Below are 55,649 nucleotides of genomic sequence, written 5' to 3' on the forward strand. Positions count from 1 at the left end.
GCCCGATGCCCGCGAGCACGCCGGTGAGCAGGTCGAACACCACGACGCCGGCGAGGGTGAGCAGGTAGACGGGCAGGTCGCCGTGGGCGAGGACGGTCTTGATGTGGCCGGGGTTGACCAGCTTCGCGCCGACGTGCACCAGCAGCCCGGCCAGCGCCGCGAGCGGGATGCTCTGGATCAGCCCGGCGAGCAGCACGACGAACAGCAGCACCCAGACGCCGTGCAGCACCGCCGACGCGCGGGTCCTGGCCCCGGCGGTGACGTTGGTGGAGCTGCGGACGATGACGCCGGTGACCGGCAGGCCGCCCAGCGCTCCGGAGACCATGTTGGCCGCGCCCTGGCCGACCAGTTCGCGGTCGAGGTTGGCGCGCCGCCCGGTGTGCATCTTGTCCACCGCCACGGCCGAAAGCAGGCTTTCGACGCTGGCGATCAGCGCGATCGTCACGACGGCGAGCGCGAACGCGCCCCACCCGCCGTCCGGCAGCCGCGGGACGAGCCCGATGTCCAGCACGTCGCCGGGGAGTTCGACGCGCGGCAGCGTCATGCCGAAGGCGACCGAAACGACCGTGGCGGCGGCGATCGCGGCGAGCGGCCCCGGCACCTTGCGGACGGCGGCCGGGAGCTTCGGCCAGAGCAGCAGGATGGCGATGGTGAGCAGGCCGATTATCGCGGCCGAGTCGTGGTGGGCGACGATCTGGCCGGGCAGCTCGGCGATGTTCTGCACCGCCGAGCTCTGCGCCTTGCCGCCGAGGACGACGTGGAGCTGGCCGAGCACGATCGTGACGCCGATGCCGGCCAGCATGCCGTGCACGATCGCCGGCGAGATGGCCAGCGCGGCGCGCGCGATGCGGCTCAGCCCCAGCAGGATCTGGCACGCGCCGGCGGCGACGGTGATCGCGCAGGTGACGGCCCAGCCGAAGGTGTCGATGGTTTCGGCCATGACCACGGTCAGGCCGGCGGCGGGCCCGCTCACCTGCAGGGCGGAGCCGCCGAGCGCGCCGGCGACGACGCCACCGACGACGGCGGCGACGAGCCCGGCGGCGACCGGGGCGCCCGAAGCGAGGGCGATGCCCAGGGACAGGGGTACTGCGACGAGGAAGACGACCAGTGAGGCCGGCAGGTCGTGGCGGAGCACGGCGAGGGGTCTCATGATCACCATGCAACCGGAAAACGAGTGAAATGTCCGCTATGCACCACTCGATCGGGTGAACAAATCGCGGTAATTAGCTCGAATGTCACATACCGGACAAGTCGTTAACAAGCCGTTCACAAGCATGGCCTGTCAAGTGACAGTTGAATTCCGTACCACACAAGGGTTTCACTCGCCGGGACAAGCGCCCCAATGTGGCGTTGGTTGCGTCCAACGCACCCAATGTGGCGTTCGGTGCATCCAACGCACCGAACGCCACATTGGGGCGCTTCGGGTCAGTGCTCCAGCGCGCCGGCCGGGACGAAGCCGCGGGCCGCGTCGTCCAAAAGGGACACCTGCGCGGCGCCGACGTCGAAGTACATGCCGGTGAGCCGGAGCGCGCCCCGCTCGAGCGCGGCCGCCACCACCGGGTACGCGCGCAGGATCTCCAGCTGCTGCACCACGTTCTGCAGCGCGAGCTGGTCGGCCTCGGCGGCCGGGCGCGCGCCGCCGAGCAGCAGCGGCGCTTCGCGGGCGCGGCGCCGGAGCGTCGCTTCGCCGTGGCGCAGCCAGCTGCCGAGCTGGTCGAGCCCGTCCGGGGCCTGGCCGAGCAACGCCTTCATCGCGCCGCAGCCGGAGTGCCCGCACACCACGATCTCCGCCACGCCCAGGACGCCGACCGCGTACTCGATCGCCGCGCCGACCGACGAGTCTTCGCCGTCCGGCGGGGGCACGAGGTTGCCGATGTTCCGGACCGTGAACAGGTCGCCCGGCCCGCTGGTGGTGATCAGGTTGGGCACGATCCGCGCGTCGCCGCAGGTGATGAACAGCGTGTGCGGCTGCTGGCCGTGCGCCAGCCCGCTCCACGTGTCGCGCAGCAGCGGCGCGGTGCGGCGCTGGAACTCCGAGGCACCGCGGCAAAGCAGCGAGCTGGCCGTGCGCTGGGCGGGCAGCACGACGTGCTCGGCCTGCCACTGCGACCACGGCGCGAGCCACCGCGGCACGACGCGCGCGGCGACGCTGCGGCGCACGGTCGGCGCGCCCGAGCTCCCGCGTTCGAACCACGGGTGCCCGATCTCGTCGACCGTCACCGGCCCGGCGTGCGCCTGCTGCCAGCCGCGCAGGCAGTCGAACGCGGCGTGGTCGAGGTAGTCGACGAGCAGTTCGAGGGTGACCTCGGCGTGCGGCGGCACCGAGGCGAGGACCCGGGTCAGCCGCGGCACGGACAGGAACGTCAGCGCGCCTTCGATGACGACGCGGTGGCGCTCGCCGTCGGTCTCGACGTGGATCCCGGAAAAGATCATCCGCCGGAGCATCAGCGCGAGCGCGAGCAGGATCCCCGCCGCGACGCCGGTGAGCAGGTTGACGGCCACCGCGCCGGCGAGCGTGACGGCGTACACCGGCAGGTCGCCGTGGCGGCGGACTTCCTTGAGCCCGTTGAGGTTCACGAGCTTCGTGCCGACGTAGACGAGCAGGGCGGCCAGCGCGGCGAGCGGGATCAGCCGCAGCACGCCGGTCAGCAGCAGGCACGCGGCGAGGATCCAGGCGCAGTGCAGGATCGCCGACAGCCGCGTGCGCGCGCCCGCCTCGTAGTTGGTCATGCTGCGCACGATGACGCCGGTGACCGGGAACCCGCCGAGCGCGCCGGCGGCGACGTTCGCCGCGCCTTGGCCGATGAGCTCGCGGTCGAGGTCGGTGCGCGGGCGGCCGCGGAGCTTGTCGACCGAGACGGCCGACAGCAGGCTTTCCAGGCCGGCGATGAGCGCGATGGTGACCGCGGCGAGCGCGAACCCGCCCCAGCCGCCGTCCGGCAGCCGCGGCACGACGTGCAGCGCGGGCAGCCCGGCGGGCAGGTCGACGCGCGGCAGCGACATGCCGGTCGCGACGGACAGCCCGGTGGCCAGCGCGACGGCGGCCAGCGGCGCGGGCACCCGGCGGACGGCCTTCGGCAGCCGCGGCCAGGCGACCAGCACGGCCAGGGTGACGACCCCGATCAGCACGGCCTGGTCGTGGTGCGCGGCGATCTGCCGCGGCAGTGCGAGGACGTTGGCGAGCGCGGAGCCCTGCGCGCTACCGCCGAGCACGACGTGCAGCTGGCCGAGCACGAGCGTGACGCCGATGCCGGCGAGCAGCCCGTGCACGATGGCGGGCGACACGGCGAGTGCGGCGCGGGCGGCCTTGGTGAGGCCGAAGAGGATCTGCAGCAGGCCGGCGGCGACGGTGATCGCGCAGGTGACCGGCCAGCCGTGGGTGGCGATCGTGTCGGCCAGCACCACGGTGAGGGCGGCGGACGGCCCGCTGACTTGCAGCGGCGACCCGCCGAGGAGGCTCGCGACCAGCCCGCCGACGACGGCGGAGATCAGGCCCGAGAGCAACGGCGCCCCGGCGGCGAAGGCCACGCCGAGGGACAGGGGGACGGCGACGAGGAAGACGACTATCGACGCGAGGAGGTCGTGTTTGAGGTGCTGCTTCGGCGGGCCGGTGTCGTGTTCGCCACGAACGATCTCGATCATGGGGGCAGGATCGCGGAAACCGGGCGAAAAGTCCGCTACGCAAGCATTTCTCGCGTTTGGTCCGGTACGGGATCGGTTCGCTCACCCGGACCTTTCACACGGACCGCTCCCACCGTTCGCGTGGTGTCGATCTTGCTCCGGCACACAGCGCGACGATGAGGGACCTTCGGGTCTCGCTGTGGGCGTGGTCACACCCGATGTGCTGAAATCAAGCCTTTTCGGCGACCGCGAGCATCGCGCGGGTGATCAGGGCCGAGCGGAACGCCTCGCCCGGACCAGCCACCCACCACGAGGCCCGCGACACCCGGCGAGCGAGGCACCACCCGCCTCACGCCTTTCGGCAACCGCGAGCATCGCGCGGGTCATCAGAGCAGGCACGGGATCGCCTCGCCCGGACCGGCAACCCCCGCAAAGCCGCGACACCCGGCGAGCGAGGCACCACCCGCCTCGCCCGCCTTTACGCCTTTTCGGCGACCGCGAGCATCGCGCGGGTGATCACCGCGAGGTCGTCGTCCGTCGAAACGTACGGGGGCATCGCGTAGACGAGGTCGCGGAACGGGCGCAGCCAGGCGCCGTGCTCGGTGACCACCTCGGTCGCCACCGCCATGTCGACCGGGTGGTCCAGCTGGAGCACGCCGATGCCGCCGAGTACCCGGACGTCCACCACCGGGCCGAGGTCGCGAGCCGGCGCCAAGCCGTCCAGGAGGGCCTTCTCCAGGCGGGCGACGTCGTGGCGCCAGGTGCCGTCGGCGAGCAGGCCGAGCGAGGCGTTCGCGACCGCCGACGCCAGCGGGTTGCCCATGAACGTCGGGCCGTGCGCGAGGACCGGGAGCGCGCCGCGGGAGATGCCCGCCGCCACCTCCGGGGTGCACAGGGTCGCCGCCATGCTCAGGTAGCCGCCGGTCAGCGCCTTGCCGACGCACAGGACGTCCGGCGTCACGCCCGCGTGCTCCGCCGCGAACAGCGTGCCGGTGCGGCCGAAGCCGGTCGCGATCTCGTCGAAGATCAGCAGCACGTCGTGCGCTTCGGTCAGTTCCCGCAGCGCGCGCAGGTACGCCGGGTGGTGGAAGCGCATGCCGCCCGCGCCCTGCACCACCGGTTCGACGATCACCGCCGCGAGTTCCCCCGCGTGCCGGGAAATCGCCTCGGCCAGGATGTCCACATAGGACTGATCCGGCGGCGTGCCGAACCCGGACGGCGGCGCGGGCACGAAGACCTGCTCGGGCAGCACCCCGCGCCACAGCGAGTGCATGCCGCCGTCGGGGTCGCACACGCTCATCGGCGTGAAGGTGTCGCCGTGGTAGCCGCCGCGCCAGGTGAGCAGCCGGCGCTTCTCCGGCAACCCGCGCGAACGCTGGTACTGCAGGCACATCTTGGCGGCGACCTCGACCGACACCGAGCCGGAGTCGCAGAGGAAGACGTGCTCCAGCCCCTCGGGCGTCACGTCGACCAGGGTCTTCGCCAGCGTGATCGCGGGTTCGTGCGTCAGGCCGCCGAACATGACGTGGCTCATCCGCCCGGCCTGCGCGGTGAGCGCGGCGTCGAGCGCCGGGTGCCGGTAGCCGTGGATGGCCGACCACCACGACGACATCCCGTCGACGAGCTCCCGGCCGTCAGCGAGCTTCAGCCGGACGCCGCTCGCCTCGGTCACCAGCAGCGACGGCACCTTCGCCGGCATCGGCGCGTAGGGGTGCCACACGTGCTGAGCGTCCAAGGCGAGCAGGTCGGTCATCAGCCGACCCTACGACGTCACTTCAGCCGGACCGGCAACGCCTCCAATCCGTGCACCAGCGAACTCGGCCGGTAGGCCAGCTCGTCCGGCTTCGCGTCCAGCGCCAGCTCCGGGAACCGGGCGATCAGCCCGCCCAGCGCGATCTCCGCCTCCAGCCGGGCCAGCGGCGCACCGACGCAGTAGTGGATGCCGTGCCCGAAGGCCAGGTGCCCGCCCGCCGCGCGGGTGATGTCGAGCCGGTCCGGCTCCGGGTAGCGCTCGGCGTCCCGGTTCGCGCCCAGCAGCGAAACCAGCACGAACTCGCCTTCCGGGATCGTGATGCCGCCCACCTCGACCGGCTCGGCCGTGAACCGGATGGTGGCCAGGTGGATCGGGCCGTCGAAGCGGAGGAACTCCTCGACGGCGTTCGGCATCAGCTCCGGCTCCGCGCGCAAGCGGGCCAGCTGCGCCGGCTCGCGCAGCAGCGCCAGGACGCCGTTGGCGATCAGGTTGACCGTGGTCTCGTGCCCGGCGACCAGCAGCAGGAACGCCATCGAGACGAGCTCGGGCTCGGACAGCGAGTCCCCGTCGTCGGTCGCGTGCACCAGGTCCGACAGCAGGTCCTCGGCCGGCTCGGCGCGCTTGCGCGCGATCAGGTCCGTCAGGTACGCGAACATGCTCTTCGCCGCGGCCTGCATCTCCGCCGGTTCCGCGGAGCTGAGCAACGTCCTCGACCACGCGGAAAAGTCGGTGCGGTCCGCCGCGCGCACGCCGAGCAGCTCGCAGATCACCGTGATCGGCAGCGGCGCGGCGAACGACGGCAGCAGGTCGGCCCGCTCCTGCCCGGCCAGCGCGTCGAGCAGCTCCGCGGTGATCTCCTCCACCCGCGGCCGCAGCCGGGCGATGGTCCGCCCGGTGAACGCCTTGTTCACCAGCTTCCGCAGCCGCGTGTGGTCCGGCGGGTCGGAGTTGAGCATGTGGAAGCCCAGGTCCTGCCCCAGCCCGCCCTGCATGGCTTCGCCGGAGGGCAGCTTCGCCTCGAACAGCGCGCGGGCCCGCGCGCTGTTCTTGTGCAGCCGCGGATCCGCCAGCAGCGCCCGCGCCTGCGCGAAGTCCGTCACGATGTAGCAGTCCAGGCCGCGCGGCATCCGGGCCCGGCGCACCGGGCCGCCCGCGCGCAGCAGCTCCGAGAACAGGTGCGCGTCCTGCGCGAAGTCCTGGGCCACTTCGAAAGTCGTCATCCGCTCCCCCGTGCAGTCCGCTTCAGCGCTCGGCGAGTGCCGCCACCACGCGCTCGGTCACGTCCTGCCAGTATGCCCGTTGTTCCTCCCGTTCTTCCGCGTCCGCGAGCCATTCCTGGTGGAACCGCAACGTGGTCTTGGCGCCCGCGCCGCTCAGCCGCACCTGGACGGTCGAGTCGTGGTCCCAGTCGCTCGGCCGCCAGGTGAGCCGCACGCGGTCGTTCTCGACGTAGCTGCGGATCTCGCCGACCGTGCCGCTCGCCGTTTCGTACTCCGCGCCCGGCTCCCGCGGCAGCTCGACCCCGGGCCCGAGCCAGATCGCGACGCCGTCCCGGCCGACGAGGAACTCCCAAACCGTCTCGGGTGCGTACGGCAGGGTCCGCGAAACGCCGATGTTCCACCCGGCATCGGCCGTTTTCCCCACTGGTGAAGTCATGCCCGCATCTTCGCACCGGGGTACGACAAAACCGGGCGGCGGCCCGGCTGGGAGGATCGGTCCTCGTGCGCTACCGCCCCATTTCCCCGGCCGTGCTGGCCGAAGAACTGACCGACCGCATCGACGCGCTCACCGGGCGTCCCCGGTTCGCGGTCGCCGTCGACGGCGCGGCGGGTGCGACGGAAACCACAGAACTCGCGGACGCCCTGGTCGACCCGCTGCGCCTGCGCGGCCGCGCGACCCTGCGGGTGTCCGCGCACGACTTCCTGCGCCCCGCGTCGCTGCGCTACGAGCACGGCCGCACGAACCCCGACGCCCGCTACACCGACTGGCTCGACCTCGGCGCCCTGCGCCGCGAAGTGCTCGATCCGCTGGCCGACGGCGGTTCCGGCGAAGTCCTGCCGTCGCTGTGGGACGCCGGGCGCGACCGCGCGACCCGCGCCGAGCGGGTGCCCCTGCCCGAAGGCGGCGTCGTGCTGCTCGACGGCGAACTGCTGCTCGGCGCCGGGCTGGCCTTCGACCTGGCCGTGCACCTGTGGCTCTCCCCCGCCGCGCTGCGCCGCCGCGTGCCGGAGGAATGGGCGGTCCCGGCTTACGAGCGCTACGAAGAAGAAGTGGACCCCGGCTCGCTCGCCGACGTCGTCGTGCGCGTCGACGACCCGCGGCACCCGGCGCTCTACACGCCGTGAACCTCAGCGGACGACGGCCACCGGATCGCCGTCGAGCAGGCCGGACAGCCGCCCGGCCAGGGTGTCCCACCGCCAGTTCTCGGTGACCCAGGCACGGCCCGCCTGCCCCATCCGGCGCGCCCGCACCGGGTCGCCGAGGAGGCTGGCGAGGGTGTCTGCCAGCTGGCCGGTGTCGCGGCCGTCCACGACGTGGCCGGTGACCTCGTCGAGCACCGTTTCCGGGGCCCCGCCGGAGTTGCCCGCCACGACCGGGAGCCCGGTCGCCGACGCCTCCAGGTAGACGATGCCGAGCCCTTCGACGTCGAGCCCCTTGCCGCGGGTGCGGGCGGGCATCGCGAAGACGTCGCCCGCCGCGTAGTGGGCGGGCAGCTCGGCCCACGGCACCGAGCCGGTGAGCACGACGTCGCGCTCCAGGCCGAGCCCGGTGACCAGCTCGGCGAGCTTCTTGCGGTACGGCCCGCCGCCGACGATCAGCAGCGCGGCGTCCGGGACGCGCTCGCGGATCAGCGGCAGCGCGCGGATCAGCTGGTCCTGGCCCTTGCGCGGCACCAGCCGGGACACGCAGACGACGGTCGGCCGGTCGGAAAGCCCGTGCCGGGCCCGGATTTCCGCGCGGCCGGCGGGATCCGGTTTGTACAGTTCGGCGTCCACCCCGGACGGCAGCAGCTCCAGCCCGGCCATCGGGCCGAACGCGGCGGCGAACCGGCCGCGCGTGTAGCGGCTGACGTAGGTGACGGCGTCCACGGTGTCGCCGATGCGCCGCAGCGCCTGCCGCGAGGCCGGGAGCATGGACCAGCCGACTTCGTGGCCGTGCGTCGACGCCACGATTCGTCGCGCGCCGGCCTGGCGCAGGGAGTGCCCCAGCAGGGCCAGCGGTGCCGCGGCGCCGAACCAGACGGCTTCGCAGTCCCGCGCGCGCATGATCTGCTTCGCGCGGCGGAGCACGTCCGGCGTCGGCAGCATCAGCGACGTCGCGTGCCGGACGACCTCGAACGGCGCCGCGGCGTCGAACTCCTCGTGCGACCCCGTCCGCGACTCCCACGAAGGCGCGTAGACGACCAGGTCGTCCGCCGGCAGCCGGGTGGCGAGGGAGTTCAGGTAGTTCTGGATCCCCCCGGGCCGGGGCGGGAAGTCGTTGGTCACGAGCAGGGTCTTGAGCACGCCCCAGAGGCTAGCGGCCGGGCGGAACGACGGAGGGGCGGCACCGCGTGCGCGGTGCCGCCCCTCCGGGGTGCTGCGGGATCACGCCGTCGGGCGGCGCGCCCCCGAGTACTGGCTCTGCAGCGGCGAAATCTTCACCACGTCACCGGTGTCCGGTGCGTGCACCATCTTGCCGCCGCCGATGTACATGCCGACGTGCGAAACGGGCGAGTAGAAGAACACGAGGTCGCCCGGCTGGAGCTGGTCGCGCGGCACCGCGGCGCCGAAGGTGGACTGCTCGCGGCTGGACCGGGGCAGCTTGATCCCGGCCTTGCCGTACGCCCACAGCATCAGGCCCGAGCAGTCGAACGAGTTCGGCCCGGTGTCGCCCCAGCCGTACGGGGTGCCGAGCTTGCTCAGCGCCGCGTCGACCGCGGTCTGGGCCGCGGCGGTGGGGGCCGTGACGTTCGGCGCCGTGCCGCCCTTGTCGCCCTGCAGGGCCTTGTCGGCCGCGCTGAGGTTCTTGTTGGCGGCCTTGAGCTGCTCGATCTGGTCGTTGAGCGTCTTCTGCTTGGCCTGGATGTCCTGGGTCAGCTTCGCCGCGGCGTCGCGGGCGTCCGTCGCGCGCTTCGCGGCGTCGGACGCCTTGGCGGTGGCGTCGTTGGCCTGCTGGACGGCGCCGGTGAGGTTGCCCATCGCGCCGTTCTTCTCGGTCGCGATGACCTCGAGGGCCGAGGAGCGGTCCAGGAAGTCCTGCGTGGACGTGCCGGCCAGCAGCGCGGACAGCTTGTTCAGCTGGACCCCGCTGGTGAACGACGCGCCGGCGAACTTGTCGACCTCGGTCTGGTACTTCTTCTGGTTCTCGGTCGCCTGGGCGGCCTGGTCCTTCGCCGCGTTGACGTCGTTGGTGGCCTTGTCGAGCTCACCCTGCTTGGCCTTCAGGTCGTCCTGGGCCTTGAGCAGGTCTTCGTTGAGCTTTTCGGCCTGTGCCGCGAGGTCGCGGTACTGGGCGAGGGCGTCCGAGCCGGTGGGCGGGGCCTGGAGGACGGGGACGGGGGCGGCGGTGGCCGTCGGCTGGGCCACGGTGACGAGGGTGATCACCGCAGCCGCGGCGAGGGCACCCGACACCACGCGCCTGACTGGATGCGACTGCACGGTCGCGCGGGTCTCCTTTGGTCTCGGCCGCCGTCGGGGACCGGGGCACGAAGAGGCCGGGGAGTCCTCTTCGCCGCACGTCCCCACCGCTTCGGGGCTGCTTCTGCCGCAACAGGTGAAGCAAGCGGTGGTGGTTCCGGATCCCAGCTTCCCGACAAAGCCGTGCCCGGCGGCGATCTCGCGTCGCCGCCTCATCGACGGCCGGGGGCCACGAGATCTCGGACAGGTTACGAAAAGACCGCCACCACGTCCACCACCCCTCGGCCAAAAACTCTCCGTAGCGCCCGGAAACACCATCGGACCAGGAGTGGAGAAAACATGTGATGGGCGTTACACGCTGGGGATATTCCCGAGGCCTGTTCGGTCACCGACCGTTCACCTGATCCGATCGACCATTCGGCGCGCCGACACGAAACGGGCGTGTCAGGCGGTGCGCAACGCGGCTCCCTCCACCAAGCGCAGCCGCGGCACCATCCCCGCTTCGGCGAGCGCGTCGACGGCGCGGCGCTCGTCGGCGTCCCACACGACGGCGGGCGGCGCGCCGAGCAGCACGCTGATCACGCAGTCGTGGCAGGAGATGCCGCGCACGACGCAGCGGTCGCAGTCCACCACGATGCTTTCGATGTCCTCGACGGAAATGTGCGAGACGTCCACTTCGGACAGGTCGGTCGCGTCGTTCATGTGGTCCTCCTCACGTCGGAACTGACTCGAGGAGGACGGTAAGGGGCACCACCGACAATTTCCGGCGCCCGGGCTCCGGCAGCGGCGCGCGGGACGCCATGAACGCCCCTTTCACGGCGTCCGACGCCAGGGTCCCGGCAAAGTCGCGCCGGCGAGCGGGTGGTCGGCGGCAGAGTCGCTTGGCCGTGCGGTCTGCCCGGCGCGGCGGGGAGGTCAGGGTCCCGGCAAAGTCGCGGCGGCTTGCCCGGCGGCGGGCTTCGCCGACGTCCTGAATGACTCATTCAGGTCTTCGGAGGTCCTGAATGAGTCATTCAAGACACCGCAGGGCCGCCCGGCGACTTTGCCGGAGCCCTGGGCGGGGATGTCGTGAAAGGGTCGTTCATGTCGTCTGGTGAGGTGAACGACCCTTTCATGACATCGCGGACCGGGCGAACGGGCCGCGACCCCGGGCGATCAGACCCGCGACAGGCGGCTGACCAGCACCGAAGCCGGCGCCGGGTGCGCTCCCGCACCCCGGACCGAATCCGCCACCGCGCGATCCGACGTCGCCACCACCAGGGGCCGGCCCGCGGGCTCGGCCGCGACCAGGTTGCGGATCACGTCGTCGGCCAGCACCCCGCGGTCGGAGAACAGCACCCGCACGCCGCGCGGCACCGCGGCGGGCACCGACAGCACGCCGGCGCCGTCGAAGACCACCGTGACCTCGGCGGAGGTGCGCGCGGCCAGCGCCTGGAGCTGGTGGATCAGCCGGTCGCGCTGATCGGCGAGGGCGAGCTCGGGGTAGCCGGTCTTCGTGACGTTGTAGCCGTCGACGATCAGGTGCACCGTGGGTAGCGCCAGATAGCGGTCCAGCGTCGGCACGTCCGCGATCTTGCCGCCCTGCCCGGTGCCGGACCGGGTGCCGCGCACCATGTCCGCGGGGCGGGCGCCGCGGGCACCGACGGCGAGTTCGCGCCGCAGCCCGCTGACGGCGCCGTCGATCGTGTCGATGAGCAGCCCGAGCCGCACCTCGTCGGCCTGCCGGGCCTCCCGGGCGGACTGCCGGGCGACCTCGGCGTCGGCGGCGGCGCGGTCGGCGCGGGCGCGTTCCGCCGCGACGCGCTGGCGTTCGCGGTCGAGCTGCGCGGTCAGCGCGGCGATCTCGTCGGCGCGGGCGGCGGAGCCCCGTTCGGCCTCGGCGGACGCCGCTTCGGCCGCGTCACGGGCTTGGCGCAGCTGGACGCCTTGTTCGCGAAGCCGCTTCAGGAGCTTCTCGACTTCGCCTTCGCGCTCGCCGCGAGCGTTCTCCGCGGCCCGTTGCGCCTCCGCCAGTTCCGCGCGGAGCTGCCCGAGTTCGGCCTCGAGCCGCTGGTTGCGGGCCAGCGCGGCGTCGCGTTCGGCGCGGAGGACGTTCTCCTCGGCGTTCTTGGCGACCAGCCGCACGCGCCCGGCGGCCCCGGACTCCCCGAGCAGCACGGCGGCGGCCGCCGCGGCGACGGAATCGGCCGCGTTGGGGTCGAGCGCGTCGGTGCGGTGTTCGCGCAACCACTCGATGACGGCGGTGCGGAACTGCGACGACTCGCCCAGTGACGCCAGCAGCGCGGCGCCGCCGAGCTTGGCGCGCTTGGCGGGGGCGAACTTCGCGACCGGCCGCAGCTGGCGCGGCACGTCGGTGCCGGGCAGCTTGGCGACGGCGGCCGCGGCGAGCTCGGCGATGCGGTCCCGCACCGGCTCCGGCAACGCGGGCCAGGTGGCGGGTTCGGGCCGGTCAGCGGGCTCTTCAGCCGGCTCCGGGCGCGACGCGACACCCGAGGGACCATCGGGGTCCCCGGGCGGCTCCGGCACGAGCGGCTGCGGGTGCATTGGTCCAGGGTAGGCCCCGCCCCCGCATCCCGCGCCGCGCGGGACACGGACCGGCGGCGCGCGGAAACTGTCGGTGGTCGCCCCTACAGTCCGACCATGCGTTCGATCCAGGCACAACTCGCGTTCGACGAGCTCGGAACCCCGTTGCGGGAAACGACTTTCGTGGTCTTCGACCTGGAAACCACGGGAGCCGGGCCGGGCGCGTCCGAAATCACCGAGATCGGCGCGGTGAAGGTGCGCGCGGGCGAGGTGCTCGGCGAGTTCGCGACCCTGGTGAACCCGGGCAAGACCATCCCGCCCCAGATCGTCTCGCTGACGGGCATCACCCAGCTGATGGTGTACGACGCGCCGCCGATCGAGGAGGTGCTGCCGGCGTTCCTGGAGTTCATCGGCGGGTCGGTGCTGGTGGCGCACAACTCGGGGTTCGACACGTCGCACATGCGCGCCGCCTGCGAGGCCCACGGGTATGCGTGGCCGAAGCTGACGGTGGTGTGCACGGCGCGGCTGGCCCGCCGCGTCGTCCCGCGCGACGAGGTCGGGCGCTACAACCTGATGGCGCTGGCGCTGCTGTTCGGCGCGCGGACCCGGCCGACGCACCGCGCCCTCGACGACGCGCGCGCCACGGTCGACGTCCTGCACGGGCTGCTGGAGCGCGTCGGGAACCTGGGCGTCCACTCGCTCGAGGAGCTGATGGGCTACCTGCCGGAGGTGACGGTCGCCCAGCGGGCGAAGCGGCACCTGGCGGCGGACCTGCCTGCCGCGCCGGGCGTCTACCTGTTCAAGGGCCCGAAGGAAGAGGTCCTGTACGTCGGCACGGCGAAGGACCTGCGGCGGCGGGTCCGGACGTACTTCACCGGCTCGGAGAACCGCAGCCGGATCCGGGAGATGGTCGCGCTGGCCGAGCGCGTCGACCACGTCGTGTGCGCGCACGCGCTGGAGGCGGAGGTGCGGGAGCTGCGGCTGATCGCGGCGCACCGGCCCGCGTACAACCGCCGGTCGAAGAACCGCCACCAGGGCTGGTGGATCGGGCTGACGGACGAGGCGTTCCCGCGCCTGTCGGTGGTCCGCCTGCCGCGGCCGGGGGTGCTGGGCCCGTTCCGCAACCAGGCGGACGCCAAGGCGACGGCGGACACCCTGGCCGGCGCGTCGGGCCTGCGGACGTGCACGCAGCGGATCTCGCCCCGCTCCCCGAACGGCACCCCGTGCGTCCTGGCGGAGCTGGGCCGCTGCGGCGCGCCGTGCGCGGGACGGCAGAGCGTCGAGGCGTACGAGCCGCTGGTCGAGTCGGTGTCGGGCCTGATCGCGGGCCTGGACGGCCGCCCCCTGCACACGGCGGCGGCCCACGTCGAGCGCCTGGCGGCCGGCGAGCACTACGAGCAGGCGGCCCGCCACCGCGACGAGCTGGCGGCCCTGATCCGCGCCCTCGGCAGGGCCCACCGCCAGGGCGCGCTGGCCTCGATCGGCGAGCTGATCGCGGCGAGCCCGGACGGCGCGGGCGGCTGGGAACTGGCGGTGATCCGCTACGGCAGGCTCGCCTCGGCGGGTGTCGCCCGGCGCGGCGTGCCGCCGATGCCGGTGGTGGAGGCGCTGGTGGCGTCGGCGGAGACGGTGCTGCCGGAGCCGGGCCCGCTGCACGGAGCGCCGCCGGAGGAGGTCGGGGTCCTACTGCGCTGGCTGACCCGGCCGGGGGTCAGGCTGGTCCGCACGACGAGGCCGTGGGCTGAGCCGGCGGCGGTCGCGGGCTGGCGGGGGTGGCTGGACCTCGTGGCGGGGGCGCATTCGCTGGAGCACGTGGGGTGAGGAGGTGACAGGTGCGGGGCGGTAGAACGGCGGGTCAGCCCGGTCAGGGACACCACCGCGGGCGGCCACGCACGCTGCGGCGGCCAGCTCGGTCGGCGACCCCACGGCAGCCAGCCACGCACGCTGCGGCGCAGTGGTCGGCTGCGTCCGGCGCACGAACGGGCCACGCTGAGCGGCGGGCCCCCACAGGAGCCCCAACGGCCCCCAGCGCCCCACCCGGCCCTCGCCCCTCACCCGACCGATCCGGCCAGCGCATCGAGCAGCCAGGTGTGCGCAACACCCATCGGCGCGGCCTCCCCCGTGACCTCCCCCGCCAAATGCCAGTACCGCCGCAGCCGCGGCGACCGGTCCGCGGCCGTCCGCCGGTTCAACGCCCGCCGGAACTCCACGCTGTCCACCGCCCGATGGGCCGTCGCATGAGCCGCCACGAACCGGTCGAGCGCCGGGCCGGGTGCGGGCGGGAGGCCCGCCGACACCGCGCCGGCCGCCAGGACGCAGGCCTCGCCCACCGAGGCGTGCAACGCGCCCAGGTCCGTGATCCGCTCGTGGGCCACCAGCGTGCTCGCCCGCAGCCCCACCGCCAGCTCCCGGTCGGCCGCCAGCACCACCAGCTCCGCGTACGCGACCACCTGGGCGGTCGTCGGCGACTCCGGCGGCACCGGCGCGCCGATGTCCAGGAACATCCGCACCGTGTCCGGCGGGATCGGGCCCGTCGTCATCGGCTCCCACAGCCGCACCAGCGCCTCGCGCGCCGCCGGGCCGTCCTGCACCGCCGACAGCAGGTCGAGCCGGGACGGCGCTTCCTCCACCGCCCGCAGCACCGAACGCCGCCAGGACAGGGTCGCCAGCTCGCGGTCCAGCGCCGTGCGCTCGGCCGCCACCGCGTCGTCCAGGGAGCGCCGGCCGCCCAGGACGTCGGTGATCGAACGGAGGCCGAGCCCGAGGCCGCGCAGCCGGCGCACCAGCTCCAGGCGCTCCACCGCCGCCGCTTCGAAACGGCGGTGGCCGCCGACGCTGCGGGCGGGCTCCAGCAGGCCTTCGTCGCTGTAGAACCTGATCGTGCGGACCGGTACGCCCGTCCGCCGGGCCAGGTCGCCGATGCCCAGTGTGTCCTCGGTCACCTTCGGTCGAACCTCCAGCCGGGTGGAATTCCTACGGTACGGCCCATGGACACCACCAGACTCGCCGAAGGCCTCCACGACCACACCGCCGCGCTCGCCGGGGCGGTGACCGGCGCCGATCCCGAAGCGCACGTGCCGACCTGCCCCGACTGGCCGCTGCGGGTGCTCGTCGGGCACATCGGCCAGGCCCACCGCTGGGCCGCGAGCATCGTCGGCTCCGGGCCGTCCCCCGTCCCCGATCCGTTCGACGCCGACCCGGGCTCGCCCGAGAAGTGGTCCGACTGGCTGCTCCAGGGCGCCGCCGAACTCGAAGACGCCGTCCTGGCCGCCGGTGAGACGCCCGTGTGGACCTTCTTCGGCCCCCAGCCCGCGCAGTTCTGGCTGCGGCGGATGGCGCACGACACCACCGTCCACCACGCCGACGCCGCGTTCGCCACCGGCGCCGCGTTCGAGGTCGGCCCCGACCTCGCCGCCGACGCGATCAGCGAGTGGCTGGACATTCTCGCCGACCCCGCCACGGCGACCCTGAACCCCGCCTTCGCCCAGCTCCGCGGCACCGGCCAGACCCTGCGGCTCGCCCCCGAGGACGGCCCCGGCTGGCTCATCACCCGCACCCCGGACGGCGTCCGCTGGACGCACGCCACCAGCCCCGCCGACACGACCCTCGCCGGGCCCGTGCGGGACCTCCTGCTCGTCCTCACCCGCCGGCTCCCCGCGGACCGCGTGCGCGTCACCGGCGACCACACCCTCGCCGAGCACTGGCTGGCGCACACGGCGGCGTGACCACACGGCTCACTAGGATCACCGGCGACACCCGCAGACGAAGTCTTGGAGGACCCAGGTGATCACCGCGATCGTGTTGATCCAGGTTGAGGCGGACGCGATCCCGGACGCGGCGCAGGCGATCGCCGACATCGAGGGTGTCGGCGAGGTCTACTCGTGCGCCGGGGACGTCGACCTCATCGCCACCGTGAAGGTGTCCGCGCACGAGGAGCTGGCCGACCTCATCCCCGGCCGGATCGGGAAGGTGCCGGGCGTGCTGGACACCGTCACGCACATCGCGTTCCGGTCCTACTCCCGCGCCGACACCGAGTCGGCCTTCTCGATCGGCGTCGAGGACTGACGCTCAGGCCGGCTGCCAGAGCTCGACGCGGTTCCCCTCGGGATCGGTGACCCAGCCGAAGCGGCCGACGCCGGCCATGTCCTGGACGTCCTCGGCCACGTCGGCCCCCTGGGCGCGCAGCTGCGCCAGCATCGCGTCCAGGTCGCGGACCCGGAAGTTGAGCATCGTCTGCTGCGCGGGCGACCCGAAGTAGTCCGTCCCGGCCTCGAACGGCGCGAAGACGGTCGGCCCGGCCTCCTGCGGCCAGCTGCCGTGTTCGTCGGTGTCGAGGCCCAGGCAGTCCCGGTACCAGGCCCCCAGGGCCGCCGGGTCCGCCGCGCGGAAGAAGTACCCACCGATGCCGAGCACGCGTTCCATGCCGCGCATCGTGCCAGCCCGGGAACACCGAAGGCCACCTCCGGCGAACCGGAGGTGGCCTTCGCGCTTGCTGTACGGCTAGTGGTCCGACTGCTTCGCGGCCGAAGCCGCTTCGGCCGAGTCGAACTCGCCGTGCTCGCCGTTCTCCGTGCCGGAGTGCCCGTTGCCGTGGGCCCGCTGCAGCGCGGCGGTCTCCTCGGCCGGGTCCGGCGACCAGAGCGTGCCCGGGACCGCCTGCCCGGCCGAGCCCAGCTTGTTCATCTTCTTCGGCACGGACGCGCCCTGGTACTCGAGCGGGATCGCGTGGCCGTGGCTGTCCACGCCGCCGAGCGGCTGGTGGATCTCGATGAACTCACCGTGCGGCAGCCGCTTGATGATGCCGGTCTCGACGCCGTGCTCCAGCACCTCGCGGTCGGCCCGCTGCAGGCCCAGGCAGATCCGGTAGGTGAAGTAGTACGCCAGCGGCGGCACGAGGAGCACGCCGATGCGGCCCGCCCACGTCGTCGCGTTCAGCGAGATGTCGAACTGGTCGGCGATGATGTCGTTGAAGCCCGACAGCTCGATCACCATGAAGAAGCCCAGCGCCATCGCGCCCAGCGCCGTGCGGACCGGGACGTCCCGGGGCCGCTGGAGCAGGTTGTGGTGCGCGGTGTCCTTGGACAGCTTCCGCTCGAGGAACGGGTAGGTCAGGAACAGGCCGAACAGGATCGGCATGCCGATCGCGCCGGGGAAGAACACCGCCGGGATCGTGTAGTTCCCGAGGTAGACCTCCCACGCGGGCCAGATCCGGAGCATGCCGTCGGCCCAGGCCATGTACCAGTCGGGCTGCGAGCCCGCCGACACCTGCGCCGGGTTGTACGGGCCGAAGTTCCACACCGGGTTGATCTGGAACAGCCCCGACATCAGCGCCAGCACACCCACGACCAGGGTGAAGAACGCCCCGCCCTTGAGCGCGAAGTACGGCATGATCCGGACGCCGACGACGTTGGTCTCCTTGCGGCGCACCCCCGGGAACTGGGTGTGCTTCTGGTACCAGACCAGCGCCAGGTGCGCCCCGACCAGCGCGAGCATGATGCCCGGCAGCAGCAGGATGTGCAGCGTGTACAGGCGCGGGATGATCTGGTCGCCGGGGAACTCCCCGCCGAACAGCGCCCAGTGGATCCAGGTGCCCATCACCGGCACCGAGAGCACGATGCCCGACAGCGTCGCGCGGATACCGGTGCCCGAGAGCAGGTCGTCCGGGAGCGAGTAGCCGAAGAAGCCTTCGAAGCAGCCCAGGATCAGCAGCAGCCCGCCGATCACCCAGTTGGCCTCACGCGGGCGCCGGAACGCGCCGGTGAAGAAGATGCGCAGCATGTGCACGGCCATCGACGCCACGAAGATCAGCGCCGCCCAGTGGTGCAGCTGCCGCATGAACAGCCCGCCGCGGACGTCGAACGAGATGTCCAGCGTCGTGCGGAAGGCCTGCGACATCTCCAGGCCCTGCATGTTCTTGAAGCTGCCCTGGTAGACGACCTCCTGCATGGAGGGGTCGAAGAACAGCGTCAGGTACACGCCGGTGAGCAGCAGGATGATGAAGCTGTAGAGCGCGATCTCCCCGAGCAGGAACGACCAGTGCGTCGGGAAGACCTTGTTCATCTGGTGCCGCAGGCCCTTGGCCGCGTGGTACCGCTGGTCCGCGTTGTCCGCGGCCTCGCCCAAGTGCCGCTCCACGGCACTCGACCCCTTGGTCGGCGTGGTGAGTGAACTCATGACTTACGCTCCCAAAAGGCCGGACCGATGGCCTCGATGAAGTCGCCTCGCGCGATCAAGTATCCCTCTTCGTCCACCGTGATCGGTAGCTGGGCCAGCGGACGCGTCGCCGGGCCGAAAATCGGCTTGGCGTAGTGCAGCGCGTCGAACTGCGACTGGTGGCAGGGGCACAGGATGCGGTTGGTCCGCTGCTCGTACAGGGAGGTCGGGCAGCCGACGTGGCTGCAGATCTTCGTGTACGCGTAGTAGTCGCCGAAGTTGAAGTCCTCCTGGCCGGCCCGCTTGACCACCTTGGCGGCGTCGGTCGGGCGCAGGCGGATCAGCATGACCGGGTTGTCCACCCGGGTCAGCGCGGCGGCGAGCAGCTCCGGCTTGTCCTTCTCGGACTCGCGGTACGGGAAGACGGTTTCCATCGCGCCGGCGTCGAGGTCCTCGGCCTTGACCAGGCTGACCTCTTCGCCCTCCTCCAGCGGCTTGCCGGTGTTGCGGCGCAGGTAGACCTTCTCGCCCGGGAAGTTCGGCTGCCAGCCGGTGTGCCACAGCGACTCGCGGCTCTCGCTGTCCTTCCACGGGTTCTTGATGAAGGACGCGAGCGGCAGCGCGGCGGCGGCGAGGCCCAGCGTGCCGGCCCCGGCGATGGCCGAGCGCTTGATCAGCGACCGGCGCGCGATGGTGCTGCGGTTGCCGGCGTCGGCCAGGTGCGCGAGGAACGTCTGGCGGTCGACCTCGGCCGACCCCTTGCCCTCGCCGTCGTGGCGCTCCTGCACCGCGACCTCGGCGGGCACGAACTTCTTCGTGTACAGGATCACGCCGATGCCGAGGCCGAGGATGGCCAGGCCGAGCGTGATGCCGAGCATCGGGGTGTAGAGGCTGTACCAGAAGTGGCCGCTCTCGTTGTCCGGCGACTCGTACTTCCACGGCCACCAGATCAGCGAGACGACGAAGCCCAGCCCGGCCAGGGCGGACAGGGCGAACCAGAACGCCACCAGGCGCTCGGCACGGCGCTCCGCCCGGGTGCCCTCCACCGGCCACGGGGTCGGGTACTCGACGATCTCGACGCCGTCGAGCTGCCCGCCCAGCTTGACCAGCTGGTCCCGGTCCATCTCAGCCAGTTCCGCCTCCGTCGGCGGCTTCGGCCCCTCGGCACTCATGCCTTCGATCCAATCCACAACGTCACGCCGATCAGCGCGGCGATCCCGACGATAAAGGCGATCACGCCCTCCGAAGCGGGGCCGACCCCGCCGAGGCCGTTCCCACCCGGGTCATTGTTGCCGTCGGACACCGACTTCACGTAGGCGACGATGTCCTTCTTCTCCTCCGGCGACAGCTGCCGGTCGGAGAACTTCGGCATGTTCTGGGGGCCGGTGAGCATGGCCGTGTAGATCTGCTCTTCGCTGGCCGGGTCCAGGTTCGGCGCGTACTTGCCCGCCGACAGCGCACCGCCGCGGCCGGTGAAGTTGTGGCACGAAGCGCAGTTCAGGCGGAACAGCTCGCCACCGCGGGCCGGGTCGGACCCGCGCAGGGCCTCGCCCTTCTCCGCCGGGCGCTGGACGCCGCCGCCGTGCGCCTGGATGTAGGCGCCGACCGCGTCGATCTCGGCCTCGGTCAGCTTCGGCGGCTTCCGCTCGACCTGCGCCTCCTGGCGCGCGGCGGGCATGCGGCCCGAAGAAGTCTGGAAGTACACCGCGGCGTCGCCGATGCCGATCAGGCTCGGCCCGCGGTCCTGCACGCCTTCGAGGTTCGCGCCGTGGCACGCGATGCAGGTGTTGTTGTAGACCTGCTCGCCCAAGCGCAGCTGCGCCGGCGTGCCCTGGGCCTGCGCGGTCTGCGGCTCGGGGGCGAACACGGCGTACAGGGCGCCGGCGCCCACCAGCGCGATCCCGAGCGCGAGCAGGCCGGCGAACCGCCTCCGCAGCTTCGACCGCGCGCGGTAGCGGCGCTCCGACGATTTGGTGCTGGTGGTCATCTTGCGGCAACCCTTGCTGTCAGTTCAGGCCGATGGTGATGGTGGTGGCGGCTGGGCGGACCTACGGAAGGAGGTAGATCACACCGAACAGGCCGACCCACACGATGTCGACGAAGTGCCAGTAGTAGGACACGACGATCGCCGACGTGGCCTGGGCGGGCGTGAACTTGCTCAGCTTCGTGCGGATGAGCAGGTACACGAAGGCGATGAGCCCGCCGATGACGTGCAGGCCGTGGAACCCGGTGGCGAGGTAGAAGACCGTGCCGAACGGGCCGGACGGGATCGTCATCCCCTCTTCGACCAGGTTGTGGTACTCGTTGGCCTGGCCGCCGACGAAGATCGCGCCCATGATCAACGTGATGATGTACCAGCGGCGCAGCCCGTAGACGTCGCCGCGCTCGGCGGCGAACACCCCGAACTGGCAGGTCAGCGAGGACAGCACGAGGATCACCGTGAACGGGATCGCGTACGCCACGTTGAGGTGGAACTCCTCGCCGTGCAACGGCGGCGGCCACTGGCCGGAGGAGTTCTGCGCCTTGACGGTGAAGAACATCGCGAACAGCCCGGCGAAGAACATCAGTTCGCTGGACAGCCACACGATGGTGCCGACACTGACCATGTTCGGCCGGTTCAGCGAGTGGACCCGCTGACTGATGGTGGGAGCTGCCGTTGTCACGCGTCGCATTATGTCCTCTCGCACCACCGCTCCGCCGGGTGGGTCCACGGCGAGCCGCCTGCGTTGCCGATCACACGGGATGCCCGGGAAGGTGAGAACTACTCATGAGTTTGGTGAACCGCCTGCTCAACCTGGTCAAGGGGCGCGAAACGCCTGTTCTCGGGCCCGACGACCCCGGGCTGGAGATCGTCGCCGAGGCCTTCGACCCGGTCGTCGCGGACTCCGCCGTGCTGGCGGGTTCACCCGCTTGGGTCAGCACGGCACCGGCCGTCCTGCGGCACCACCTGCTGCTGCCGCCGGACCGGGTCGCCGAAGCGGCTTCGATCCTCGCGCAGGACGGCTACGACCTGCGGGAACAGTCCTCCGCGGACGGCCTGACGCGCGTGCTCGCGGTGCGCGTCCAGGTGCTCGACGCGCTCCACTGCGCCCAGGAACGGTCCCGGATGGCGGGCCTCGCGCAACGATTGGGCGGCGACGCGCTGGGCTGGGACGCGCTCCAGCCGGAGCCGACCGCGTGATGTCCGTCTCGGCCGATACGATCGCCCCAGACGTGCGGTGACGAGATGGAGGCGTGTCCAACATGGGCGAGTCGATGCGGGTCCTGGTGTTCAGCCACAAGGCGGAGGTGCGCGAGGCGATCGTGAACGCGGTCGGGCGCCGTCCGGCGGCGGACCTGGCGCGCGTGGACTACGTCGAGGCGGCCGGGATCGCGGACGTGCTGTCCGAGGTGGACGCGGGCAACGTCGACCTGGCGATCCTCGACGGCGAGGCGCAGCCGACCGGCGGCATCGGCCTCTGCCGCCAGCTCAAGGCCGAGATCGCGGACTGCCCGCCGATCGTGGTGTCGGTGCGGCGCAAGGACGACCGGTGGCTGGCGACCTGGTCGCAGGCGGACGCCGTGCTGGTGCACCCGCTCGACCCGCTGACCGCCGCGGAGACCGTCGCCGACGTGCTGCGGCGGGTCCCCGTCGTGAACGGCTGAGCCCGGTGACCACCCCGGTCCCCCGCACCTGGCCACCCCTGCTCAAGCAGCTCATCGCGGGCGTCGACCTCTCCGCGGAGGACACGGCGTGGGCGATGGACCAGATCATGAGCGGCGCCGCGAGCCCGGCCCGGATCGCCGGGTTCGCGGTCGCGCTGCGCGCCAAGGGCGAGACGCCCGAGGAGATCGCCGGCATGGCGGCCACGATGCTGGCGCACGCCCGGCGCGTCGAGCTGGACCGCCCGGCGGTCGACATCGTCGGCACCGGCGGCGACGGCTCCAACTCGGTGAACATCTCGACGATGGCGACGATCGTCACGGCGGCCGCCGGCGCCCCGGTGGCCAAGCACGGCAACCGCAGCGCGTCGTCGAAGTCCGGCGCGGCCGACGTCCTCGAGGCGCTCGGCGTGCGGATCAGCCTGCCGCCGGAGGACGTGCGCCGCAGCCTCGACGAGGTCGGGATCGGGTTCTTCCTGGCGTCGGCGTTCCACCCGGCCCTGCGGCACGCCGGCCCGGTGCGCAGCGAGCTCGGCATCCCGACGACGTTCAACCTGCTCGGCCCGCTGACCAACCCGGCCCAGCCGGGCGCCGCGGTCATCGGCTGCGCGTACGAGGACAAGACCCGGGTGCTGGCCGAGACGTTCGCCCGCCGCGGCACGACGGCCCTGGTCGTCCGCGGCGACGACGGCCTCGACGAGATCACCACCACGACGACGTCGACGGTCTGGGTGGTCTCGGGCGGCACGGTCACCGAGCGCTCCCTCGACCCGGCCGAGCTGGGCATCCCCCGCGCGACGGCGGACGACCTGCGCGGCGGCGACGCGGCGGCGAACGCCGAGGTGGTCCGCGAGCTGGTGGCCGGCAAGGCGGGCCCGGTCCGCGACGCCGTCCTGATCAACGCGGCCGCCGCGCTGGCGGCGTTCACGGGCTTCTCGGCGTCGCTGGAGGACGACCTGCGGGCGGGACTGGCCCGGGCGGCGGAGGCGATCGATTCCGGCGCCGCCGCGGCGATGCTGGACCGCTGGATCGCCTTCAGCTGACCTTCACGGGCTGAGCTTCGGTCCGGCGGCCGCGCTGCGGAGCCAGTGCGGCCGCCAGGACCGCGAGCATGCCCAGCCCCTCCGGCCAGCTCGGGCGGTGGCCGTAGAACGCGATGTCCACCAGCACCGCGACCACCGGGTACAGGTAGGACAGCAGGGCCACCGTCGTGGTCGGCAGCTTGCCGATGCTCGCGTACATCAGCACGTACATCAGTGCCGTGTGGACGGTCCCGAGCAGGACCAGCCACAGCAGCCCCGAAGTCGTCGTGGGCAGCGGCGTGACGAGCAGCAGGGGTGCCAGCACCAGCGCGCCCACCGTCGTCTGCACGGCGGCCAGGAGGTGCGGGCGGATGTGCTTCAGCTGCTTCGCGACGAAGGACGCTCCCGCGTACAGCACGGCCGCGCCGAGTGCGAGGCCGATGCCGGCCAGCTGCACGGGTTTGCCGTCCTCGCCGTGGGCGGAAAGCGAGATCACCGCCACTCCGCCGAACGCGATGGCGGCACGGGCCAGGTGGCTCTTCGCGACCTTCTCGCCGAGGAACGCGGCCGCCAGGCCGACCAGGATCAGCGGCTGCGTGTGGTAGACGACCGTGCTGACCGAGATCGACGACAGCGCGTACGAAGCGAACAGCAGCACCCAGTTGCCGACCAGGAAGAGCCCGCCCAGCACGGCCAGGCCGAGGTCGCGGCGGGACGGCCGCCAGGCCTGCAGCCAGCCGCGGGAGAGGCACCACAGGGCCAGCAACGCGCCCCCGACGAAGCAGCGGGCGAAGGCCACCGCCGGCGCGGCCGCGCCGCTCTCGAGGACGACGGCGCCGATCGTGCCGGACATGGCCATCGCCGCGGACCACTGGAGCAGCGGGCGGGTTTCCGAGTTCGTCATGAGGACCAGGTTCGTCTCGCCGGCGCCCGCCAACCAGTGTCAGAGATGACAACGGCCGCAAAACTTGTGACAGACTGGCCGGCATGGACGTCAACCGGGTCGCGGTGGTGCTCGCCGACCGCGTTTCGCCGTTCGAGCTGGGCGTCGCCTGCGAGGTCTTCGGCACCGACCGCAGCGCCGACGGCATCGAGGGCTGGGACTTCGGTGTCTGCTCGCCCGGCGGCGGCGCGGTCGCCAGCTGGTCCGGGTTCGGGCTCTCCGGCCTGCAGGACCTCGATTACGCGGCGACGGCGGACCTGCTCATCGTCCCGACGTGCGCACCCCGGACCGCGCCACCGCCCGAGCCTGTCCTGGACGTCCTGCGCGACGCGGCCGCACGCGGGGCGTGGGTCGCGGGGTTCTGCGCGGGCGTCTTCACGCTGGGCTACGCGGGCCTGCTGGACGGCCGCCGCTGCACGGTCCACTGGGTGTACGAGGCCGAGTTCCGCGCGCGCTTCCCCACCGCCGACGTCGACCCGCAGGCGCTGTACGCCGACGACGGCGGTGTCCTGACCAGCGCGGGCACGGTCGCGGCGGTCGACCTGTGCCTGCACCTGGTGCGCCGGCTGCGCGGTGTCGCGGCGGCCACGACGCTGGCGCGCCGGATGGTCGCCGCGCCGCACCGCGCGGGCGGGCAGGCCCAGTTCGTCCAGGCCCCGGTCCCGGCCACGGCGGCGGCCGACGACGCCGTGGTCGCGGAAGCCCTGGAATGGGTCGAACGGCGGCTGGACCAGCCGTTCACGGTGGCCGAGCTGGCCCGCCGCAGCGGGCTCGGGGAGCGGACGTTCCTGCGCCGCTTCTCGGCCGCCACGGGCACGACGCCGCACCGGTGGCTGACCGAGCGGCGCCTGGACCGCGCCCAGGCCCTCCTGGAAGCGGGCGGGCTGTCGGTGGAGGACATCGCGACGGCCTGCGGCTACGCGTCGGCGGCCGCGCTGCGGCACCAGTTCACGCGGCTGCGCGGGACCAGTCCGTCGTCGTACCGGACGGCCTTCCGGGGCTGAAAACGAAGCCGGCCGCCACGCGGGTGCGTGACGGCCGGCTTCGAAAACAGCGTCAGTCGTGCGACGGGCCCGTGTGGTACTCGAAGACCAGGCCGCCGATGGTGATGAGCAGCGCGACCAGCGCGATCACCAGCAGCCAGATGTGGAAGAACGCCAGCGCCAGCGCCGCGAGGGCCGCCGTGGCCGCCATCGCGACCGGCCAGTAGCTGCCCGGGCTGAAGAAGCCCAGCTCGCCCGCGCCGTCGCTGATCTCGGCGTCTTCGCGGTCTTCCGGCCGCGGTTCGATGCGCCGGGCGACGAACTGCATGTAGCTGCCCGCGAGGAACGCCAGGCCGCCGGTCAGGAACAGCGAGACGATGCCCACCGGCTCCGGACCGTGGGTCGCGGCCAGCGCGGTCCACACCCAGTACACGACCGCCATGAACACGGCGAAGATCGCCACGATGAAGAAGATGCGGGCTTCGGCCTTCATGGGTTCTTCCCTACTCCTGTTTCAGCCGGACGTCAGTTCGACGCGGTGCGGGCCGTGCGGTCGGTGTTGAACGGCTGCGTCGTGACCGCGTGCGGGGTGCACAGCTCGCCGCAGTTCATCTTCGCCAGCGCCTCGGCCGCGGTGAACGCCTGGCCGGTCGCCGGGTTCGTCTGCTTCCGCAGCGCGATGTACTGGTCGTACTTGTCCGCCGACAGCGCGCGGACCTCGAAGTTCATCACCGAGTGGTACGTGCCGCACAGCTCCGCGCACCGGCCGACGAAGGAGCCTTCGCGGTCGATCTTGTTCTGGAAGGAGCTGTCCTGGTTGTTCTTCTCCGGGTTCGGCATGACGTCCCGCTTGAAGTGGAACTCCGGGACCCAGAAGGAGTGGATGACGTCGGTGGAGACCAGGTCGTACTGGATGGTCTTGCCGACCGGGAGCACCAGGAGCGGGATCTCGCCGGAGGAGCCGACGGTGCTGACCTGCTGGCCGTCCGCCTTCTTCGCCGACTCGTCCTCGTACTTGAACTCCCAGTTCCACTGGAAGGCCACGACCTGGACCTTGACGTCCGGGTTCGGGATCTTGTCCAGGACCTTCGACTCCGTCGTCGCGGTGAAGAAGAACAGGACGCAGACCATGATCGTCGGGACGACGACCGTGAACAGCTCGAGCGGGATGTTGTACTGGAACTGCCGGGGCAGCTCCTCCGGCTCGCCGTCGGCCGTCTTCTTCTTGCGGTGGAACGTCGCGGTCCAGAAGATCAGGCCCCACACGATGACGCCGACGGCCAGCGCCGCGACCACGGTCCACGTCCAGAGGTTCCGCATCTGGTTCGCCTGCTCGGTCACGCCGACCGGCCAGCCGAACCGCAGGATCTCGTCGCCGGAGCAGCCCGTCGCGGTCAGCGCGACCAGCACCGCCAAAGCGGCCACGCGCACGGTCCGCTTCCCCAGGGTGCGCTTGGGTTGTCCCACTGCGCCTCGCCCTTTCACCCAGAGCCTCCTACGACCGATCTTTGTGACAGCCGGACTCTAGCCGAGTTGGCCCGTCCCGCTGACCAAGGGGTAACCATCGACGCGCGTGGTACTCGCCACGACCGGCCCGGCATACTGGGCCCTTCCCAGCCCCGCGAATACCCCTGAAGGTGTGTGAGTACCCGTGTGCGGCCTGCTTGGACTGATCTGCGCGACCGAGACCGGCGCGGCGAACGCGCGTGACGCCGTCGGCGCGGCCATGCGCTGCCAGCGCCACCGCGGCCCCGACGAACAGGACACGTGGGCCGACGCCGAGGTCGTCTACGGCTTCAACCGGCTCGCGTTCATCGACGTCGAGCACGCCCACCAGCCGCTGGTCTGGGGCCCGCCGGAGGCGCCCGGCCGGTACACGATGAACTTCAACGGCGAGATCTACAACTACCGTGAGCTGCGCGAAGAGCTCGCGGAGAAGTACGGCGCCAAGTTCGAGACCGAGGGCGACGGCGAGGCCATCGTCGCCGGCTTCCACTACCTCGGCGCCGAGTGGGTGAAGCGGCTGCGCGGCATGTTCGCCTTCATGATCTGGGACTCCCAGGAGAAGAAGGTCTTCGGCGCGCGCGACCCGTTCGGCATCAAGCCGCTGTTCTACTCGGCCGGCCCCGGCGGGGTGGCGTTCTCCAGCGAGAAGAAGAGCCTGCTGGAGCTCTCGGACGTCCTCGGCGTGGCCCAGGAGCTGGACCGGACGGCGCTGCAGCACTACCTGGTCCTGCAGTACGTGCCCGAGCCGGAGTCGCTGCACACCGCGATCCGCCGCGTCGAGTCCGGGACGTCGTTCGAGGTGGTCCCCGGCGGTGAGGTGAAGTTCACCCGCTACTTCCACCCGCAGTTCAGCGCCAAGCCGGTCAACTCGCAGGCCGAGGCCGAGGAGCTGCACCAGCGCATCGCCGATGTGATGCGCGACTCGGTCGGCAAGCACATGATCTCCGACCCGGACGTCACGGTCGGCGCGTTCCTCTCGGGCGGCATCGACTCCACGGCCACCGCGACGCTGGCCAAGGAGCACAACCCGAACCTGATCGCGTTCACCACCGGGTTCGAGCGCGAGGGCTACTCCGAGGTCGACGTCGCCGCCGAGTCGGCCGCCGCGATCGGGGTGAAGCACGTCGTCCGGACGGTGTCGGCGGACGAGATGATGGAGGTGCTGCCGCTCATCGTCTGGTACCTCGACGACCCGGTGGCCGACCCCGCGCTGGTCCCGCTGTGGTTCATCGCCCGCGAGGCCCGCAAGCACGTCAAGGCGGTGCTGTCCGGCGAGGGCGCGGACGAGCTGTTCGGCGGCTACACGATCTACAACGAGCCGATCTCGCTGGCGCCGTTCGAGAAGATCCCCGGCGGCATGCGCAAGCTCATCGGCAAGGTCTCGACGAAGATCCCCGAGGGCACCCGCGGCAAGGACCTGCTGCGCCGCGGCGCGCTGCCGCTGGAGGACCGCTACTACGGCAACGCCCGCAACTTCCGCGACGACCAGCTGCGGAACGTCCTTCGCACGTATCAGGAGGGCGTGGGCTTCAAGGACGTCACGGCGCCTTGGTACGACGTCTCGCGCGGCTGGGACCCGGTGGCCCGGATGCAGCACGTCGACCTCTACACGTGGCTGCGCGGCGACATCCTGGTCAAGGCCGACAAGGTCACCATGGCGAACTCCCTGGAGCTGCGGGTGCCGTTCCTGGACGCCGAGGTGTTCAAGGTCGCGGCGTCCATCCCGCTGGACCAGAAGCTCGCGCACGGCACCACGAAGTACGCGCTGCGGCAGGCACTGGCCAAGATCATCCCGGCGCACGTGCTCAACCGCCGCAAGCTGGGCTTCCCGGTCCCGATCCGGCTGTGGCTGCGCAACGAGATGTACGACTGGGCGCGCGGGATCATCAACGACTCGAAGACCGAAGAGCTGCTGGACAAGAAGGCGATCCTGGCGCTGCTGGAGGAGCACAAGGCGGGTCAGCTGGACCGCAGCCGCCAGCTGTGGGCGCTGATCGTGTTCATGCTGTGGCACGGCATCTTCGTCGAGCACCGCATCAAGCCCGAAATCCCCGAGCCGGTGTACCCGGTCAAGCTCTGACCCGCCGAAAAAGCCGTGAAGGCCTCCTTACCGGCATTTTTGCCCGGTAAGGAGGCCTTCACGGCTTTCGGGCGTTGGGTCAGGCGGCGGGGAGGACCGCGGCGATCTCGTCGGCCGCGTCCGGGCCGAAGGCCTCGCCGATGCGGGCCAGCGCGTCCGCGCGGTCGAACGTCCACTCCTGGGTGCCGACCGTCTCCAGCACCAGGACCGCGATCAGCGAGCCCAGCTGGGCGGCGCGCTCGACGTTCAGGCCGCCGTCGAGGCCGGCCAGGAAGCCCGCGCGGAAGCCGTCGCCGACACCCGTCGGGTCGGCCTTCGCGCGCTCGGGGACCGCGCCGATCTGCAGGGCCGTGCCGTCCTTGCCGACGATCTCGACGCCCTTCTCCCCCAGCGTCGTGATCCGCATGCCGACCTGCGCGAGGACGTCGGCCTCGGTCCAGCCGGTCTTCTGGAGCAGCAGCTCCCACTCGTAGTCGTTGCTGAACAGGTACTTCGCCCCGGCGACGAAGGAACGCGCCTGCTCGCCGCTCATCCGGGCCAGCTGCTGCGACGGGTCGACGGCGAAGGCGTACCCGCGCTGCCGGCACTCCTCGGCGTGGCGGACCATGCCCTCCGGGTCGTCCGGGCTGATCAGCACCAGGCTGAGCGCGCCGGCGCGTTCGGCGATCGGCTGCAGCTCGATGTTGCGGGACTCGGCCATCGCGCCCGCGTAGAACGTCGCGATCTGGCAGAGGTCCTCGTCGGTGGTGCAGACGAACCGCGCGGTGTGCGCGACCTCCGACACGTGCACGCCGGAGGTGTCGACACCGTGGCGCTCCAGCCAGGAGCGGTAGTCGGCGAAGTCGGCGCCGACGGCACCCACGAGGACCGGCTGGACGCCGAGCACCCCCAGCCCGAAGGCGATGTTGGCGCCGATGCCGCCGCGCCGGACCACGAGGTCGTCGGCGAGGAAGCTCAGGGATACCCGGTGCAGCTGCTCCGCGACCAGCTGCTCCGCGAACCTGCCCGGGAAGTGCATGAGGTGGTCGGTCGCGATACTGCCGGACACCGCGATCCTGGCCCTGTCTGCCACCGGCTGCTCCTTTGTGTTCGACCTCACGGCAAAAGGCGCGAAGTTACCCCCGGGTCATGACCCATCCGGGTAGTTCGCGCGCGCCCAGCCGACACTACCGGCTGGTACTCCTTCTCCAGTCGAATCGCGATCAATAGCGTTACGAATCGTGAACGCCGTCACCGAACCCGAGACCCTGTCCGAGCTGATCGCCGACTGCGCGCTCATCCCGGCGAACCTGCAGGCCGAGCGCCTGCCGCTGCCCCGCGTCACGGCCAAGCCGTGGCAGGTCGACGAGGCGTGCCACGCCCAGGTCGCGGAGCTCGACGCCTACGTGTAGGTCCGCAGAGACGAAGAAGGCCCCGCCTCCCTTACGGGGAGCGGGGCCCTTCTCACGCTGACTCAGTGGAACGAGTCGCCGCAGGCACAGGAGCCGGTGGCGTTCGGGTTGTCGATCGTGAAGCCCTGCTTCTCGATCGTGTCCACGAAGTCGATGACGGCTTCCGACACGTACGGCGCGCTCATCCGGTCCACGGCGACCTTGAGGCCGTCGAAGTCGCGGAACAGGTCGCCGTCGAGCGTGCGCTCGTCGAAGAACAGCTGGTAGCGCAGGCCCGCGCAGCCACCGGGCTGGACGGCGATGCGCAGGTGCATGTCGTCGCGGCCCTCCTGCTCGAGCAGGGCCTTCGCCTTGGAAGCCGCGGCGTCGGTCAACGTGACGCCGTGGGTCTCCTCGGCGGTCTCGGCCTGCGTCGCGCCGGCGTGCTCAGCGGTCGTCATGGCACTCCCTCAAAGTTCGAACTCGCTGCGGATACTCCTCGTGCTGACGTCTTCAACACCCGGAGCGTCCGATCTGTTCCCCCACCATGGTCGCACATCGATCGACCTGGTGAACGGCGGCGTGACGCCTGCAATACCCTGGTGAGGTGAGGTTCCTGCGCCGAAGCACCACAGACACCGCCGCCGAAGAGCCGGAGACGACGGACGCCGTCGACGTCGCGGGCAAGGCGTTCACGCCCGGTAAGGGCAAGGCTACGCCGAAGCGCCGCGACGCGGAGGCGAAGAAGCGCGGCCCGGTGGCGCCGCCGCCCACCACCATGCGTGAGGCGATGAAGCGCAACAAGGAACTGCGCAAGGCGAACCCGCAGACGAAGGAAGACCGCCGCGCGGCCGCCAAGCTCCGCCGCGACCGCATGATGGCGGGCGACGACAAGTACCTCCTCCCCCGCGACCGCGGCCCGGTGAAGGCGTACGTCCGCGACCTGGTCGACACCCGGCGCAACCTGCTCGGCCTGTTCATGCCGCTGGCGATCGTGGTGTTCCTGGCGCTGCTGGTCCCGCTGCCCCAGGTCCAGTCGTACATCACGCTGCTGTGCACGGCGATGCTGCTGGTGATGGCGATCGAGGGCTTCGTGAACGGCCGGAAGATCGCGAAGCTGGTGCGGGAGAAGTTCCCGAAGGAGACGGTGAACGGCCGGTCGATCGGGTGGTACGCGTTCGTGCGGGCGTCCCAGATCCGGCGGCTGCGGGTGCCGAAGCCGCGGTTGAAGCCGGGCGACCCGATCCCGAACTGAGCTGGTTCCGAGAAGCCGGGTCGAGCGATGCTCGACCCGGCTTCTTGCTGTCCACGACCGGCCGGCGCGCCCGCTGCCGCAAAGGTCTTGAATGAGTCATTCAGGACCTCCGAAGACCTGAATGACTCATTCAAGACACGCGGCGCGCAGGGACCTGGCTCCGCCCGGGGAGCCGGAGCGAGGCTGGAGTCACTCCAGGGTCGTTAGCAAAGCAAACGATTTCCGCCTAAGCTCACCCCATGGAGTTTCGTCGTCTCGGCCGCAGCGGCCTCAACGTCAGTGAGATCTCGTACGGGAACTGGCTCACCCACGGTTCCCAGGTCGAGGAGGACCAGGCCCACGCCTGCATCAAGGCCGCACTCGACGCCGGCATCACCACCTTCGACACCGCCGACGTCTACGCCAACACCGCCGCCGAATCGGTGCTCGGCCGTGGCCTGAAGGGGCAGCGGCGGGAGAGCCTGGAGATCTTCACCAAGGTCTTCTGGCCCACCGGTCCCAAGGGCCCCAACGACAAGGGCCTGTCCCGCAAGCACATCATGGAGTCGGCCAACGCCTCCCTGCAGCGCCTCGGCACCGACTACGTCGACCTCTACCAGGCGCACCGGTTCGACCGGACCGTCCCGCTCGAAGAGACCATGCTCGCCTTCGCCGACCTCGTCCGCCAGGGCAAGGTGCTCTACGTCGGCGTCTCCGAGTGGACCGCCGAGCAGATCTCCCGCGGCGCCGCCCTCGCCCGTGAGCTGAAGATCCCGTTCGTCTCCAACCAGCCGCAGTACAACATGCTCTGGCGCGTCATCGAGGACCAGGTCATCCCCGCCTCCGAGCGCGAAGGCCTCAGCCAGATCGTCTGGTCGCCGATCGCGCAGGGCGTCCTGACCGGCAAGTACAAGCCCGGCCAGGAGTACCCCGCCGGCTCGCGCGCCACCGACGAGAAGGGCGGCGCCAACATGGTCGCCCGCTTCCTCGACGAGAACGTCCTCAAGCGCGTCGCCGAGCTGGAGCCGCTCGCCAAGCAGGCCGACCTCAGCCTGGCTCAGCTGGCCGTCGCGTGGGTGCTCCAGAACCCGAACGTCGCCTCCGCGATCATCGGGGCCTCGCGGCCGGAGCAGGTGCACGAGAACGTCAAGGCGGCCGGGAAGAAGCTCGACGCCGACCTGCTCCAGGCCATCGACGACGTCCTCGGTGACGTCGTGGAGCGCGACGCGAGCCTGACCAAGAGCCCCTAGTCCTGGTTGATCCGGCCCTGGAACGGCACCCCGAAGCCGAACGCGTCTTCGGGGGCCATCCGGGGCTCCAGGCCGAACCCGCGCAGGAGGCGGCTGGCGCCCGCCAGCCGGTCGCCTCCTCGCCCGGGGATCCGCGACGGCGCGAGGCCGTGCGAAACCAGCAGCGTCTCGACCTCGTCGATCAGCCGGTACGGGTCGAACTCACCCACGGACCCAGGTCTTCCCGGTGATCCGTTCGTAGACCTCGGTGTAGCGCTGCCGCGTCTGCTCGACGATGTCCGCGGGGATCTCCGGCCCGGGTGGGGTCTGGTCCCAGCCCGTCGACCGCGACCAGTCGCGGACGAACTGCTTGTCGAACGCGTGCTGCGGCCGGCCCGGCTCCCACTCGTCGGCGGGCCAGAAGCGCGACGAGTCCGACGTCAGGACCTCGTCGCCGAGGGTCAGCGTGCCGTCTGCGTCGAAGCCGAACTCCAGCTTCGTGTCGGCGATGATGACGCCCTGCTTCGCCGCGTGCTCCGCGCCCTTGGTGTAGATCTCCAGCGTCAGCTCGCGAAGCCGCTTCGCGGTGTCCTCGCCGATGTCGTTCAGGACCTCGTCGAAGGTCATGAACTCGTCGTGCCCGGTGTCGGACTCCTTGGTCGTCGGCGTGAAGATCGGCTCGGGCAGCTTGTCGCCCTCGCGCAGGCCCGGCGGCAGCGCGACGCCGGAGATCTTGCCGTCGCGCTGGTACTCCCGCAGGCCGAGGCCGGCGAGGTAGCCGCGGGCGATGCACTCGACCTTGACCATCTTCAGCGGCTTGCACCGCATCGCGCGCCCGGCGAACTCCGCCGGCACGTCGGTGGTCGACACGACGTGGTTCGGCACGACCCCGGCCATCCGGTCGAACCACCACGCGGAGAGCTGGTTGAGCAGCGCGCCCTTGTCCGGGATCAGCGTCGGCAGCGCCACGTCGTAGACCGAGACCCGGTCGGACGCGACCAGCAGGATGTCCCCGCCGTCGAGCTCGTACAGGTCGCGGACCTTGCCCGCGTGGATCTTCTTCATTCGCCGTCCTCAGTCGTGTACTCGTAGAAAACCCAGTGGTCGGGCAAGGCGGCGGATTCACCGTACTCGACGACCGTCCCGTCGGCCGCCAGGAAGGTGCTCCGGCCGAGCAGCACCGGCGCCCCTTCGGGCAGCCCCAGTTCGCTCGCCTCCTCGCCGCTCGCGCGGCCCGCCGCGTGCCGTTCCTGCGTCGTCACGATCCTGGTGCCCAGCCGTGCGGCCGCGTGGGCCGAGGTGCCTTCGACGATCCGCTCCGCGACCAGCAGCGCCGGCGCCTTGGCCGAGAGCGCGCCGTCGAACCACGAGGTCGACGTCGACAGCGGCCGCGAGTCCGGCCCGTACGTGGTGCGCTGCCGCCGGACCGCCGGGGCGCCCTCTTCGAGGCCCAGCGCGGCGGCGGCGCGCTCCGACGCCGGCTCGAGCCCGGCCGAGCGGATCACCGCGTAGTGACCGGGCGGGTAGATCCGCCCCGTGCGCGCCGACGCGGCCGACCGGTCGCGGGCCGTGCGGTGCAGGCCGCCCCGGTCGACGACCGTGCCGACCCCGCGCACGGGCCGCACCAGGCCCTGCGACCGCAGGGTGGCCAGCACCTTGGTGGCCGTCGCCATGGCGACGGCCCACGTGCGCGCGATTTCGCGGGCGGAGGGCACGGTGTCGCCCTCCTGCAGCCGGCCGGACAGGATGTCGTCGCGGATCCGGCCCGCGATCTGCAGGTACGGCGGCTCTGGACGGTCGAGGGTGGGCACGGCGGCTCCTCACGAGGACGGACGCACAAGTGTTCTAGCACGCCAGGGTGTCGGTGACAAAGCCCTGATCAGAACCACCCAGGTGTACTAGTACACGAGCTGGACTGCGCTCTAGTACGCAAGTTACCCTCGAAAGTGTGTCCCCGCCCACACCTCACACCGGATCCAGCGGCCAGGGCCTCGAGGAACTCCTCGAGGAGCTCCGGCGCCGCAAATGGGTGCTGCACCTGTTCGGCGGCCGCGAGGCCCCGGAGGTCTACGCGGCGGTGCACCGGTGGCCCACGTGCGCGGACGTCATCATCCTCCGCGACGAGCACCGGGCCAGCGCCTACCGCGTCCCGACCTTCCCGGGCACGGACGTGTTCAGCCCGCGGGTCGTCACCTGGCAGTACCACGCCACCCCGGTGTGGACGCTGCGCGCGGTGCTCACCCTCGCCGAGCCCGGCACCCCGGGCGCGCCGCTGCAGGCGCTGCGCCCGCAGCCGGACTGCGGGGTCCCGGCGGCCCTGCGGCAGGACGTCACCATCCGGCCCACGAGCACGACGGAAGGGGACGACGGCGGCCCGCCCGCCTGCGCTTAGCGGGCGAGCAGCCGCTCCGCGACCACCAGGTCGTGGGGATACGTGATCTTGAGGTTCTCGGGAGCACCCGGGACCCACCGGATCGGCAGGGAGGAGAACCGCTCCATGCACGAGGAAGTGTCCGTACCCAGGAAGCCTTCGCGCTCGGCCTGTTCGTAGGCCTCGAGCAGCGGTCCGGCCCGGAAGCCTTGAGGCGTCTGGACGCGGATCGCGCCGGGCACCTGGGCGACCAGGTGCCCGGCATCCACCCCGACGACGTCGTCCGCGGCCAGGCCCGGCACAGCCCCCCCGTCCTCGCGTGTCCGGGTCAGCACCGCATCGACCAGCTGTGGGTGGACCAGCGGCCGGGCCGCGTCGTGCAGCAGCACGGCGTCGACCCGGCCGCCCGCAATCCTCGGAGCGAGGTGGCGCAGCGCGTTGAGCTCGGACGCCTGGCGCGTGTCCCCGCCGTGGACGAGTTCGACGTCGCCGCCGAACTCCGCGAGCACCTCGTCGGCCAGTTCCCGGTCCTGCGGCCGGATCACCAGCACCAGCACGCCGATGCCGGGCACGCGCGCGAACGCGTCCAGCGACCAGGCCACCACCCGGCGCCCGGCCAGCGGCAGGTAGACCTTGTTCAGCTTCGCGCCGACGCGGGTGCCCGCGCCACTGGCCAGCACCACCGCGGCCGCCGTCGTCTCCACGAGCCGCGAGATTACCGGGGACGGCTTCCCGGTAGGTTGGCGCCAGCGTTGCCGTGGACGAGAAAGGGCCTGGTGTGGAGCCGGAAAACATCGAGTTCCCCGAGATCACCCCGCCCGACGACCACGCCCGGTCCGACGCGATCGCCCTGCACGGCAAGCTGGTCAAGCCGGCCGGTTCGCTGGGCAGGCTCGAAGAGCTGGGCGTGTGGATCGCCGCGTGCCAGGGGCAGTCGCCGCCGCGGCCGTTCACACGGCCGCGCGTCGTCGTGTTCGCCGGTGACCACGGCATCGCCGCGAAGGGCGTCTCGGCCTACCCCGCCGAAGTCACCGCGCAGCTGCTCGGCACCATGCTGACCGGCGGCGCCGCGATCAACGTGCTGGCCGCCGCCGCGGGCGCGAGCGTCCGCGTGGTCGACCTGGCCGTGGACACCGAGGCGCCGGCGACCCGGTCGATCGGCGAGTTCAAGGTCCGCCGCGGCTCCGGCTCGATCGACGTCGAGGACGCGCTGACCGACGCCGAGGCCAAGGCGGCGGTCCGCGCCGGGATCGCGATCGCCGACGCGGAGGTCGACGGCGGCGCCGACCTGCTCGTCGCCGGCGACCTCGGGATCGGCAACAGCACGCCGGCGTCGGTGCTCGTCGCGGCGCTGACCGGCAGCGAGCCGGTCGCCGTCGTCGGACGCGGCTCCGGCATCGACGACAACGCCTGGATGCGCAAGGCGACCGCGGTCCGCGACGCGCTGCGCCGCGCCCGCGTGGTCCTCGCCAACCCCCTGGACCTGCTGCGCACGACGGCGGGCGCGGACATCGCGGCGATGGCGGGCTTCCTGGCCCAGGCCGCGGTCCGGCGGACGCCGGTGGTCCTCGACGGCTTGGTGGCGTGCGCGGCGGCGCTCGTCGCCGAAGACCTCGCCCCGGGCGCGCGCCGCTGGTGGGTGGCCGGGCAGCGGACGGCCGAGCCCGCGCACGCCCTCGCGCTGGAGCACCTGGACCTCGGACCCCTGCTGGAGCTGGACGTCCGCCTCGGCGAAGGCACCGGCGCGGTGACCGCGCTCCCGCTGCTGATGATGGCCGCCCGCGTCCTGGCCGAAACGGCCACCCACGACCAAGCCGGCGTCTCCGGCCCCCTCATCACGGCCTCCGCCTCCTGAACCCGAAAAGCCGTGAAGGCCTCCTTACCGGCATTTTTGCCCGGCAAGGAGGCCTTCACGGCACTTGGGGGCACTCAGGCGAGCTTGACCATCCAGTGGTCGGGGTCGGGGCGGGTGCCCTCCTGGATGCCGGTCAGCTCCTCGCGCAGCTTCATCGTGAGGGTGCCGGGCTGGCCGTCGGCGATGGTGAACTCGCCGCCCGCGTGCTTCACGTGGCCGACCGGCGTGATCACCGCCGCCGTGCCGCAGGCGAACGTCTCGGTGAGCTCGCCGGACGCCGCCGCCTTCTCCCACTCGTCGGTGGAGATCCGGCGCTCCTCGACCTTGTGGCCGAGCCGGGAAGCCAGCTGCAGCAACGACTTCCGCGTGACGCCGGGCAGCAGCGAGCCGGTCAGCTCCGGCGTGACCAGCCGGGCGTTCTCGCCCGAGCCGAAGACGAAGAACAGGTTCATCCCGCCCATCTCCTCGACCCAGCGCCGCTCCACCGCGTCGAGCCAGACCACCTGGTCGCAGCCCTTCTCGACGGCCTGCGCCTGCGCGACGAACGAAGCCGCGTAGTTGCCCGCGCACTTGGCCGCGCCGGTGCCACCGGGGGCCGCGCGCACGTACTCCGTCGACAGCCAAACGCTCACCGGCTTCACGCCGCCGGAGAAGTACGAGCCGGCCGGGGACGCGATGACCGTGTACACGTAGTCGGCGGCCGGGCTGTTGACGCCCAGGCCGGTCGACGTCGAGATCATGAACGGCCGCAGGTACAGCGAGTCGCCCTGCCGGGTCGGCACCCACCGGGCGTCGACGGCGATGAGCTCGCGCAGCGAGTCGACGAAGACGTCTTCGGGCAGCTGCGGCATCGCGAGCCGCTCGGCCGACTGGCGGAACCGCGCCGCGTTGGCGTCCGGGCGGAACGACGCGATCGAGCCGTCCGGCTGGCGGTAGGCCTTGAGGCCTTCGAAGATCGCCTGGCCGTAGTGCAGCACCGACGTCGCCGGGTCGAGCGTGAACGGGGCGTACGGGCCGACCTGGGCGTCGTGCCAGCCCTCGGCCTTCGACCACTTCAGGGTGACCATGTGGTCGGTGAAGTACGTACCGAATCCAGGGGCTTCCAGTACCTCCGCGACACGGTCCGCGCTCGCAGGACTCGGGTGCGGGACAGGGGCGAACTGCGTCGTGGTCGTCATGACTAGACGATACCCTTTGGTCGGACGCACGTTAGTCGGATGTCCTCGTGTTCCGGGTCTCCCGCGCCCGCGCCGTGACCGCTCTACTATGACGCTGTGACCTACCACTCCACGCAGCCGGTGCCCCGGCCCAAGACCGGCGGGGCCGACGTCAAGACGTTCGCCGCCGCGGTGCTCCTGACGTTCGGCGTCGGACTGCTCGGCATGGTCGGCTGGGCGGTGCTCAGCAGCGGCTTCGGCGGGTTCCTCGGCCTCGTCGCGGGCGTCTTCGGCATCGTCTGGTGGCGGAGCATCCACGGCAAGACCGTGTTCCCGAAGGTGATCCCGACGAAGTCGGTGGTCATCCTCGCGGTGATCAACGCGGTGCTGGCGCTGGTCCTGTTCCTGACCGCGGGCTGAGTCCGGCCAGCAGGCCCGGGGGCAGCTGCGGCGCCGGCCACGCCGGGTCCGGGCGGAAGTCGGTGTCCGTGCCGTCGAACGGGTAGGCCCCGCGTTCGGCCAGCGCGCCGATCCGCTCGCCCTCCGCTCGCAGCCGGTCGAGCTGCTCCCGCGTCAGCCGGCCGGCGTCGATCGCGACCTCGGCTTCGTCTTCGTCGTCCCAGCGCCAGGTGCCGTCGCGGTCGACGACGACGTCGAGCACGCCGTCGATGCGGTCGACGCCCAGCGCGTTCCGGCCGAGCGGGACCTCGAGGTTGACGTACCAGTTCGTGAAGCGGCCCTTTGCGTCGAAGAACCACCAGACCGACGACCATTCGTCGTCGGCGATGCGGCGCAGCGTGGACGTGCGGTGCCAGAAGTCCGGCACCGGCACGCGCGGGATGCGGAACCGCTGGTCCAGGGGCGCTTCCGCCATCGAGCGCCCGTCCACGAGCCTGCTGCCGACGATCGGCGTGCCCGCCGGCAGCCAGGCGAGCAGCACGCGGCCGTCGTCTGCCAGCACGCGCAGCGGGTGGACCTGGCCGATCGAGCCGTCCGGGCGGTGGAACCGTTCGACCACCGTCTGCCCCGGCCGCCAGCGTCGATCAGTCACGCACCCCACTGTACCTGCGCGCGCGTACACCCAGTAGCAGCTCGGTCACGGTCGTCAGCCCCGCGGCGACGAGCACCGGCAGCACCGGCAGGAAGTACGCGGCCACCGCGGCGACGGCCAGCCCGGCAAGCCCCGGCACCCCCGCCCGGGTCCGGACCTCCCCGCCCGCGGCGAGTGCCGGGACGACGGTGGCGAGGACCGCGACGGCGGTCAGCAGCGGCTGCAGCGCGTCCGCGTCGGCGGCGGAGAGCAGGTCGCGCAGCGACGTGAGCGACAGCCCGAGCCGGACCGCGCCGAGCTGGTAGAGCGCGGCGAAGGCGGCCAAGACGGCGACCGCGCCGAGCAGCAGCACGCGCGGGCCCGCGTGCTCCCGGCCGCCCGGGCGCAGGAACGGCAGCGCGAGCACGGCGGCGACGAGGACACCCGCGAAGTCCGGCGGCCGCAAGCCGTCCGCCGTCCCCACCGGCGGCACGGCGACGCACACCACGACGAGCACCAGCCCCGCCGCGAGCAGCAGCCCGCCCGCGATCCGTACGACGATCGTCGGGACCTTGAGCCCGGCGAACCCCGCGCCGGCGGCCACCACGACGAAGGCCACCGCGGCGAGTTCGCGGTGCGCCGGGAAGACGTAGGCCCCGAACGCGATCGCGTAGACCGTCACCTCGGCGAGCCGCGCGAGCGCCACCACGACCCGGTCGACCAGGGCGTCCCCCGGTTCCGGCACCCGTGCGGACGCGCCGGCGGCGACCGCCGCGAGCACCAGCCCGGCGAGCAGCCACCAGCCCGCGCCCGCCGCTCCCGCCGCCAGCAGCACCAGCAGCCCGCCACCCAGCCGCACGCGGTCCTCCCTCTCCCTCTGTTCACCCCGGCTTCCGTCGTCATTAGCATGGCTCACGATCCCGGCCGGGCCGGTGCCCGGTACCACCGAGAACGCGCGAGGAGCCAGAAGTGACCGTGCCTAAGCTCGCCCTGTCCGACAACACCGGGGAGGCACTGGCCAAGACGCGCGCCGACGTCATCGTCATCGGCACCCTGCAGGGTGAGGACGGCCCGGCGCTCGCCGCCGGTGCCGCCGCCGTCGACGCCGCCTTCGACGGCCGCCTCGCCGACCTGCTGGCCACGCTCGGCGCGAGCGGCAAGGCCGAAGAGGTCGTCAAGGTCCCGACGCTGGGCAAGCTCCCGGCCGGCGTGGTCCTCGCCGTCGGCCTGGGCAAGCCGGGCGACGCCGTCACCCCCGAGCAGGTCCGCCGCGCCGCGGGCGCCGCCGGCCGCGCGCTGGCCGGCACCGACCGCGCCCTCGTGACGCTGTCCGAGCTCGACCTGCAGGCCGCCGTCGAGGGCACGGTCATGGGCTCCTACGTCTTCACCGCCTACCGCAGCGAGAAGGGTGACGCCCCGGTCGCGAAGGTCGACTTCGCGAGCCCGGCCGACGGCACCGCCCGCGAGCACAAGGCGACGCTCAAGGCCGCGACGTCCATCGCCGAGGCGGTGCTGACCGCCCGCGACCTGATCAACACCCCGCCGAACGACCTGTACCCGGCCTCCTTCGCCGACCGCGCGAAGAAGCTGGCCGAGGACAACGGCCTCGAGTTCGAGGTCCTCGACGAGAAGGCCCTCAAGCGCAAGGGCTTCGGCGGCATCCTCGGCGTCGGCGGCGGCTCGTCCCGCCAGCCGCGCCTGGTGCGCATCGGCTACAAGCCGGCCAAGGCCGCCAAGAAGGTCGCGCTGGTCGGCAAGGGCATCACGTTCGACTCGGGCGGCATCTCCCTCAAGCCCGCCGCGAACATGGACCACATGACCTCGGACATGTCCGGCGCGGCCGGCGTGCTCGCGTCGGTCGTCCTGGCCGCGAAGCTGAAGTACCCGCTGGAGGTCGTCGCGCACATCCCGCTGGCGGAGAACCTGCCGTCGGGGACGTCGTACCGCCCGGGCGACGTCCTGACCATGTACGGCGGCAAGACCGTCGAGGTCCTCAACACCGACGCCGAGGGCCGGCTCGTGCTCGTCGACGCGATGGTCCGCGCGGCCGAGGAAAACCCGGACTACCTCATCGAGACCTCGACGCTGACCGGCGCCCAGGTCGTCGCGCTCGGCAACCGCACCGCGGGCGTCATGGGCTCGGACGACTTCCGCGACCGCGTCGCCGCGATCATGCAAGCCACCGGCGAGAACGGCTGGGCCATGCCGCTGCCGGAGGAGCTGCGCGCCGACCTCGACTCGCGCCTGGCCGACCTGGCCAACGTGACCGGCCACCGCTGGGGCGGCATGCTCGCGGCGGGCATCTTCCTGCGCGAGTTCGTCGCCGACGGCCTCGACTGGGTCCACATCGACATCGCGGGCCCGTCGTTCAACACCGGTTCCCCGTGGGGCTACACCGGCAAGGGCGGCACGGGCGTCCCGGTCCGCACGATCGCCGCGGTCCTGGCGGACATCGCCGCCAACGGCTGACCCCGCCGCGGCGGCTCCCGAGCGTCCCAAGGCGGCCTTGGTTGCGTCACACGCAACCAAGGCCACATTGGGTTTTCTCAGTAGCCGCGCTGATTGCCACGTTGCGGCCCGGTCAGGCCCGCGTTGCCTCGCGACCGGTCGCCCCCATCGGCGGGATCGCGGTCGGTGGTGACGTCTTGAATGAGTCATTCAGGACCTCCGAAGACCTGAATGACTCATTCAAGACGCGAGCGTAGCCGCAGCCGACCGGGCCACCGGCACGAACGCGCTCACCCAGCCGCTACTGAGAAAACCCGATTGGGGCGCTTGGGGCGGATGATCCCTTTGCCGCTTTCGATGTGATCCGCGACACCGTACGGTGGCCGGATGACCACTGGGCCGGTCGAAGAGGACACGCCTGCCGCGATCGCCGCCGAGCACGACGAAGAACGCCCGGCGCGCATGCTCTCCCGGGTCCCGGACCGCGTCGTCTACTTCGTCGCGCTGGCCGTCGCCGTGCTGGTGCTCAAGCAGGTGTTCTTCCCCTTCGCCAAGGGCAACCAGTTCTACCTCGTGCTCTTCCTCGGCGTGACGCTGCCGCTGGTCTTCCTCTGCTACCGCCCGCGGCTGCGCGGCCGCGACGACCCCGGCTGGACCGACTGGGCCCTGGCGGTCACCGCACTCGCCGTCGGCCTCTACCCCGTGCTCGCCGGGTACGACGACTTCCTGAACCGCCAGGGCATCCTGTCCCCGCTGGACGTCGTCGCCGGCGCGCTGCTGCTGGTGCTGATCCTCGAAGCCACCCGCCGCACCACCGGGCTGGTGCTGCCGATCGTCTGCCTGCTCTTCCTGGCCTACGCCTACTACGGCGGCTTCCTCCCGCAGAACTGGGGCATCGCGCACGCCGGCATCGACTTCAGCCAGATCGTCAACGCGCTCTACAACGACGCGAGCGGGTTCTACGGCACCCCGCTCGACGTCGCGGGCAGCTACATCGTGCTGTTCACCCTCTACGGCGCCGTGCTCAACGCGTCCGGCGCCGGGCAGTTCTTCGTGGACATCTCGTTCGCCGCGTTCCGGAAGTCGCGGACGGCACCGGGCCGCACCACCGTCCTGTCGGGATTCCTGCTCGGCACGGTGTCGGGTTCGGGCACCGCGACCGCCGTCAGCCTCGGCTCGATCACCTGGCCGATCCTCAAGAAAGCCCGCTACCCCAAGGAAAACGCGGGCGGGCTGCTCGCCGCGTCCGGGATCGGGGCCATCCTCTCGCCGCCGACGCTGGGCGCCGCCGCGTTCATCATCGCCGAGTACCTGCAGACGTCGTACCTGAAGGTACTGGTCTGGGCGACCGTGCCGACGCTGCTGTACTACCTCGGCATCGTGTTCGCGATGGAGGCCGACGCCCGGCGTTTCCAGGCCGAAGCCGTCGACGTCCCGCACGGCAACCCCGGGAAACTGCTGCTGCGCGGCGGTTACCACTTCCTGTCGCTGGCGATCATCGTCGTGTTCCTCGCCCTCGACATCCCGCCGTTCGCCGCGGTCGTCTACGCCACCGGCGTCGCCGCGCTCTTCGCGCTGATCGCCCGGCGCCACGAGCCGAAAGCCTGGGCGAAGGACATGGTCGACGCGCTTTCGGCGGGCGTGCGCGGGGCGCTGCCGGTGATCGCGGTGTGCGCGGCGGCCGGCGTGATCACGTCGACCATCACCAAGACCGGCCTCGGCCTCGAACTCGCGGACGCACTGGTCGAGCTGGCCGGCGCGCTCACCGACAACGGCACGCTCATCCTCATCCTGACCGTGCTGCTCTCGGCGGTCGCCGTCGGCGTGCTCGGCCTCGCCGTGCCGGTCACCGCGAGCTTCATCATCGCCTGGGTCGTGATCGGCCCCGCGCTGGAGACGCTGGGCGTCGCCGACGCCGAGCGCGCGATGTTCATCTTCTACTACGCCGTGCTCTCGGAGGTCACGCCGCCGACCGCGCTCGCCGCCGTCGCGTCGGCGGCGATCACGGGCGGCTCGGTGCTGGGAACCATGTGGCAGTGCTGGAAGTACACGCTCCCGGCGTTCCTGGTGCCGATCGCCTTCGTGCTCACCGACAACGGCGCCGCGCTGCTGCTGGAGTCGGACGCGCTGACCGTCGTCTGGGTGGCGGCGGTCTCGGCGCTGGCCGTCGCCGCGCTGGCGGTGGTGACCGGGGGCTGGCTGTTCGGGCCGGTCAGCCTGCCGGTGCGGCTGTTGTTCGTCCCGGCCGCCTTGTGCCTGCTCTACCTGGAGCCGGTGCCGATCGCGATCGGCGCCGCGTGCGGTGCCGCCGCGCTGCTCGCCCACGCCGTGATCAAGAGGAGGACAGCATGAAACGCGCACTCGTCACCGCCGCGGTGCTCGCCTTGGCCGTCACCGGCTGCGGCGGCAAGCAGCAGACGGACTCGGCCGCGCCAGGCGGTTCGCAGTCCTGCGAAGCCGGCGAAGGCCGGATCACCATCGCCACCGGCAACAGCGGCGGCGTCTACTACGTGCTGGGCGGCGGGCTGGCCCAGCTGATCAGCACCGCCACCAAGCTGCGGGCCACGGCCGCGGAGACCGGCGCGTCGGTGCAGAACATCCAGCAGCTGGTGGCGGGCAACTACGACGTCGCGTTCTCGCTGGCCGACACCGCGGCGGACGCGGTGAACGGCAAGGGGTCCTTCGACGGCAAGCCGCAGAAGGTCCAGGCACTCGCGCGGATCTACCCGAACTCGACGCAGGTGCTGGTCCGCGCCGACGCGGGCATCAACTCGGTGGCGGACATGAAGGGCAAGCGGATCTCGACGGGCTCGCCGAAGTCGGGCACCGAGGTGATCGCGAACCGCCTGCTGCGGGCGGCCGGGCTGACGGACACCGACGTCCAGGCGCAGCGGCTCGACCTCGCGAAGACCGCCGACGGCATGAAGGCGGGCACGCTCGACGGCCTCGTCTGGTCCGGCGGCCTGCCGACCGCGCAGATCACCGACATCACGACCGCGTTGAAGGACAAGGTGAAGTTCCTCGACATCACCCCGTTGCTGCCGAAGCTGAAGGAGGTCAACCCGGTCTACGACCAGGCCGTGATCCCGAAGGCGACGTACGCGCAGCCGTCCGACGTGCCGACGGTGGTGGTGCCGAACCTGCTGCTGGTGCGCGAGGACTTCCCGGCGGGCAACGCGTGCGCGATCACGAAGCTGCTCTTCGACAAGCAGGCCGAGCTGGCGAAGGTGCACCCGGCGGCGAAGGAGATCACGAAGCAGCTGGCCACGCGGACCGAACCGGTTCCGCTGCACCCGGGGGCGAAGCAAGCACTCGGCTAGGGTCCGCGGGGTGGAGGACTACCTCGAACGAGCGGTCCGCGACGTTCTGACGGCGCCTGAGGCGGGCCTCGACGACCAGATCGGGTACGCCGCTTTGCTGCTCGCGGTCGCCGGCGCCTTCGACGAAGCCGACCGGCTGGTGACGCAGTGGCTGGCCCGGACCGAACGGCCGGTGACCGCGCTGGCCGCCGACCCGGTGCGGGCGCGCGCCTGGGCGATGCTCTTCGAGGCCCGCGGTGGGCGTCCGGACTGGGCCGAGGGCCTGCCCCCGCTGGACCTGGACGCCGAAGAGCGCACGCACACGGCGTCGTTGCGGCGTCCGGTCTCCGACCTCGACGGCGTGCTGCCACCGGGCCCGGTCGCGGAGGTGGTCAAGCACGTGGCGCCGGCGCGCCCGGACCGCGTGCGCACGGCCCTGCTCGACGGCGACCTCGCACGGTGGGCTTCCCTGGCCGGGCCCCACCCCGACGTCGCGACCCTCGCGGCGACACGGGCCCTGGCCCCGGCACTGGTGGCGGGCGCGGACCCGCTCGGGTTGCGCGACTGGGCCCCGGCCGGCGCGGGCGCGCTGGTCGCGGCCCTGCACGAGCGCTACCCGCCCGACCTCGGAGGCTGGCCGGAGCTGATCGCGGAGATCCAGCGCCTGCGCGGCGGCTCGACCGCCCCTCCCCCGGCGTCGGAAGCGGCGATCCGTTCGGCGGAGCTGCGGCTGGGCGTCGAGCTGCCCCCGGACCACCGCGAGTTCCTGCGCACCTGCGACGGCCTCCCCGCGGACGTGGTCTTCCCCCGCCTGCTCGGCACCGCGGGCCTGCGCGCCGAGAACGGCGTGGTGATCCTGGCGGACCCGGCGGTGCTGCTGCTGTCGGCGGGTCACGTCGTCGAGGTCGACCCAGTCCTCGGCACCACGGTGCACCCGTCCTTCCGCGCGGCACTGGTCAAGCACGCCACCCTGCTCACCCAAGCCGGCTAGGAGATCCTGGCCGACCCGGCAACCCCGCCGCTCTCAACCGGCCGCATCGTCGAAGTCGACCCGGTCCTCGGCACCACCATCCACCCGACCTTCCACGCCGCACTGGTCAAGCACGCCACCCTGCTCACCCAAGCCAGCTAAGTTGGTCCCGGTGACCCTCACCGCGGAGAAGATCACCCCGGCCAACGTCGCCGCCGCTTGTCAGCTGGCCGTCGAGCCGCACCAGAAGGACTTCGTCGCGCCCGTCGCCGTCTCGCTCGCCGAGGCCTACACGCAGCCGGATGTCGCCTGGCCGCGGTTGATCCTCGACGACGGTGAGCCGGTCGCCTTCGTGATGGGCGGCTTCGACCCGCACGCCGAGCTGGACTTCTTCCGCTGCGGGATCTGGCGGCTCAACGTCGGTGCCGGCGTCCAGGGCCGCGGCTACGGCCGCTTCGCCGTCGAAACCGTCCTGGAAGAAGCGCGGCGACGGGGCAACACCACCGCCACCGTGCTGTGGATCCCGGCCGCGGGCGGCCCGGAGGACTTCTACCTCAAGCTCGGCTTCCGCCCGACCGGCCAGACCTTCCGCGGCGAGGTCGTCGGCCGGATCGAGCTCTAGACCTGCCCGCGCTTCTTGCGCTCGGTGTACTCGCGCATCCGCTTCGGGTAGCCGACGCGCGCGACCTCGTACACCGGGATCGACCGGCGGTGGCCGAACTGCTGCGCGGCCTCCAGGCTGCCGATGCGGCGCCGGGTCCACTCGCCGTCGTGGGCGATCAACACCACAGTGGTCTCGGTGACATTGGTCCGAGGCTCCACATAGGCCTCCACCCCGTGCCTCGAGGCCACCCACTCCTCGAGGTGCCGGGTGTCTTCCGAGCTGGCTTTCCGCAGCGTGCCGGCCCGTTGCCCACCCTTGGCCCGCCTGCGCAGCGAGTCGAAGAGCCCCACCACGACCACCTCTCCTCCCGAGACCTGGACCACTCATTATCCCGATGTCCGCGTGTGGTCGGCGTCGCACACCCGGCTAGGTCGCAGCCCCGTCCGGCGTAGTGACAAGATGGCGGGTGTCGCGCGCGCGGTTATACCGCGCGCGGGCGACGACAGAGCACCACCCCACTGCTTGCCGAGGAGTTATACAAGTGACCGACACCTCCGCCGACCTCGTGATCCTGGGAGGCGGATCGGGCGGCTACGCCGCGGCGTTCCGCGCGGCCGAGCTGGGCCTTTCCGTCACGTTGATCGAGAAGGACAAGCTGGGCGGGACGTGCCTCCACCGGGGCTGCATCCCGACCAAGGCCCTGCTGCACGCCGCCGAGGTCGCCGACGAGACCCGCGAAGCCGAGGCGGTCGGCGTCAAGGCCGCCTTCGAGGGCATCGACATCGCCGGGGTCAACAAGTACAAGGACGGGATCGTCGCCCGCCTGTACAAGGGCCTGCAGGGCCTGGCCAAGGCGCACAAGGTGAACCTCGTCGAGGGCGCCGGCACGTTCGTCGGCGGCACGACCGTCGAGGTGGACGGCACCCGCTACACCGGCAAGAACGTCATCCTCGCCACCGGCTCGTACTCGCGCACGCTGCCCGGCCTGGAGCTCGGCGGCCGCATCATCGCCAGCGAGCAGGCCCTCGCGCTGGACTACGTCCCCAAGAAGGTCGTGGTGCTCGGCGGCGGCGTCATCGGCGTCGAGTTCGCCAGCGTCTGGGCCTCCTTCGGCGTCGACGTCACCATCGTCGAGGCCCTGCCGCGGCTGGTCCCGAACGAGGACGAGTTCGCGTCCAAGCAGCTCGAGCGCGCCTTCCGCCGCCGCAAGATCGCCTTCAAGACCGGCGTGAAGTTCACCGGCGCGAAGCAGGACGACAACGGCGTGAGCGTGTCGCTGGAGTCCGGCGAGACCCTCGAAGCCGACCTGCTGCTGGTCGCCGTCGGCCGCGGGCCGAACTCGGCGGGCCACGGCTACGAGGAGGCCGGCGTCAAGATCGACCGCGGCTTCGTCATCACGGACGAGCGGCTGCGCACCAACCTGCCGAACGTCTACGCCGTCGGCGACATCGTCCCGGGCCTGCAGCTCGCGCACCGCGGCTTCCAGCAGGGCATCTTCGTCGCCGAGGAGATCGCCGGGCTGAACCCGCGCGTGATCGACGAAAGCGGTATCCCGCGGGTCACCTACTCGCACCCCGAGGTCGCGTCGGTCGGGCTGACCGAGTCGCAGGCCAAGGACAAGTACGGCGCCGACGTCACGACGTTCACCTACGACCTCGGCGGCAACGGCAAGAGCCAGATCCTCAAGACCTCGGGCGGCGTCAAGCTCGTCAAGGCGCCGGACGGCCCGGTCGTCGGCGTGCACATGGTGGGCGACCGCGTCGGCGAGCTGATCGGCGAAGCGCAGCTGATCTACAGCTGGGAGGCCTTCCCGGAGGACGTCGCACCCCTCATCCACGCCCACCCGACCCAGACCGAGGCCCTCGGTGAAGCGTTCCTCGCCCTCGCGGGGAAGCCGCTGCACGTGCACAGCTGACGTCCCACCAGCAGAATCCAGACCACGCAGAACTTGGAAGAGGAGTCAGCGAACGATGGCCTACTCCGTCACATTGCCGGAGCTCGGGGAGAGCGTCACCGAAGGCACCGTAACCCGGTGGCTGAAGCAGGAGGGCGACACCGTCGAGGTCGACGAGCCGTTGCTCGAGATCTCGACCGACAAGGTCGACACCGAGGTGCCGTCCCCGGTGGCCGGCACGGTCGTGAAGATCAGCGCCCAGGAGGACGAGACCGTCGAGGTCGGCGGGGAACTCGCCGTCATCGACGACGGGTCCGGGGGTGTCCCCGAGTCCTCCGCCCCCGCGCAGGAGGAGCAGAAGCCCGAGCCGGAGCCGGCGCCTGAGCCGCAGGCCCAGGACAGCGCCCCGAGCAAGCCGGACACCGCGCCGGCCGCCGGTGGTGAAGGCACCGAGGTGAAGCTGCCCGAGCTGGGCGAGAGCGTCACCGAAGGCACCGTCACGCGCTGGCTGAAGGCGGTCGGCGACTCGGTCGAGGTCGACGAGCCGCTGCTCGAGATCTCCACCGACAAGGTCGACACCGAGGTCCCGTCGCCGGTGGCCGGCACGGTGCTGGAGATCCGCGCGGGCGAGGACGAGACCGTCGAGGTCGGCGGTGTCCTGGCGGTGATCGGCGACGCGAACGCGGCGCCGAAGGCCGAGGCCAAGCCGGAGCCCAAGCCCGAGCCGAAGCCGGAACCCCAGCCGGAGCCGAAGCCCGAGCCGGTCCAGGAGACCAAGCCCGAGCCCAAGCCGGAACCGAAGCCCCAGCCGGCTCCGCAGGCTGCCCCGGCGGCCGCCGCCACGCAGTCGGCCCCGGCCGCCGCGGCGAAGGACGGCTCGGCGGACGGCCCGTACGTCACGCCGCTGGTCCGCAAGCTGGCGACCGAGCACGGCATCGACCTCGCGTCGCTGACCGGCAGCGGCGTCGGCGGCCGGATCCGCAAGCAGGACGTCCTGGCCGCGGCCGAGGAGAAGCAGAAGGCGGCCGCCCCGGCGCCCGCCGCTGCCGCTCCGGCCGCCGCTGCCGCCCCGTCGGCGCCCGCCGCGCGTCCCGCAGCCCCGGTGTCGCCGGAGCTGGCCGCGCTGCGCGGCACGGTCCAGAAGGCCAGCCGGATCCGCCAGATCACGGCCACCAAGACCCGCGAGTCGCTGCAGATCGCCGCGCAGCTCACGCAGGTCCAGGAGGTCGACGTCACGAAGATCGCCAAGCTGCGCTCGCGCGCGAAGGCGGCCTTCAAGGAGCGCGAGGGCGTCAACCTGACGTTCCTGCCGTTCTTCGCGAAGGCCACGGTCGAAGCGCTCAAGCAGCACCCGAACGTCAACGCGTCCTACAACGAGGACACGAAGGAGATCACCTACCACGGCGCCGTGCACCTGGGCATCGCGGTGGACACCGAGCGCGGGCTGCTCTCGGTCGTGATCCACGACGCGGGCGAGCTGAGCCTGGCCGGGCTCGCGCACCGGATCGCCGACCTGGCGGGCCGCGCGCGGTCGGGCCAGATCAAGCCGGACGAGCTGTCGGGCGGCACGTTCTCGATCACGAACATCGGCAGCGTCGGCGCGCTGTTCGACACGCCGATCATCGTGCAGCCGCAGTCGGGCATCCTCGGCACCGGCGCGGTCGTCAAGCGCCCGGTGGTCATCGCGGACGCCGACGGCAACGACACGATCGCCGTCCGGTCGATGGCGTACCTGCCGCTGACCTACGACCACCGCCTGGTGGACGGGGCCGACGCGGGCCGCTTCCTGACGACGATCAAGCAGCGCCTGGAAGAGGGCAACTTCGAGGGCGAACTCGGCCTCTGAGTTTCCGTAGTCCGTGAAGGCCTCCTTACCGGTCATAAACGCCGGTAAGGAGGCCTTCACGGCTTTCCGGGCCCGGTGAGCGAGTCCGGGTGTGCGGTCGCGCAGCGGATGCGCAACGATCGAGGCATGCGAGTACTGATCGCCGGCGCGAGCGGCTTGATCGGGTCGGCGCTGGGCGACCGCCTGCTGCGCGACGGGCACGAGGTCCGCCGTCTGGTGCGGCGGGAAGCGCGTGGTGGCGGCGAATTCCGCTGGGACCCGCCGTCCGGCACCATCGCCGCCGGTGCCTTAGAGGGCGTGGACGCCGTCGTCAACCTGGGCGGGAAGCCCTTGTTTCCCGGCCGGTGGAGCGCCATGCGCAAGCAGGAGCTGACCGACAGCCGCGTCGAGCCGACCGAGGTGCTCGCCGAAGCCGTCGCCGAACACGGGATCGGCGTGTTCGTCAACGCTTCCGCCGTCGGCTACTACGGCAACCCCGGAGCGTCCACTGTGGACGAAACCGCGCCGCGCGGGCAGGGGTTCCTGGCCGAACTCTGCGAAGCCTGGGAAGCGGCGACGGCGAGCGCCGGCGACGCGCGGGTGGTGAACATCCGCACCGGGCTGGTGCTTTCGGCGAAGGGTGGCCTCTACGGCACCCTGCGCCCGCTCTTCCAGCTCTGCTTGGGCGGCCGGCTCGGCGACGGGCGCCAGTACATGCCGTGGATCGCCCTCGACGACGAGGTCGGCGCGATCGTGCACGTCCTGACGCACGACGTCTCGGGCCCGGTGAACCTGACCGGGCCGGAACCGGTGACCAACGCCGAGTTCACCCGCGCGGTCGGCCGCGCGCTGCACCGCCCGGCGCCGTGGTGGGTGCCCGGGTTCGCGCTCAAGGCCGTGCTCGGCCAGGCCGGCGAAGAGATGGCGCTGTTCGGGCAGCGGGCCGTCCCCGCCGTGCTGGAGCGCTCCGGCTACGCGTTCCGGCACCCGACGCTGGACAGCGCGCTCGCCGCGGCATGACGGTCCCGCTCAAGCGCTGGCTCGTCGTCGGTCTCGCGCTGGCGGCGGCGTTCGTCGCGCTCGGGCTCGGCGTGGCGCGGCACCCGCTGACCCTGGATTCCCAGGTGGCGAACGCCCTCCACGGCGTCTACACGCAGCCGCTCGGCACAGCGGCGGCGATCGGCAGCGACGTCCTCGGCCCGGTGCTCCCCTGGGTACTCGGTGCGGCGCTGCTCGCCTTGGCGCTGCGGCGGCGGCAGGACACGGGGTTGTGCGTGCGGCTGGCCGTCGTGCTGCTGTTGTGCCGGTTGACCAGCGTCGTGGCCAAGCCGCTGTTCCTGCGGGAACGCCCGCGCGACTACCCCGACCTGAGCTACCCCAGCGGGCACGTGACGGCGGTGGCGAGCACCGGCTTCGTGCTGGTGCTGCTCTGCGCGTGGCTGTGGCCGCGGCTGGTCAAGCGCGTCCTGCTCGCCTCGGCGGTGGCCGTCGTGCTCAGCGCGGCCTGCCGCGTGGTGCTGGGCGTGCACTGGGTGTCGGACACGATCGGCGCAGTGCTGGCGGTGACCGGTGTCGGGCTGCTCTCAGCGTGCGCCTTGCGGCTGCTTCCCCCGGGTGACGGGCGTAGCCTCGACGGGTGAGTTCTTCCCGCACCTGCCGCGCCAGCACCGAACCCGTCGAAGTCCGGGAGCTCGGCACGATCGACTACACCGAAGCCTGGGAGCTCCAGCGGACCCGGCTCACCGAGCGCGCCGACGGCACCGCGCCGGACACGATGTTCCTGCTGCAGCACCCGTCGGTTTACACCGCGGGCAAGCGCACCGAGCCCGCCGACCGCCCGGTCGACGGCACCCCGGTGATCGACGTCGACCGCGGCGGCAAGATCACCTGGCACGGTCCCGGCCAGCTGGTCGGCTACCCGATCGTGAAGCTCGCCGACCCGATCGACGTCGTCCACTACGTCCGGCGGCTGGAAGAGGCCCTGATCCACGTGTGCGACCAGCTCGGCGTGACCAGCGGCCGCGTGGAGGGCCGCAGCGGCGTCTGGATCCCGGCCGACGACCGCGGCATCGAGCGCAAGATCGCGGCCATCGGCATCCGCGTCCAGCGCGGCGTGACGATGCACGGCTTCGAGCTGAACTGCAACGCGGACCTGGCGGCGTTCGACACCATCGTCCCGTGCGGCATCCGCGACGCGGGCGTGACATCGCTGTCCTACGAGCTGCAGCGCGACGTCAGCGTGGAAGCGGTGCTCCCGCTGGCCCGCGACGCCGTCCTGGCGGCTCTCGAAGGCGAACTCCCGGTGAGCGAGGACCGCTGGCTCCCCCGCCCGGCGGCTCCCGAAGCGCCCGGCGTCACCTTCGCGCTCCAGAACTGAAAAGCCGTGAAGGCCTCCTTACCGGCTTTTTCGACTGGTAAGGAGGCCTTCACGGACTTGGGGCGCTAGTCCAGCTGGGGTGCGACCTCGGCGGCGACGAGGTCGATCTGGTCCAGGTCCTGCATGTCGAGCAGCTGCAGGTAGAGCCGGGTGATCCCGGTCTTCTCCCGCCACTGCCCGATCCGGTCGACGACCTCGGCGGGCGTCCCGGCCAGGCCGTTCGCGCGCAGCTCGGAGACGTCGCGCCCGAGGACCGCCGCCCGGCGCGCGACCTCCTCCTCGGACCGGCCGACGGCGATCACCAGCGCCACCGACCGCAGGATCTCCTTGGGGTCGCGGCCGATCTCGCGCGCGGCCTCCTCGACCCGGGCGAATTGCGCGGCCGCGGTCTCGGCGTCGGCGAAGGGCAGGTTGAACTCGTCGGCGAACCGCGCGGCCAGCGCCGGGGTGCGCTTCTTGCCGCCACCGCCGATGATCACCGGCGGTGCGGGCTGCTGCGCCGGCTTCGGCAGCGCGGGCGAGTCCTTCAGCGTGTAGTACTCGCCGTCGAAGGAGTACGTCGAGCCGGACGGCGTCTTCCACAGGCCGGTGACGATCTCGAGCTGCTCGGCGTACCGGTCGAACCGCTCCTTCAGCGGCGGCAGCGTCAGGCCGTACGCCTCGTGCTCGGTGTCGTACCAGCCGGACCCGAGCCCGAACTCGACGCGCCCACCGGACATCTGATCGACCTGCGCGACCGAGATGGCGAGCGGCCCGGGGTGCCGGAACGTCGCCGCGGTGACGAGCGTGCCGAGTCGGATCCGGGTCGTCTCGCGGGCCAGGCCGGCCAGGGTGATCCAGGCGTCGGTCGGGCCGGGCAGGCCGTCGGCCGAGCCCATCTTCAGGTAGTGGTCGCTGCGGAAGAAAGCGTCGTAGCCCGCGGCTTCGGCGGCCTTGGCGGCCCGCAGCTGGTCGTCGTAGGTGGCCCCCTGCTGGGGCTCGGTGAAGATCCTCAAGTCCACGCCGTCAGCCTATCGACGGGGAGACCTCCGCGCCGTCCTGCTCGGTCCGCCGCAACCGGACCAGCATGCGGACGATCACGTCCTCGATCTCGGCCCCGACCCGCTTCGGGTCCGGCGAGCTGGCGATCTCGGTCGCCGCGCTGGACAGCGCGCCGAACAGCAGCCGCGCGGTGACCTCCACCGGCACCGGCTCGACCTCGCCCGCGTCGATCAGCGACTGCAGGCCCGAGCGGACCAGCCCGAAGCTGCACCGCTCCTCGGCCTCGCGCCAGCGCTCCCAGCCCATCACCACCGGCGCCTCGTGGATGGCGATCCGCTGGTAGGCGGGGTCGAGGCAGCTGCGGATGAACGCGTTGAGCCCGCCGAGCGCCCGCTCCCACGGCGTGCCCTCGCCGGTCATGATCTTGTCGAGCCGGTCGTAGACGAGGCTCTCGACCTGGTCGAACGCGGCCTCGAACAACGCCTGCTTGCCGCTGAAGTGGTGGTACAGGGCTCCCTTGGTGACCCGGGCGCGTTTGGCGATCTCGTCGAGCGAGGTACCCGCGTAGCCGCGTTTGGTGAACAGTTCGACCGCGCTGTCGACCAGCGCCGACCGCGTCGACTCGGAGTAGTCGAGTCGTCTGGACCTCATTGTCGCCACCTTCACAACTTTACGCCCGGAGGATCTCTCCATACTCATGGTATGTTCGCCGGGTCAGGTCCGTACCGGGAGTATGCCGCAGACCCGCGGTATGACCCGGGCCACGGAAGGGGAGCCACACCATGAGCTGGACAGACTTCTACCGACGGCAGGAAATCCTCGAAGCCGCCGTCCGACTGGCCGCCCGGAACCCGGGTGCGCCGCTGCCGCTCGAAGAAGTGCCGGGTGCCGAAGAGCACTTCGGCACCGAAGAGAACATCCTCACCGCCCTGCAGTACCAGTGGACGCGCACGCTCGGCGGCCGGCTGCGCGCCGAGGTCGCCGACCCGGACGAAGCCGACGGCCTCGGCGACCACGTCGACGCCGTCACCCGCGCCTGGCGCACCGCCGTCGACGAGCACGCCGACCTGCGCGCGGTCCTCGACGGCGCGTACGAGCGGTACGCGTCGCTGCGCCGGATGCACGAGGGCGAACTGCGGATGCTCGCCGTCACGGCCAGCCTGGCCGACCCGCGCGAGCCCGCCGAGGAGATCGTCAAGGTGGGCCACGCGCTGGAGGCGTTGCTGCACACCAGTCGCGAGGAGCCCGTCCGGCGTCGCCCGGTCATGGGACACCTGCGGCGGCTGCTCGCGCCCAGTGCGTAAACGGAGTTAAGTGTCACGCATGACACGGTGGACCGAGAACGACATCGCGGACCAGAGCGGCCGGACCGTCGTGGTCACGGGGGCGAACTCCGGGCTCGGTCTCCGCACCGCCGAGGTGCTCGCGGGCAAGGGGGCCCGCGTGTTCCTCGCCTGCCGTTCGCCCGAACGCGGCGCGAAGGCACTGGACCAGGTCCGCGCGGCCGCCGCGGGCGCCGAACCCGAGCTCATCCCATTGGACCTGAGCGAGCTCGCCTCGGTGCGCGCGGCCGCCGCGTCGGTGCGCGAACGGACCGGGGACGCGCTCGACGTCCTGGTCGCCAACGCCGGCGTGATGGCCACCGCCCGCGGCCGCACCGCCGACGGCTTCGAGCTGCAGTTCGGCACCAACTACCTCGGCCACGCGGCGCTGACGTGGCTGCTGCTGCCCGCCCTGCGCGGCGGGACGCACGCCCGCGTCGTCACCCTGTCGAGCCTCGCCGCCACCGGCGCCCGCATCGACCTCGAAGACCCCAACGGCGAGCACCGCCGCTACAACCCGGCGACCGCGTACGGGCAGTCGAAGCTCGCGAACCAGGTGTTCGCCATGGAGCTGGACCGGCGTCTGCGCGCGGCCGGCGACGACGTCCTGAGCGTCGCCGCCCACCCGGGGTACACCGCGACCGGCCTCGGCAGCGGCATGGCCCGCTCGTACTCGAACCCGGTCGTCCGCGGCGTCATCGCGGGCGGCCACCGCATCGGCGAGGCCCTGTTCGCCCAGAACGTCCGCCAGGGCGCGCTCCCGCAGCTGTACGCGGCCACCGCGGACGGCGTCGAAGGCGGCGACTACCTCGCCCCCGGCGGCCTCGGCGGCATGCAC

At 71.8% G+C, this 55,649-nt stretch carries 57 protein-coding genes (2 of these 57 only partly in view); 27 read left to right on the plus strand and 30 right to left on the minus strand.

All coding sequences use genetic code 11. From position 1 onward, the window contains the following. From EIY87_RS07320 to EIY87_RS07340, 5 genes are all read right to left on the minus strand, one after another. Window positions 1-1,159: the 5' portion of a SulP family inorganic anion transporter gene (locus EIY87_RS07320; protein WP_125306892.1), read on the minus strand. Its footprint begins 1,019 nt before the window's first position; only the first 1,159 of its 2,178 coding nucleotides appear in the window; its start codon is at window positions 1,157-1,159; its stop codon lies off the left edge, out of view. 266 nt (window positions 1,160-1,425) lie between these two features. After that, complete coding sequence (locus EIY87_RS07325; RefSeq protein ID WP_125306893.1) at window positions 1,426-3,642, minus strand: bifunctional SulP family inorganic anion transporter/carbonic anhydrase; 2,217 nt, start codon at window positions 3,640-3,642, stop codon at window positions 1,426-1,428. Between the two features lie 457 nt (window positions 3,643-4,099). Next, window positions 4,100-5,374 (minus strand): adenosylmethionine--8-amino-7-oxononanoate transaminase, encoded by a 1,275-nt coding sequence (locus tag EIY87_RS07330; protein ID WP_125306894.1) that lies wholly within the window; start codon window positions 5,372-5,374, stop codon window positions 4,100-4,102. Between the two features lie 17 nt (window positions 5,375-5,391). Further along, window positions 5,392-6,594 carry a cytochrome P450 family protein gene (locus tag EIY87_RS07335; protein ID WP_125306895.1) on the minus strand — a complete coding sequence of 401 codons (1,203 nt, stop codon included), beginning with the start codon at window positions 6,592-6,594 and terminating at the stop codon, window positions 5,392-5,394. Between the two features lie 22 nt (window positions 6,595-6,616). Next, the gene (locus tag EIY87_RS07340) at window positions 6,617-7,030 is read right to left on the minus strand and encodes an SRPBCC family protein (protein ID WP_191983993.1); all 414 of its coding nucleotides are present in this window, start codon (window positions 7,028-7,030) and stop codon (window positions 6,617-6,619) included. 65 nt (window positions 7,031-7,095) lie between these two features. Here EIY87_RS07340 and EIY87_RS07345 point away from each other — a divergent pair, with 65 nt between their 5' ends. Then, the gene (locus EIY87_RS07345) at window positions 7,096-7,719 is read left to right on the plus strand and encodes a nucleoside/nucleotide kinase family protein (RefSeq protein ID WP_125306896.1); all 624 of its coding nucleotides are present in this window, start codon (window positions 7,096-7,098) and stop codon (window positions 7,717-7,719) included. A gap of 3 nt (window positions 7,720-7,722) precedes the next feature. Here the strand turns inward: EIY87_RS07345 and EIY87_RS07350 are convergent, their stop codons facing one another. From EIY87_RS07350 to EIY87_RS07365, 4 genes are all read right to left on the minus strand, one after another. Then, entirely contained in the window at window positions 7,723-8,880 is a 1,158-nt protein-coding gene (locus EIY87_RS07350; RefSeq protein ID WP_191983994.1) for a glycosyltransferase family 4 protein, read from the minus strand. Window positions 8,881-8,961: 81 nt separating this feature from the next. Then, window positions 8,962-10,014 carry a C40 family peptidase gene (locus EIY87_RS07355; protein ID WP_191983995.1) on the minus strand — a complete coding sequence of 351 codons (1,053 nt, stop codon included), beginning with the start codon at window positions 10,012-10,014 and terminating at the stop codon, window positions 8,962-8,964. A 423-nt stretch (window positions 10,015-10,437) separates the two neighbouring features. Continuing rightward, on the minus strand, window positions 10,438-10,695 hold the full coding sequence (locus EIY87_RS07360; RefSeq protein WP_125306897.1) for a hypothetical protein: 258 nt from the start codon (window positions 10,693-10,695) through the stop codon (window positions 10,438-10,440). Window positions 10,696-11,148: 453 nt separating this feature from the next. After that, the gene (locus EIY87_RS07365) at window positions 11,149-12,537 is read right to left on the minus strand and encodes an NYN domain-containing protein (RefSeq protein WP_125306898.1); all 1,389 of its coding nucleotides are present in this window, start codon (window positions 12,535-12,537) and stop codon (window positions 11,149-11,151) included. A 96-nt stretch (window positions 12,538-12,633) separates the two neighbouring features. On the opposite strand from EIY87_RS07365, the gene EIY87_RS07370 reads away from it, so the two are divergent. After that, entirely contained in the window at window positions 12,634-14,337 is a 1,704-nt protein-coding gene (locus EIY87_RS07370; RefSeq protein ID WP_125306899.1) for a DEDD exonuclease domain-containing protein, read from the plus strand. 230 nt (window positions 14,338-14,567) lie between these two features. Here EIY87_RS07370 and EIY87_RS48890 read toward each other — a convergent pair whose 3' ends face one another. After that, the gene (locus EIY87_RS48890; protein ID WP_125306900.1) at window positions 14,568-15,458 is read right to left on the minus strand and encodes a MerR family transcriptional regulator; all 891 of its coding nucleotides are present in this window, start codon (window positions 15,456-15,458) and stop codon (window positions 14,568-14,570) included. 45 nt (window positions 15,459-15,503) lie between these two features. Here EIY87_RS48890 and EIY87_RS07380 point away from each other — a divergent pair, with 45 nt between their 5' ends. Together EIY87_RS07380 and EIY87_RS07385 are read left to right on the plus strand one after the other, a co-directional pair. Further along, window positions 15,504-16,241, plus strand: coding sequence for a maleylpyruvate isomerase family mycothiol-dependent enzyme (locus EIY87_RS07380; protein ID WP_125306901.1), 738 nt, complete (start codon window positions 15,504-15,506; stop codon window positions 16,239-16,241). Between the two features lie 58 nt (window positions 16,242-16,299). Beyond that, complete coding sequence (locus EIY87_RS07385; protein ID WP_086856699.1) at window positions 16,300-16,581, plus strand: Lrp/AsnC family transcriptional regulator; 282 nt, start codon at window positions 16,300-16,302, stop codon at window positions 16,579-16,581. A gap of 3 nt (window positions 16,582-16,584) precedes the next feature. Here the strand turns inward: EIY87_RS07385 and EIY87_RS07390 are convergent, their stop codons facing one another. The 5 genes from EIY87_RS07390 to ctaE all read right to left on the minus strand — a co-directional run bounded on the left by EIY87_RS07390 (window position 16,585) and on the right by ctaE (window position 21,341). Beyond that, on the minus strand, window positions 16,585-16,938 hold the full coding sequence (locus tag EIY87_RS07390; RefSeq protein ID WP_125306902.1) for a VOC family protein: 354 nt from the start codon (window positions 16,936-16,938) through the stop codon (window positions 16,585-16,587). A 78-nt stretch (window positions 16,939-17,016) separates the two neighbouring features. Further along, window positions 17,017-18,690, minus strand: a complete 1,674-nt coding sequence (gene qcrB / locus EIY87_RS07395; RefSeq protein ID WP_125306903.1) for a cytochrome bc1 complex cytochrome b subunit — start codon at window positions 18,688-18,690, stop codon at window positions 17,017-17,019. Further along, complete coding sequence (gene qcrA, locus EIY87_RS07400; protein WP_125306904.1) at window positions 18,687-19,841, minus strand: cytochrome bc1 complex Rieske iron-sulfur subunit; 1,155 nt, start codon at window positions 19,839-19,841, stop codon at window positions 18,687-18,689. The genes qcrB and qcrA overlap by 4 nt, the downstream gene beginning before the upstream one ends. Continuing rightward, window positions 19,838-20,656, minus strand: coding sequence for a cytochrome bc1 complex diheme cytochrome c subunit (gene qcrC, locus EIY87_RS07405; protein WP_125306905.1), 819 nt, complete (start codon window positions 20,654-20,656; stop codon window positions 19,838-19,840). Before qcrC ends, qcrA begins: the two co-directional genes overlap by 4 nt. Window positions 20,657-20,717: 61 nt before the next feature. Beyond that, window positions 20,718-21,341, minus strand: coding sequence for an aa3-type cytochrome oxidase subunit III (ctaE, locus tag EIY87_RS07410; RefSeq protein WP_086681061.1), 624 nt, complete (start codon window positions 21,339-21,341; stop codon window positions 20,718-20,720). Window positions 21,342-21,436: 95 nt separating this feature from the next. Here ctaE and EIY87_RS07415 point away from each other — a divergent pair, with 95 nt between their 5' ends. The 3 genes from EIY87_RS07415 to trpD all read left to right on the plus strand — a co-directional run bounded on the left by EIY87_RS07415 (window position 21,437) and on the right by trpD (window position 23,354). Beyond that, a complete protein-coding gene (locus tag EIY87_RS07415) occupies window positions 21,437-21,850 on the plus strand; it encodes a hypothetical protein (protein WP_125306906.1) in 414 nt (137 codons plus the stop codon). Window positions 21,851-21,912: 62 nt separating this feature from the next. Further along, the gene (locus EIY87_RS07420; protein WP_125306960.1) at window positions 21,913-22,314 is read left to right on the plus strand and encodes a response regulator transcription factor; all 402 of its coding nucleotides are present in this window, start codon (window positions 21,913-21,915) and stop codon (window positions 22,312-22,314) included. Window positions 22,315-22,319: 5 nt separating this feature from the next. Continuing rightward, entirely contained in the window at window positions 22,320-23,354 is a 1,035-nt protein-coding gene (trpD, locus tag EIY87_RS07425) for an anthranilate phosphoribosyltransferase (protein ID WP_125306907.1), read from the plus strand. On the opposite strand, the gene EIY87_RS07430 is transcribed toward trpD, so the two are convergent. Further along, entirely contained in the window at window positions 23,347-24,237 is an 891-nt protein-coding gene (locus tag EIY87_RS07430; protein WP_125306908.1) for a DMT family transporter, read from the minus strand. The two genes, trpD and EIY87_RS07430, sit on opposite strands and share 8 nt — an antisense overlap. Window positions 24,238-24,320: 83 nt before the next feature. On the opposite strand from EIY87_RS07430, the gene EIY87_RS07435 reads away from it, so the two are divergent. Beyond that, window positions 24,321-25,280: a GlxA family transcriptional regulator gene (locus EIY87_RS07435; protein WP_125306909.1), complete on the plus strand. Its 960-nt coding sequence runs from the start codon at window positions 24,321-24,323 to the stop codon at window positions 25,278-25,280. 52 nt (window positions 25,281-25,332) lie between these two features. Here the strand turns inward: EIY87_RS07435 and EIY87_RS07440 are convergent, their stop codons facing one another. Together EIY87_RS07440 and ctaC are read right to left on the minus strand one after the other, a co-directional pair. Beyond that, the gene (locus EIY87_RS07440) at window positions 25,333-25,752 is read right to left on the minus strand and encodes a cytochrome c oxidase subunit 4 (RefSeq protein WP_125306910.1); all 420 of its coding nucleotides are present in this window, start codon (window positions 25,750-25,752) and stop codon (window positions 25,333-25,335) included. Between the two features lie 32 nt (window positions 25,753-25,784). Continuing rightward, window positions 25,785-26,726: an aa3-type cytochrome oxidase subunit II gene (gene ctaC / locus EIY87_RS07445; protein ID WP_163046671.1), complete on the minus strand. Its 942-nt coding sequence runs from the start codon at window positions 26,724-26,726 to the stop codon at window positions 25,785-25,787. 184 nt (window positions 26,727-26,910) lie between these two features. Here ctaC and asnB point away from each other — a divergent pair, with 184 nt between their 5' ends. Then, on the plus strand, window positions 26,911-28,845 hold the full coding sequence (asnB, locus tag EIY87_RS07450) for an asparagine synthase (glutamine-hydrolyzing) (protein ID WP_125306911.1): 1,935 nt from the start codon (window positions 26,911-26,913) through the stop codon (window positions 28,843-28,845). Between the two features lie 79 nt (window positions 28,846-28,924). Here the strand turns inward: asnB and EIY87_RS07455 are convergent, their stop codons facing one another. After that, the gene (locus EIY87_RS07455) at window positions 28,925-29,917 is read right to left on the minus strand and encodes a carbohydrate kinase family protein (RefSeq protein ID WP_125306912.1); all 993 of its coding nucleotides are present in this window, start codon (window positions 29,915-29,917) and stop codon (window positions 28,925-28,927) included. Window positions 29,918-30,065: 148 nt separating this feature from the next. Here EIY87_RS07455 and EIY87_RS48015 point away from each other — a divergent pair, with 148 nt between their 5' ends. Further along, window positions 30,066-30,236, plus strand: coding sequence for a hypothetical protein (locus tag EIY87_RS48015; protein ID WP_191983996.1), 171 nt, complete (start codon window positions 30,066-30,068; stop codon window positions 30,234-30,236). A 62-nt stretch (window positions 30,237-30,298) separates the two neighbouring features. On the opposite strand, the gene EIY87_RS07460 is transcribed toward EIY87_RS48015, so the two are convergent. Then, complete coding sequence (locus EIY87_RS07460; protein ID WP_004562664.1) at window positions 30,299-30,676, minus strand: HesB/IscA family protein; 378 nt, start codon at window positions 30,674-30,676, stop codon at window positions 30,299-30,301. A 146-nt stretch (window positions 30,677-30,822) separates the two neighbouring features. Here EIY87_RS07460 and EIY87_RS07465 point away from each other — a divergent pair, with 146 nt between their 5' ends. After that, window positions 30,823-31,470, plus strand: coding sequence for a DUF3043 domain-containing protein (locus EIY87_RS07465; protein ID WP_125306913.1), 648 nt, complete (start codon window positions 30,823-30,825; stop codon window positions 31,468-31,470). 239 nt (window positions 31,471-31,709) lie between these two features. Further along, on the plus strand, window positions 31,710-32,699 hold the full coding sequence (locus EIY87_RS07470) for an aldo/keto reductase family protein (protein ID WP_125306914.1): 990 nt from the start codon (window positions 31,710-31,712) through the stop codon (window positions 32,697-32,699). Here the strand turns inward: EIY87_RS07470 and EIY87_RS07475 are convergent. The 3 genes from EIY87_RS07475 to EIY87_RS07485 are packed head-to-tail and all read right to left on the minus strand — an operon-like array spanning window position 32,696 to window position 34,489. Next, a complete protein-coding gene (locus EIY87_RS07475; RefSeq protein ID WP_125306915.1) occupies window positions 32,696-32,908 on the minus strand; it encodes a hypothetical protein in 213 nt (70 codons plus the stop codon). The two genes, EIY87_RS07470 and EIY87_RS07475, sit on opposite strands and share 4 nt — an antisense overlap. After that, the gene (locus EIY87_RS07480; RefSeq protein WP_125306916.1) at window positions 32,901-33,743 is read right to left on the minus strand and encodes a phosphoribosylaminoimidazolesuccinocarboxamide synthase; all 843 of its coding nucleotides are present in this window, start codon (window positions 33,741-33,743) and stop codon (window positions 32,901-32,903) included. The genes EIY87_RS07475 and EIY87_RS07480 overlap by 8 nt, the downstream gene beginning before the upstream one ends. Beyond that, a complete protein-coding gene (locus EIY87_RS07485) occupies window positions 33,740-34,489 on the minus strand; it encodes a GntR family transcriptional regulator (RefSeq protein ID WP_125306917.1) in 750 nt (249 codons plus the stop codon). The genes EIY87_RS07480 and EIY87_RS07485 overlap by 4 nt, the downstream gene beginning before the upstream one ends. A gap of 137 nt (window positions 34,490-34,626) precedes the next feature. Between EIY87_RS07485 and EIY87_RS07490 the strand changes: the two genes are divergently transcribed. Then, window positions 34,627-35,070: a hypothetical protein gene (locus EIY87_RS07490; protein WP_125306918.1), complete on the plus strand. Its 444-nt coding sequence runs from the start codon at window positions 34,627-34,629 to the stop codon at window positions 35,068-35,070. Here the strand turns inward: EIY87_RS07490 and EIY87_RS07495 are convergent. Further along, window positions 35,067-35,753, minus strand: a complete 687-nt coding sequence (locus tag EIY87_RS07495) for an IspD/TarI family cytidylyltransferase (protein ID WP_125306919.1) — start codon at window positions 35,751-35,753, stop codon at window positions 35,067-35,069. The genes EIY87_RS07490 and EIY87_RS07495 overlap by 4 nt on opposite strands. A gap of 74 nt (window positions 35,754-35,827) precedes the next feature. Here EIY87_RS07495 and cobT point away from each other — a divergent pair, with 74 nt between their 5' ends. Beyond that, a complete protein-coding gene (gene cobT / locus EIY87_RS07500; RefSeq protein WP_125306962.1) occupies window positions 35,828-36,904 on the plus strand; it encodes a nicotinate-nucleotide--dimethylbenzimidazole phosphoribosyltransferase in 1,077 nt (358 codons plus the stop codon). Between the two features lie 74 nt (window positions 36,905-36,978). Here cobT and EIY87_RS07505 read toward each other — a convergent pair whose 3' ends face one another. Continuing rightward, complete coding sequence (locus EIY87_RS07505; protein ID WP_125306920.1) at window positions 36,979-38,082, minus strand: branched-chain amino acid aminotransferase; 1,104 nt, start codon at window positions 38,080-38,082, stop codon at window positions 36,979-36,981. Window positions 38,083-38,178: 96 nt separating this feature from the next. On the opposite strand from EIY87_RS07505, the gene EIY87_RS07510 reads away from it, so the two are divergent. Next, window positions 38,179-38,481: a hypothetical protein gene (locus tag EIY87_RS07510; protein ID WP_125306921.1), complete on the plus strand. Its 303-nt coding sequence runs from the start codon at window positions 38,179-38,181 to the stop codon at window positions 38,479-38,481. On the opposite strand, the gene EIY87_RS07515 is transcribed toward EIY87_RS07510, so the two are convergent. After that, complete coding sequence (locus tag EIY87_RS07515; protein WP_191983997.1) at window positions 38,438-39,112, minus strand: DUF402 domain-containing protein; 675 nt, start codon at window positions 39,110-39,112, stop codon at window positions 38,438-38,440. The two genes, EIY87_RS07510 and EIY87_RS07515, sit on opposite strands and share 44 nt — an antisense overlap. Beyond that, the gene (locus tag EIY87_RS07520) at window positions 39,105-39,950 is read right to left on the minus strand and encodes a hypothetical protein (protein WP_125306922.1); all 846 of its coding nucleotides are present in this window, start codon (window positions 39,948-39,950) and stop codon (window positions 39,105-39,107) included. Before EIY87_RS07520 ends, EIY87_RS07515 begins: the two co-directional genes overlap by 8 nt. Window positions 39,951-40,060: 110 nt before the next feature. Between EIY87_RS07520 and EIY87_RS07525 the strand changes: the two genes are divergently transcribed. From EIY87_RS07525 to EIY87_RS07545, 5 genes are all read left to right on the plus strand, one after another. After that, entirely contained in the window at window positions 40,061-41,560 is a 1,500-nt protein-coding gene (locus EIY87_RS07525) for a leucyl aminopeptidase (RefSeq protein ID WP_125306923.1), read from the plus strand. Between the two features lie 366 nt (window positions 41,561-41,926). Beyond that, complete coding sequence (locus EIY87_RS07530) at window positions 41,927-43,891, plus strand: TRAP transporter permease (protein WP_125306924.1); 1,965 nt, start codon at window positions 41,927-41,929, stop codon at window positions 43,889-43,891. After that, on the plus strand, window positions 43,888-44,859 hold the full coding sequence (locus EIY87_RS07535) for a TAXI family TRAP transporter solute-binding subunit (RefSeq protein ID WP_125306925.1): 972 nt from the start codon (window positions 43,888-43,890) through the stop codon (window positions 44,857-44,859). The genes EIY87_RS07530 and EIY87_RS07535 overlap by 4 nt, the downstream gene beginning before the upstream one ends. Before the next feature lie 10 nt (window positions 44,860-44,869). Then, window positions 44,870-45,829, plus strand: coding sequence for an SMI1/KNR4 family protein (locus EIY87_RS07540; RefSeq protein ID WP_125306926.1), 960 nt, complete (start codon window positions 44,870-44,872; stop codon window positions 45,827-45,829). 151 nt (window positions 45,830-45,980) lie between these two features. Then, window positions 45,981-46,430 carry a GNAT family N-acetyltransferase gene (locus EIY87_RS07545; protein WP_125306927.1) on the plus strand — a complete coding sequence of 150 codons (450 nt, stop codon included), beginning with the start codon at window positions 45,981-45,983 and terminating at the stop codon, window positions 46,428-46,430. Here the strand turns inward: EIY87_RS07545 and EIY87_RS07550 are convergent. Further along, window positions 46,427-46,771 (minus strand): oxidoreductase, encoded by a 345-nt coding sequence (locus EIY87_RS07550; protein WP_086859477.1) that lies wholly within the window; start codon window positions 46,769-46,771, stop codon window positions 46,427-46,429. The genes EIY87_RS07545 and EIY87_RS07550 overlap by 4 nt on opposite strands. A gap of 182 nt (window positions 46,772-46,953) precedes the next feature. On the opposite strand from EIY87_RS07550, the gene lpdA reads away from it, so the two are divergent. From lpdA to lipB, 5 genes are all read left to right on the plus strand, one after another. Continuing rightward, window positions 46,954-48,327, plus strand: a complete 1,374-nt coding sequence (lpdA, locus tag EIY87_RS07555; RefSeq protein ID WP_125306929.1) for a dihydrolipoyl dehydrogenase — start codon at window positions 46,954-46,956, stop codon at window positions 48,325-48,327. Between the two features lie 55 nt (window positions 48,328-48,382). Next, window positions 48,383-50,152, plus strand: a complete 1,770-nt coding sequence (sucB, locus tag EIY87_RS07560) for a 2-oxoglutarate dehydrogenase, E2 component, dihydrolipoamide succinyltransferase (protein WP_125306930.1) — start codon at window positions 48,383-48,385, stop codon at window positions 50,150-50,152. A 126-nt stretch (window positions 50,153-50,278) separates the two neighbouring features. Further along, on the plus strand, window positions 50,279-51,151 hold the full coding sequence (locus EIY87_RS07565; protein ID WP_125306931.1) for a TIGR01777 family oxidoreductase: 873 nt from the start codon (window positions 50,279-50,281) through the stop codon (window positions 51,149-51,151). Further along, window positions 51,148-51,771: a phosphatase PAP2 family protein gene (locus tag EIY87_RS07570; protein ID WP_125306932.1), complete on the plus strand. Its 624-nt coding sequence runs from the start codon at window positions 51,148-51,150 to the stop codon at window positions 51,769-51,771. The genes EIY87_RS07565 and EIY87_RS07570 overlap by 4 nt, the downstream gene beginning before the upstream one ends. Continuing rightward, window positions 51,768-52,508: a lipoyl(octanoyl) transferase LipB gene (gene lipB / locus EIY87_RS07575; RefSeq protein ID WP_125306933.1), complete on the plus strand. Its 741-nt coding sequence runs from the start codon at window positions 51,768-51,770 to the stop codon at window positions 52,506-52,508. Before EIY87_RS07570 ends, lipB begins: the two co-directional genes overlap by 4 nt. 65 nt (window positions 52,509-52,573) lie before the next feature. Here lipB and EIY87_RS07580 read toward each other — a convergent pair whose 3' ends face one another. Beyond that, window positions 52,574-53,509, minus strand: coding sequence for an LLM class F420-dependent oxidoreductase (locus tag EIY87_RS07580; protein WP_125306934.1), 936 nt, complete (start codon window positions 53,507-53,509; stop codon window positions 52,574-52,576). A 4-nt stretch (window positions 53,510-53,513) separates the two neighbouring features. Then, window positions 53,514-54,140: a TetR/AcrR family transcriptional regulator gene (locus EIY87_RS07585; RefSeq protein ID WP_086859013.1), complete on the minus strand. Its 627-nt coding sequence runs from the start codon at window positions 54,138-54,140 to the stop codon at window positions 53,514-53,516. 131 nt (window positions 54,141-54,271) lie between these two features. Between EIY87_RS07585 and EIY87_RS07590 the strand changes: the two genes are divergently transcribed. Continuing rightward, window positions 54,272-54,793, plus strand: a complete 522-nt coding sequence (locus tag EIY87_RS07590; protein ID WP_125306935.1) for a hypothetical protein — start codon at window positions 54,272-54,274, stop codon at window positions 54,791-54,793. A 19-nt stretch (window positions 54,794-54,812) separates the two neighbouring features. After that, a protein-coding gene (locus EIY87_RS07595; protein WP_125306936.1) for an oxidoreductase crosses the window boundary here: on the plus strand, window positions 54,813-55,649 show its 5' portion. The gene runs 111 nt beyond the window's last position; only the first 837 of its 948 coding nucleotides appear in the window; it begins with the start codon at window positions 54,813-54,815; the stop codon falls past the right edge of the window.

Origin of the sequence: Amycolatopsis eburnea (assembly GCF_003937945.1) — a bacterium.
In the GTDB taxonomy this organism is placed as follows: domain Bacteria; phylum Actinomycetota; class Actinomycetes; order Mycobacteriales; family Pseudonocardiaceae; genus Amycolatopsis; species Amycolatopsis eburnea.

Excerpts from the sequence above, each read along its gene's own strand:
- EIY87_RS07335 (WP_125306895.1), bottom strand. The coding sequence starts at position 6,594 with ATGACGACTTTCGAAGTGGCCCAGGACTTCGCGCAGGACGCGCACCTG.
- EIY87_RS07430 (WP_125306908.1), bottom strand. The coding sequence starts at position 24,237 with ATGACGAACTCGGAAACCCGCCCGCTGCTCCAGTGGTCCGCGGCGATG.
- EIY87_RS07330 (WP_125306894.1), bottom strand. The coding sequence starts at position 5,374 with ATGACCGACCTGCTCGCCTTGGACGCTCAGCACGTGTGGCACCCCTAC.
- EIY87_RS07325 (WP_125306893.1), bottom strand. The coding sequence starts at position 3,642 with ATGATCGAGATCGTTCGTGGCGAACACGACACCGGCCCGCCGAAGCAG.
- sucB (WP_125306930.1), top strand. The coding sequence starts at position 48,383 with ATGGCCTACTCCGTCACATTGCCGGAGCTCGGGGAGAGCGTCACCGAA.
- EIY87_RS07590 (WP_125306935.1), top strand. The coding sequence starts at position 54,272 with ATGAGCTGGACAGACTTCTACCGACGGCAGGAAATCCTCGAAGCCGCC.
- EIY87_RS07535 (WP_125306925.1), top strand. The coding sequence starts at position 43,888 with ATGAAACGCGCACTCGTCACCGCCGCGGTGCTCGCCTTGGCCGTCACC.
- EIY87_RS07480 (WP_125306916.1), bottom strand. The coding sequence starts at position 33,743 with ATGAAGAAGATCCACGCGGGCAAGGTCCGCGACCTGTACGAGCTCGAC.
- EIY87_RS07370 (WP_125306899.1), top strand. The coding sequence starts at position 12,634 with ATGCGTTCGATCCAGGCACAACTCGCGTTCGACGAGCTCGGAACCCCG.
- EIY87_RS07440 (WP_125306910.1), bottom strand. The coding sequence starts at position 25,752 with ATGAAGGCCGAAGCCCGCATCTTCTTCATCGTGGCGATCTTCGCCGTG.
- EIY87_RS07380 (WP_125306901.1), top strand. The coding sequence starts at position 15,504 with ATGGACACCACCAGACTCGCCGAAGGCCTCCACGACCACACCGCCGCG.
- EIY87_RS07570 (WP_125306932.1), top strand. The coding sequence starts at position 51,148 with ATGACGGTCCCGCTCAAGCGCTGGCTCGTCGTCGGTCTCGCGCTGGCG.
- EIY87_RS07415 (WP_125306906.1), top strand. The coding sequence starts at position 21,437 with ATGAGTTTGGTGAACCGCCTGCTCAACCTGGTCAAGGGGCGCGAAACG.
- EIY87_RS07435 (WP_125306909.1), top strand. The coding sequence starts at position 24,321 with ATGGACGTCAACCGGGTCGCGGTGGTGCTCGCCGACCGCGTTTCGCCG.
- EIY87_RS07565 (WP_125306931.1), top strand. The coding sequence starts at position 50,279 with ATGCGAGTACTGATCGCCGGCGCGAGCGGCTTGATCGGGTCGGCGCTG.
- EIY87_RS07340 (WP_191983993.1), bottom strand. The coding sequence starts at position 7,030 with ATGACTTCACCAGTGGGGAAAACGGCCGATGCCGGGTGGAACATCGGC.
- EIY87_RS07365 (WP_125306898.1), bottom strand. The coding sequence starts at position 12,537 with ATGCACCCGCAGCCGCTCGTGCCGGAGCCGCCCGGGGACCCCGATGGT.
- ctaE (WP_086681061.1), bottom strand. The coding sequence starts at position 21,341 with ATGCGACGCGTGACAACGGCAGCTCCCACCATCAGTCAGCGGGTCCAC.
- EIY87_RS07460 (WP_004562664.1), bottom strand. The coding sequence starts at position 30,676 with ATGACGACCGCTGAGCACGCCGGCGCGACGCAGGCCGAGACCGCCGAG.
- EIY87_RS07470 (WP_125306914.1), top strand. The coding sequence starts at position 31,710 with ATGGAGTTTCGTCGTCTCGGCCGCAGCGGCCTCAACGTCAGTGAGATC.
- qcrC (WP_125306905.1), bottom strand. The coding sequence starts at position 20,656 with ATGACCACCAGCACCAAATCGTCGGAGCGCCGCTACCGCGCGCGGTCG.
- EIY87_RS07530 (WP_125306924.1), top strand. The coding sequence starts at position 41,927 with ATGACCACTGGGCCGGTCGAAGAGGACACGCCTGCCGCGATCGCCGCC.
- EIY87_RS07390 (WP_125306902.1), bottom strand. The coding sequence starts at position 16,938 with ATGGAACGCGTGCTCGGCATCGGTGGGTACTTCTTCCGCGCGGCGGAC.
- EIY87_RS07360 (WP_125306897.1), bottom strand. The coding sequence starts at position 10,695 with ATGAACGACGCGACCGACCTGTCCGAAGTGGACGTCTCGCACATTTCC.
- qcrB (WP_125306903.1), bottom strand. The coding sequence starts at position 18,690 with ATGAGTTCACTCACCACGCCGACCAAGGGGTCGAGTGCCGTGGAGCGG.
- qcrA (WP_125306904.1), bottom strand. The coding sequence starts at position 19,841 with ATGAGTGCCGAGGGGCCGAAGCCGCCGACGGAGGCGGAACTGGCTGAG.
- EIY87_RS07585 (WP_086859013.1), bottom strand. The coding sequence starts at position 54,140 with ATGAGGTCCAGACGACTCGACTACTCCGAGTCGACGCGGTCGGCGCTG.
- EIY87_RS07505 (WP_125306920.1), bottom strand. The coding sequence starts at position 38,082 with ATGACGACCACGACGCAGTTCGCCCCTGTCCCGCACCCGAGTCCTGCG.
- EIY87_RS07420 (WP_125306960.1), top strand. The coding sequence starts at position 21,913 with ATGGGCGAGTCGATGCGGGTCCTGGTGTTCAGCCACAAGGCGGAGGTG.